This window comes from Nocardioides zeae (assembly GCF_010686755.1).
Lineage (GTDB): Bacteria > Actinomycetota > Actinomycetes > Propionibacteriales > Nocardioidaceae > Nocardioides > Nocardioides zeae.
On sequence record NZ_JAAGXA010000006.1, the window covers coordinates 170,392 to 225,524 of the forward strand.

Consider the following 55,133-nt stretch of genomic DNA (forward strand, 5'->3'; position numbering starts at 1 on the left):
TGCAGTTCGCGGGCAACGCCACCTACGGGGCGTCGACCGGCGAGGGCGCCGTGACGATGAAGATGCGGGAGGCGGTCGTCTACCTGGAGGTGAAGGGCAGCTCGGTGCGCGACGAGCACCCCTACCGGATGTGGATGGCCGTCACCGACGAGGTGGGCAACGCCGTGACGGGCAAGCTCGAGGTGCAGGTCGACGACGGGTCCGGCACGCGGATCCTGACCAACGTCTCCCTCGACGCGAAGGGCAAGGCCCGGATCGACGTGTATCCGCGGAAGGGCTCGAAGTACCGCGCGATCTTCCGCACCGAGGGGTGGATCTACCAGGGCACCAGCCCGAGCCGCTACGTGAGCGTGCTGCCCTACACGAACCCGGTGGCGCTGCCCGCGGGTGCGCCGAAGCCGTCGGTGCACACCCGCGCGCTGACGCCCGCGCGGGCGACGGTGGCGGGTGCGTTCCCGCAGGTGCTCACCATCCCCGACCACATCTGGAACCACATGGTGGGCCGCAGCTGGCGCAGCGGCTGCCCGGTCGGCCGGGCCGACCTCCGCCTCGTGCGGGTCAACTACATCGGGTTCGACGGCTTCCGGTACCGCGGCGAGATGGTGGTGAACAAGTCGGTCGCGACGCGCACGGCGAACGCGTTCGCGGCCATGCACAACTCCGGGATCCCGATCCGCCTGATGGTCCGCGTCGACTGGTTCGGCTACAGCTCGACGGTGCGCGGCGCCGACGACTACCGCTCGATGGCCGCCGACAACACCTCGGCGTTCAACTGCCGCGACGTGGTCGGCAAGCCCGGCACCAGGTCGCCGCACTCCTACGGCCGCTCGATCGACATCAACCCGTGGGAGAACCCCTACCACTCGGCGCGGGGCGTCGTGCCCAACACCTGGTGGGTCAGCCGCTCGCACCCGCAGGTCGCGTGGCGCAGCTCCGGCCACACCGTGGTGAAGCTGCTGGCGCGCTACGGCATCCGCTGGACTTACGGGCTCAGCGACAAGCACCACTTCGACGCGTGAGCGACTGCGTCTTCTGCGGCATCGTCGCCGGCACCACCGAGGCCGACGTCGTGCACGCCGACGACGCGCTCGTCGCCTTCCTCGACCAGCGGCCGGTCTTCAAGGGCCACGTGCTGCTGGTGCCGCGCACGCACGTCGTGACGCTCGACGAGCTGCCCGCCGGGCTGCGCGACCCGTTCCTCGCGACCGCGCAGCGTCTCTGCCGCGCGGTGGTCGCGGGGCTGGGCGCGCAGGGCTCGTTCGTCGCGGTCAACAACACGGTCAGCCAGTCGGTGCCCCACCTCCACCTCCACGTGGTCCCGCGCACGAGGGGCGACGGCCTGCGGGGCTTCTTCTGGCCCCGCACGAAGTACGCCGCGGGCGAGCGCGCGGCGTACGCCGAACGTCTCCGCGCGGCCCTCGCGAGCGACCGTCCGAGCGATCGGTAGGGTGTGCCGCATGGGTCGATTCGACGGACGAGTAGCAGTCATCACGGGCGCGGCACGAGGCATCGGCTTCGGCACCGCCCAGCGGTTCGCGAGCGAGGGCGCCTCCGTGGCGATCCTCGACCTCGACGAGGGCTCGGCGGCCGACGCCGCGGGCCGCCTCGAGCTCGCCGACGGCGCGAAGGCGATCGGCATCGGTGCCGACGTCAGCGACAAGGCGTCGGTGGATGCCGCCGTCGAGCGCGTCGTCTCCGAGCTGGGCGGGATCCACGTCCTGGTCAACAACGCCGGCGTCACGCGCGACAACCTGCTCCACAAGATGACCGAGGCCGACTGGGACATCGTCATGGGCGTGCACCTCAAGGGCGCGTTCCTCATGACGCAGGCGGCGCAGCGGCACTTCACCGAGCAGAAGTACGGCAAGGTCGTCTGCCTCTCCAGCGTCTCGGCGCTCGGCAACCGCGGCCAGGCCAACTACTCCGCGGCCAAGATGGGCATCCAGGGCTTCGTGCGCACGCTCGGCATCGAGCTGGGCCGTTTCGGCATCAACGTCAACGCCGTCGCCCCCGGCTTCATCGCCACCGAGATGACGGACGCGACCGCCGCCCGCGTCAAGATGAGCGTCGAGGACTTCCGGGCCGCCGCGGCGGAGCACAACCCCGTCAAGCGGGTCGGCTACCCCGAGGACATCGCCGCCGCGGTCGCCTTCCTCGCGAGCGACGAGGCGTCCTACATCACCGGCCAGACGCTGTACGTCGACGGCGGCTCCACCCTCGTCTGACGCCCGTCCGGCCGGTTCGGACCGTCCGACGCGTCCTCGTCCCGCGCGCCTCCACCGCCCCGCCGCCGCGCATCGGCAGACTCCGCCGATGAGCGGACGTTGAGGAGCGGGTTGGTGCGTGGGACGAGGGTGCGGGTGCGGGCGGGTCTCGCCAGCGCCGTGGTGACGGGACTGCTGCTGAGCGGGTGCGCGTCGGACTTCGACTCCGCGGCCCCGGAGACCGAGGAGCCGGCGGCCGGCGCGACGACGTCCGCCGCGCCGACGACGTGGCCCTACCTGGGCACCCCGCTGGCGGGCGGCGACGCCGCTCGACCGGTGCTGGTCGTCAAGATCGACAACACGCCCCGCGCGGCGCCCCAGGAGGGCCTCGGCCAGGCGGACCTGGTCGTGGAGGAGCTCGTCGAGGGTGGCTCCACCCGCCTGGCGGCCTTCTTCCAGTCGGCGTACCCCGACGAGGTCGGCCCGGTCCGCTCGATGCGCGCCACCGACATCGGCATCGTGCCCGCGGACGGCAGCACCACCATCGTCACGAGCGGCGCCGCGCAGCGCACGATCGCGCGCATCGACGAGGCGGGGATCCCCTTCGTCGAGGAGGGGGCGCCGGGCTTCTCCCGCGCCACGGACCGCTCCGTGCCGTACAACCTCCTCGCCGACCTGACCGAGATCGAGCCGACGGTCACCGCCGGCGGCGAGCGGCCGGCCGACTACCTGGCGTGGGGCGAGAGCGACGCGTACGCCGCGGGCACGCCCGCGACCGAGGTCGACGTCCGCTTCTCGCCCGACCACACGACGTCGTGGGAGCTGGACGGCAACCAGTACGTCGTCGACGACGCGTTCAGCGCGGACGGCGACGGGTTCAGCGCCGACACGGTGCTGGCGCTCGAGGTCGACGTCGTCGACGCGGGCTACCTCGACCCGGCCGGCAACCCGGTGCCCGAGTCCGTGTTCGAGGGCAGCGGCACCGCCACGGTGTTCCACGGCGGCCGGGCGGTCGAGGCCACCTGGAGCAAGGCGTCGGCCTCCGCCCCGGTGCGGCTGACGACGGCCGACGGTGCCGCCCTGACCGTCCCGCCGGGCCGCACCTGGATCGAGCTGGTGCCGAGCGGCACCGGGAGCGTCGACATCGGCTGAGCTCAGCCTCGCGTGTCGCTCTCGTCGTCGGCGGCGTTCTCGTCCGCGATCGCGTCGGGCTCCGCGAGCTCGTCCGCGGTGGGGAGGGCGACGCCCGCCTCGCGGAGGAGCTGCATCCCGCTGATGAGGTAGCCGAACGCGATCTCGACGCGACGGCTGGCGTCCGTGGGCTCGTCGCTCTCCGCGACGACCTCGCCGGCCGCGGCGAGCGCCCCGAAGAGGATGCGGCTGAAGGTTGCCACGAGGCCGGCGTCGACGGGCCGGTCGCGGTCGACCAGGAGCTGGCCCACGAGGTCGTGCACGACCGCGAGGCTGGAGCGCTCCTCCTGCTCGCGCACCCCCTCGTAGCCGAGCACCGCCGGCGCCTCCTGCACGACGACGCGCCGGTAGCCGGGTTGCTGGACGACGTCGACGAAGGCGCGCAACCCGGCGACGGCCTTGTCCCAGGGGTCGCGGTGCGCCTTCATCGCCGCCTGGATGACGCGGACGGCCTCGCCCTCCACGCGCTCGAAGACGGCCTCGAACAGCGCTCGCTTGCCGTTGAAGTGGTGGTAGAGCGCGCCCTTGGTGACCTCGGCGCCGGCGACGATGGCGTCGAGCGAGGTGCCCGTGTAGCCGTCCTCGGTGAAGAGGCGTTCGGCGACGTCGACGAGCGCGCGCTTGGTGGCGGCCGAGAACTGGGCGCGCCGGCCCGCTCCGGGCACGGAGGGCAGTCCGCCCCGCAGCAGCTTGGAGGCGGCGGACGCTTTCGAGGACGGCTTGGACATCGCCGCCCAGCATAGGGACGTCACGGCGCCGGGTGGTGCGCGCCACGTGGGCGAGGTCACGGGTATCGGGGCTTCGGTCCGGGCAACCGGTTCCGCATACTCTGAGTACGTACCGTGAGTACGTACCGCAGGTACGGACCACGGACGCGATCGACCCATCGAAGGAGAGCACCCATGACCTGGACGACGTACCACCGTCGCGGCGAGGTTCTGAGCGCCGTCATCACGGCCGCGAACGAGCGCGGGGACGGGCTGCTCCCCACCGACGTCGAGGGCGTCGGCGCGGTCTTCCGCGACGAGCTCGACCTGCTCGGCGCCCTGCAGCTGCGCTGGCACACCCGCCTCTCCGGTCGCATCGACGGCCACCTCGGTCGCCAGCCGCTCGACCTCGAGGCAGCGGTGGTGGACGCCTGGGTGGCGACCGCCGAGCAGATGCCGGGCGTCCGCGCCGTCCTCGACCGCGCGCTCGCCGAGGGCGTGGACCCCGAGGCCGACCGGCTGCTGGGCAACGCCGTCGCCAAGGAGCGCATGATGCTGGCCGCGATGGCCGGCCGGTCGAGCTACGACGACGAGGCCGCCGTCGCCGTGGGGGCGAGCATCGAGCACCGCGCCCGCCTCGCCTGGGCGAGCTCCGCGGGTGCGGCGCCCGCCCGTGCCGGCGCGCCGGCGACGGCGCCCGCACGCACGACCACCCTCATCGACCGCCTGCGCTCGGCGCTCGCCTCCTGAGCCGCTCGGGCTTTCGCGGGGGCACGGGGCATCATGGACCCATGGCCCCGCTCCACTCCGGCATGCTCCTGGTCGCCGCCCCGGAGCTGCAGGACCCGAACTTCGAGCAGTCCGTCGTGCTGCTCCTCGACGCCGACGACGAGGGCGCCCTGGGGGTGATCCTCAACCGGCCCTCCCCGGTGCTCGTCGCCGACGTGCTCGAGGGGTGGCGGGACCTGGCGGTCGAGCCGGACGTGCTCTTCCAGGGCGGCCCCGTCTCCGTGGACGGCGCGCTCGCGCTCGCCCGACCGGCCGATCCCGGCACGCCCCCCGTCGGCTTCCGCGAGGTCGTCGACGGGCTCGGCGTGCTCGACCTGGACACGCCGGTGGAGCTGGTGGCCGACGGTCTCGCCGGGCTGCGGATCTTCGTCGGCTACGCAGGCTGGGGGCCCGGCCAGCTCGAGGACGAGGTGGCCGAGGGCAGCTGGTACGTCGTGCCCGGCCGCATCGGCGACGTCTTCGCGCTCGACCCCGCCGAGCTGCGGCGGGACGTGCTGCGACGCCAGCCGGGGTCGCTCGCCTGGGCCTCCACGCGCCCCGTGGACCCCTCCCGGAACTGACCCGGCCGGGCGGTCCGCGGCCGCTGCCCGGTGCCCGCCGACGAATCGCGGGTGTCGGCGGGGCGCCGTAGACTCGTCGACCGTGAGCACGCGCATCGGATTCTCTCCCGACACGAGTGGTGGCACGAGCGTCATCGAGGACCGGCGGACGGTCCCGACCGACGAGGGCGACCACGAGCGCTTCAGCCACTACGTGCCGAAGGACAAGCTCACCGAGGCGATGGTCATGGGCACGCCCGTGATCGCGCTCTGCGGCAAGGTCTGGGTGCCGAGCCGTGCCCCGGAGAAGTACCCCGTGTGCCCGGACTGCAAGGAGATCTGGGAGTCCATGGGGGACGACGCCGGCTCGGGCGACAAGGCGTGACGCGGCCCCCCCTCCAGACCGGGGCCGAGCAGCCCACCACCGTCGACCTCTCGCCCGCGTGGCCCGACCGCGCGGCGTGGGGCACGGCCACGTCGCTGCGCGCCTGGCAGCAGTCCGCCATGCGGCAGTACCTCGAGGAGGCCCCCAAGGACTTCCTCGTCGTCGCGACGCCCGGTGCCGGCAAGACGACGTTCGCGCTCTCGGTCGCCAAGGAGCTGCTGGAGCGCCGCGTCATCGACCGCCTCACGATCGTGGCGCCCACGGAGCACCTCAAGGTGCAGTGGGCCGCGGCCGCGGCGAAGGTCGGGATCCCCGTGGACCCCGCGTACGCCGCGGGCCAGGGCCGCACGTCGAAGGAGTACATCGGCATCGCCGTGACGTACGCCGGGGTGTCGGTCAACCCCCTGGCGATGCGCATCCGCACCGAGCGGTTCCGCACGATGGTCATCCTCGACGAGATCCACCACGCCGGTGACGCCAAGTCGTGGGGCGAGGGCGTGCTCGAGGCCTTCGGTCCCGCCTCGCGGCGCCTGGCCCTCACCGGCACGCCGTTCCGCTCGGACATCAACCCCATCCCGTTCGTCCGCTACGTCGACGGCCCCGACGGCGTGCCCCGGTCGGCGGCGGACTTCGCGTACGGCTACGAGCACGCCCTGGCCGACCACGTCGTGCGGCCGGTGCTGTTCCTGGCCTACTCGGGCGAGATGCAGTGGCGCACGAAGGCCGGCGACGAGCTGACCGCTCGGCTCGGGGAGCCCCTGACGAAGGACATGACCGCGCACGCGCTGCGCACGGCGCTGGATCCCAAGGGGTCGTGGATGCCGTCGGTGCTCGAGGCCGCCGACAAGCGGCTCTCCGAGGTGCGGCGGCACGTGCCCGACGCGGGCGCGCTGGTGATCGCGACCGACCAGGAGTCGGCGCGCGCCTACGCGAAGCTGATCAAGGACATCACCGGCGAGTCGGCGACCCTCGTGCTCAGCGACGAGAAGGCGGCCTCGAAACGCATCTCGGAGTTCTCCGACAGCGACAGCCGCTGGATGGTGGCGGTCCGCATGGTGTCCGAGGGGGTCGACGTGCCCCGCCTGGCCGTCGGCGTGTGGGCGACGACGACCTCCACCCCCCTGTTCTTCGCGCAGGCGGTGGGTCGTTTCGTGCGCGCCCGCAAGCGCGGCGAGACCGCGTCGATCTTCCTGCCCTCGGTGCCGCGGCTGCTGGAGTTCGCCTCCGAGCTCGAGGTCCAGCGCGACCACGTGCTGGGGCGCGCCGTGAAGGACGAGGACGACATCTTCGCGGCCGAGGAGGACCTGCTGGCGCAGGCGAACGCCGCCGAGGCGGCCTCGGACGAGCAGCTCGGCAACTTCGAGTCGCTCGGCTCGGCGGCGGTCTTCGACCGCGTGCTGTACGACGGCGGCGAGTTCGGCCACGAGGGCGAGGTGAGCGTCGGGTCGGAGGAGGAGATGGACTTCCTCGGCATCCCGGGCCTCCTCGACGCCGACCAGGTGCGGGACCTGCTGCAGACGCGCCAGAGCGAGCGTGCGCAGAAGAAGCGCGACGCCGCGGCCTCCCGGCCCGCGTCGGAGGCCGCTGCCCCGCGGGTCGAGACCACCGCGCACGAGCAGCTGGCGGTGCTCCGCCGCGAGCTCAACGGGCTCGTGGCGGCGTGGAACCACCGCACCGGCCAGCCGCACGGCGTGACCCACGCGGCGCTCCGGAAGGAGTGCGGCGGGCCGCCCGCGGCGGTGGCCACCGCCGAGCAGCTGCGCGCACGCATCGACAAGATCCGCGACTGGGCGGTCCAGCGCCGTACGTGAGCGGGGTCGTCAGGCGGGTCAGGCGCCTCAGGCGCTGTGGGCCGGCCGGGCGCCCGGGCCGATCCCGAGCACCGTCTCCCGGGGATCGGGCAGGGTGTGCCCCTCGGAGCAGACGGGCACGACGTCGACCCGGCCGCCGCAGTCGCGGTGCCGGAACTCGATCGGCGGTCCGGCCTCGTCGGCCAGGTGGCGGTCCCCCCAGCGGGTGAGGGCGATGAGCGCCGGCTGCAGGTCGAGGCCCTTGGGGGTCAGGCGGTACTCGTGCCGGACCCGCGAGCCCGGGTCCTGGTAGGGCTCCCGCACGAGGATGCCGGCGTCGACGAGGTTGCCGAGCCGGTCGGTGAGCACCTGGCGCGGGATGCCCGTGTGCTGACGGATGTCCTCGAACCGGCGGACGCCGATGAAGACCTCGCGCAGCACGACGAGGGTCCAGCGCTCGCCGAGCACCTGCATGGCGCGCACGAGCGAGCAGTTGTCGGTGGTGTAGTCGAGGACGGCGGGCCGGGGCACGGTGCCCACCCTACGACCTAGGTCTCGTTGACAGATGCAGGTCGGGGTGGTTGCCTGCGTCCATGACGCAGACCCAGCCCCACGCTGCCCCCATGGACGGTCTCGCCCAGCTGCGGGCGATGGCCGAGGGCCACCTGCCACCCGCCCCCGTGGCGGCCACCCTCGGCATGCGCGGCTTCGCGGTCTCGGAGACGGGCCGGGTCACGGTCGAGCTCGTGCCCGACCCGGCGCGCCACGACAACCCGCTGGGCACGGTGCACGGCGGCGTGCTCTCGACGCTGCTGGACACCGTCTGCGGCTGCGCGGTGCACGCGACGCTCGCCGCGGGGGAGACCTACACCTCGCTCGACCTGACGGTGAAGTTCCTGCGTCCCGCCACCGTGGCCTCCGGCGTGCTGCGGGCCGAGGGCACCGTGATCCAGCGCGGGCGACGCACCGCTCTCGCCGAGGGACGCCTCACCGACGCGGCTGGGCGCCTCGTCGCCTACGCGACGTCGAGCTGCATGATCTTCGCCTGACGACGGAACCGGAGCGGCTCCGCGGCCGTCCTAGGGTGGTACGACGTTGCCTGACGTCCCCGACCCAGGAGCTGATCTCGGATGTTCCTCCACCGCACCCTCCCGCTCTCCGCCCTCGCCGTCGGCCTGGTGCTCGCGCTCGGCGCCTGCGGCTCGGCAGACGACCCGGCCGAGCCGGGCGCCGCCGACTCGACCCCGCCGGACGCCACCGGGGGCACGCCCCAGAGCCCCTCGCTCTCCGACCCGTCCACGCTCAGCCCCTCGGACGGGTCGGGCTCGGACGACGGAGCCGACGAGGTGCTAGCAGGTGCCATCGCCGACCTCGCCGAGCGGGAGAGCGTCCCGTCCGGCGAGGTGGTGGTGGTGAGCGACGCCGCGGTCCAGTGGCGCAGCGGTGCCCTGGGGTGCCCGGAGCCCGGCATGACCTACACCCAGGCCATCACTCCCGGTCGGCAGATCCTGCTGGAGGTGGCCGGCGAGACGTTCGCCTACCACGCGGCGACGGACGGACCCGCGTCGTACTGCGTGAACCCCGAGGAGCCGGCCTCCGAGTGAGGTCGCTCAGGCCCGCAGCCGGGCGGCGAGCGGGCAGTCGAACGGGTCGCGCGCCCGCAGCCCGACGTTGTTGAGGTAGTCGATGACGATCAGGTACGACCGGACCAGGCCCACCTCGACGTACGGGATCCCGACGCGCGCGCAGTGGGCGCGCACGATCGGTCGGGCCCTGCGCAGGTTGCAGCGGGGCATGCTCGGGAAGAGGTGGTGCTCGATCTGGTAGTTGAGCCCGCCCATGAGCACGTCGACGACCGGGTTGCCATGGACGTTGCGTGACACCAGCACCTGGCGCCGCAGGAAGTCGAGCCGCATCCCCGGCGGCACGAGGGGCATGCCCTTGTGCGCGGGGGCGAAGGCCGCGCCCAGGCTGACCCCGAAGACCGCCATCTGCACGGCCAGGAAGGCGGCGGCCAGCCCGGGGGGCAGGAAGACGACCAGGACTGCGACGTACGCACCGAGCCGCGTGGCGACGAGCACGAGCTCGAGTCGGCGCCAGGGATGCGTCGCACCGCGATCGAGGCAGGACCGGATGCTCGCGACGTGCAGGTTGATGCCCTCGAGGGTGAGCAGGGGGAAGAACAGCCATCCCTGGTGGTCGGCGAACCAACGGGCGAACCCCGACCGCTCGGCGACGATCGTGGGGGTGAACGCGATCGCGCCGGCCGCGATGTCCGGGTCGTAGTCCTCCTCGTTGGGGGCGCGGTGGTGCTTGTTGTGCTTGCCGCGCCACCACGCGAAGCTCAGGCCGGCGAACGCGCCGGCCAGGATGCGGGCGCTCCACGCGTTCCACGTCGGGGACGCGAAGACCTGCCGGTGGGCGGCGTCGTGACCGAGGAAGCCGAACTGGGAGACGATGAGTCCGAGCGCGCCGGCGAGGAGCAGCTGGAACCACGAGTCCCCGAGCAGCGCGAACCCCACCCAGACGGCGACGAAAGCCGTGGTCGTGACGCCGATCTGGAGGGCGTAGTACCCCCGCCGCCGCTCGAGGAGCCCCGCCTCACGCACCTCGCGAGCGAGGTCGCCGTAGGTGCTGACGAACGGGTGGGTCGGTCGTGCGTGGGACTGCGAGGCCATGCTCGCCACCGCCTCGGCTCGCAACGGGAGCCGTGGCCTCGTCGACACGGGGTCCGTGTCCGACGGCCCGGCGGCCGCAGTCGTCCCTCGACTATATCCCCGGGTCCGGGGCGTCAGTCGGCGTCGCCGACGGCGATCGCCGCCGCCTCGCCCTCGCTGTGGCTGGCGGGGGCGCCGTGCAGGGCGCGGTTCACGGTGCGGGCGCCCGCGAGCGCCACGACCACGCCGACCGCGACGGCGGCCGCGCCGAACCAGAACGGCGCGTGCACGTCGACGTGCTCCGCGAGCTTCAGCGCGACGAACGGGCCGACGGCGCCGCCGGTGAACCGCACGAAGGAGTACGCCGCGGAGGCGACCGGCCGCTCCACCGGCGCGGCGCCCATGACGGCCTCCGTGACGAGCGTGTTGTTGACGCCGAGGAAGGCGCCCGCGAGCACGATGCCGACGGCCACCACGGCCTCGGTCTCGGCCAGCAGCGCCATGACGGCGAGGTCGAGCGCGAACAGCGCGAGGCAGGCGATCATCGCGGGCACGGTGCCGAAGCGCCGCTGCAGGCGGGGCGCCACCACGACCGACGTGACGGCGAGCAGCACGCCCCAGCCGAAGAAGGTCCAGCCGACCTGCATGATGTCGAAGGACGGCAGGGCGAACGGCCCGGCGGCCATGAGGGTGAAGAAGCCCAGGTTGTAGAAGACGGCGACGAGCGCGAGCAGCAGCAGGGCCGGGTGGCGCAGGGCGCGGAACGGGTCGGCGAGCGAGGTGCGGCGCCCGGTCGGCGGGGTCGCCGGCAGGAAGACCGCGGTCGCGGCGACGGCGATCGCCATCAGCACGGAGACACCGAAGAACGGGCCGCGCCACGAGATGCCGCCGAGCAGGCCGCCGAGGAGCGGCCCCGAGGCGATGCCCAGGCCGAGCGCCGCCTCGAAGAGGATGATCGCGCTGGCCAGGGAGCCCGTCGACGCGCTGACGATGGTGGAGAGCGCGGTCGCGATGAAGAGCGCGTTGCCGAGGCCCCAGCCCGCGCGGAAGCCGATGACGGCTCCGACCGAGCCGGACGATCCCGCCAGCGCGGCGAACACGATGATGAGCACGAGCCCGGCGAGCAGGGTCCGCTTGGCGCCGATGCGGCTCGACACCACGCCCGTGACGAGCATCGCGACGCCCATGACAGCCATGTAGCTCGTGAACAGCAGCGACACCTGGCTCGGCGTCGCCTCGAGCTGCGCGGCGATCTCCTTGAGGATGGGGTCGACGAGACCGATCCCCATGAAGGCGATGACGCAGGCGAACGCCACGGCCCACACCGCGCGCGGCTGGCGCCAGGGGGAGGCGGGGGGCTCGGCGGTCACCGGGGAGGTGGTGGGGGCTGCCGGGGAGGTCCGGGCGGCGAGGTCGGTCATGCGGTTCCTTCCGTGAGGGCGCGGAGCAGGTCGACCGCTCGCGCGAGGTCGTCGGGGGAGTGCCGGCCCGCGGCCAGCAGGCGGTCGCGCACGAGCGCGGCGTTGCGCCGGCGCTGGTCGGCGAGGGCGGTGCGGCCGGCCGGGGTGAGGTCGAGCAGCGTCGAGCGCGCGTCGTCGGGGTGCGGCGTGCGCTGCACCCAGCCCTGGCCGACGAGCCCCCGGACGGCCGCGGTGGCGGTCGGCTGCGAGGTGCCGTCGAGCTCGGCGACGCGACCGACCGTGAGCGGGCCGTGGTCGTCCAGCATGGCGAGCACCCGCAGCGTCGGCGCGACCTGCGGCGAGCTGCGCCGGACCTCGCGGACCAGGCGCCCGGCGGCCGTCACCAGCTCGCCCGCGAGGCGCGTGAGGTGGGCGTCGGTGGCGGGAGTGGGGGTCGGCACTCGTCCGACGTTACATAGTTCGACTATGCAAGTACATACGGCGCGTGTGTGACGATGCCGTCATGCCGACGTACGTCGCGTTCCTGCGCGCGATCAACCTGGGTCCCCGCAACAAGTACCCGATGGCCGAGCTGCGGGCCGCGCTCGAGAGCGCGGGCTTCACGGACGTCGCGACCCACATCCAGACCGGGAACGTGCGGCTCCGCACCCCCGCCCGCTCCGTCGCCCGCCTCACGGAGCGCCTCGAGGCCGCGGTCGCCGCCGACCGGGGGTTCCCGCTCGACGTCGTGGTGCTCACCCCGGCCGAGCTGGCCGCCGCCGCCGCGGGCGGGGAGGCGCGGCTGGCCGCCGTCGCGGCCGACGTGGGGGAGGAGCAGGTGCACGGCCAGTACGTCACGTTCCTCCGGGACCTGCCCGCGCCGGAGGCGGTGGAGCGCCTCGACGCCGTCGTCGAGCCGGAGCGTGCGCGGGTCTCGGTCGTCGATCGCGCCGTCCACCTCACGCTCCTCGAGGGCTACCAGCAGGCCCGGCTCGACAACAACCGGATCGAGAAGGTGCTCGGAGTGCGGGGCACGAACCGCAACCTGACGGTCGTGCGTCGGCTCGCGGCGGACTGGACCTGAGCGGCCGCCGGGGCCTCCTCCGACGTCGCTCGTAAATCCCTTGAGGGGCGCGGAGCAGCGGCGTACCGTCCTGTCTACACGGGAAAGGAGGTGGTCCGAAGAATGAGTTCTTTCAGGACGCGTGAGGTGGCTGCCCGCTAGCAGCTCCGCCGACGGCGTCGAGCCGCTGGCAATCCAAGGGCAGTCACCCGGCCCGCAGGTGCTCCGGACATGTCCGCCGGAGACGGTGCGAGGAGTCTCGACTCCACGCACCACGCCTGCGGGCCGTTCCCATTTCCGGCGAGGTGAGCGACTACGGTCGGCCCATGTCTCCCCGGCGGCCCATCGCGGAGCTCGTGGGCCCTGACGAGCTGCCCCGGGTGCTCGACCTGCTGGAGCTGGTCACCTCCGAGTCGGACCTCGACGAGGCGTTGAACGCCATCGTCGAGACCTCGTGCGACCTCACCGGTGCCGCCCACGGGGTGCTGGCCGTGCTCGACGCCGAGGGCCGCGTGCGGGACCTGCACGTCCACGGCTTGGACGACCACGAGGTCGACGCCATCGGCGACCTGTCGCCGCACCACCCCGAGATGGACCGCTTCATCAGGGTGCCGATCCGGCGCGGCGGGCGGTCGCTGGGCACGCTCTACCTGGGGGGCCGGCCCGGACCCGGCGCGTTCAGCCCCACCGACGAGCACGTGCTGGAGTGGCTCGCCGAGCGGGCCGCCCAGGTGCTCGCGCTCGCGGAGGCCCGCGCCCGTGCAGAACGCCGCGAGGAGTGGCTGAAGGTCTTCCAGCGCTCCGTCGAGCTGCTGGAACCCCCGATCGACCGTGGCGTCGCCCTCACGCACGTCGCCGAGCTGGTCGGCTGGATGTTCCAGGCCCGGGCCGTCGTGCTCGCCCACCTCGTCGACGACCGCATCGAGCTCGTCGCCGAGGACCCCGCGGCAGACCTGCCCGGCAAGCTCGGCGACCTCGCCGCCATGCGGGAGCGCCTGGCCCCCGGCACCCCGGTGCACACCGCGGTGAAGGCGGCCTTCACCGACCGCCGGGCGCGGGTGTCGCAGACCGGCCGCTCGACGGTGGTCGTCGTGCCGTTCCCGCTCCGGCTCACCGAGCGGCTCGTCATCGGTGTCGTCCTCCGCCGCGACGCGCACCCGCCCGACCAGGCCGAGCTCGAGCTCCTCACCTCCTTCGCGAACCACGCGACGACCTCCATCGACCGTCTCGAGGGCCTCGCGGAGCGCCAGGAGCTCATGGTGCTCGCCGACCGCGAGCGCATCGCACGGGACCTCCACGACGTGGTGATCCAGCGACTCTTCGCGACCGGCCTCCAGCTGCAGGGCCTGCGACGGCACCTGCCGACGGCCGAGCAGGCCCGGTTCGACGCGGTCGTGCGCGACCTCGACCAGACGATCCGCGACATCCGCACCACGATCTTCGAGCTGTCCCGGCTGCGGGGGCGCTCCCTGCGGGCGGAGGTGCGCCAGCTCGTGGCGGAGTACGCCGAGCCGCTCGGCTTCCGCGCGACCGTGGAGCTGCAGGGGCCGCTCGACACCACCGTGCCCGACCGGATCAGCGACTACCTGCTCGCGACGCTGCGCGAGGCGCTGTCCAACGTCGTGCGCCACGCTGCGGCGACCGCCGTGGAGGTCGGGCTCTCCGTCGGTGCGGACGGCGTGGCGCTGCGGGTCGCCGACGACGGGCGCGGCCTCGGCGCGCCGGGCGTCGAGAGCGGCCTGCTCAACGTGCGGCGACGGGCGCGGGACCTCGGCGGTGACGTGCGGATCACGGGCGCGCCGGGGGAGGGCACCACCCTCGAGTGGGTCGTGCCGCTGCCGGACTGAGAGAGCCGGGCCGCCGCGTCGTGCGGGGCCCGGCTCCCGGGGATGGTGCGGGGTTGCTCCCGGGCTCAGCCCAGCGGGTCGACCTCGGCGTGGTCGCCCACGCTGGCGGCCAGGCGTCCCAGGTGGTGACGAGCGTCGCCCAGGAGGTGGTCGAGCGTCGTGAGGTGGGCCGTGTAGCTGCCCACGCTGTACTCCGCCGTCATGCCGATGCCACCGTGGAGCTGGATGGCCTCCTGGCCGACCAGCCGCCCCGCCTTCGAGGCCTGGGCCCAGGCGCGGGCCGCGGCCGTGGACCGCTCCTCCGCGGACGTGCCGGGGTCGGCCTGCACCATCGCCGCCCACAGGGCGAGGCTGCGGGCGAGCTCGACCGCGACGTACAGGTCGGCGGCCCGGAACGTCAGCGCCTGGAAGCGCTTGAGCGGCACCCCGAACTGCTCGCGGCTGTTGAGGTAGCCCGCCGTCGTCTCGAGCGCCACCTGCATCGCGCCCACCGCCTGCTGCGCGGCGGCGACGCGGGCGCCGTCGTGCGCCGCGGCGATCGCCGTCGCCTGGTCCTGGCCGGCCTCGCCGAGCGGCGTCGCGACCGCTCCGTCGAACGTGATGCGTGCGGCGCGCGAGCCGTCCGGTGCGCGGTAGCCGCTGCGCGTGACGCCGTCGTCGTCCCCGGCCAGGGTGAACAGGCCGGTGCCCCCGTCGGGCAGGGCCGCGGAGACGACGAGCACGTCCGCCTCGGCCCCCTGCGGCACCGGCTCCTTGACGCCGGTCAGGCGCCAACCGCCGTCAGCCTCCTCGGCCCGCACGCCGGCAGCGGTCGACACCCAGCGGGCACCGGGCTCCGCGTGGGCGAGCGCCACGAGGGACTCGCCGGACGCGAGACCCCCCAGCAGCTCGGCGCGCTGCTCCGTCGTGCCGACCGCGGCCACGAGGCCGCCCGTGAGCACCACGGAGGTGAGGAACGGCTCGGGAGCGATGACGCGCCCGATCTCCTCGGCCACCACGGCGACCTCGACCGGCCCGGCGCCCATCCCGCCGTCGTCCTCCGTGAACGGCAGGCCGAGCAGGCCCATCTCTGCCATCTTCGACCACGTGTCGCGGTCGAAGCCGGGGGCGTCGGCGACGGTGCCCCGTCGTGTCTCGAAGTCCGCGTAGCGCTTGCGGAGCAGTCCTCGCGCGGCCTCGCGCAGCGCCTGCTGCTCCTCGTCGAGCTCGAAGTCCATCGTGCTGCCTCTCTCTACAGACCCAGGATGGTGCCGGCGATGATCTGGCGCTGCACCTCGTTGGAGCCGCCGTAGATCGACGCCTTCCGGAGGTTCAGGTAGGTCGGCGTGCTCCGCCGGGCCCACACCGGCAGGTCGCTGTCGGCGTCGCCGGTGCCGAACGCCAGGGCACCGGGCCCGGCGACGTCGACCACCAGCTCGGACACGGCCTGCTGCAGCTCGGTGCCCCGCAGCTTGAGCACGGAGCTCGCCGGGTGGGGCTTGCCGTCGGCGGAGTTGGCGACCACGCGGAGCGCGGTCAGCTCGAGCGCCATCAGCTCGTTCTCGAGCTCGGCGATGCGCACCGCGACGTGGGGGTCGTCGAGGAGCGTGCCGTCGCCCGAGCGCGTCGCGGCCGCCCACTCCTTGGCCTGGGCCAGGACGCGCTTCGTCGCGCCGACCGGGGCGACGCCCACCCGCTCGTTGCCGAGCAGGAACTTGGCCTGCGTCCAGCCCGAGTCGACGTCGCCCACGAGGTTCTCGCCGGGGACGCGCACGTCGGTGAACCACACCTCGTTGACCTCGTGGCCCCCGTCGATGAGCTCGATCGGGCGCACCTCCACGCCGGGCGAGCGCATGTCGATGAGCAGCATCGAGATGCCGGCCTGCTTCTTCACGTCGGGGTTGGTGCGCACGAGCGTGAAGATCCAGTCGCCCCACTGGCCCAGCGTCGTCCAGGTCTTCTGGCCGTTGACGATCCAGTCGTCGCCGTCGCGGACGGCCGCGGTGCGCAGCGAGGCGAGGTCGGAGCCGGCGCCGGGCTCCGAGAAGCCCTGGCTCCAGAAGATGTCGACGTTGGCCGTGGGCGGCAGGAAGCGCTCCTTCTGCTCCTGGCTGCCGAAGGTCGCGATGACCGGGCCGATCATCGAGGCGTTGAAGGCGAGCGGCGGCGGCACGCACGCGCGCTGCATCTCTTCGTGCCACAGGTGGCGCCGCAGCGGGCTCCAGTCCTTGCCGCCCCACTCCACGGGCCAGTGGGGGACCGCGAGGCCCGCGGCGTTGAGCGTGCGGTGCGTCTCGACGATCTGCTCCTTCGTGAGCTCACCGCGATCGCGCACCGTGGCCCGGACGCCCTCGTCCACCTCGGTGGTGAAGAACGTCCGGAGCTCGGCGCGGAACGCCTCGTCCTCCTCCGACAGCTGCAGCCGCATGGGACCTCCTCGTCGACCGGGCGCGTCTCGCCCCTGTGCCGCGGGTCACGTTACCCCCGGGTACCGACAGCGCCGTGTGACGACCCCCGCCCGGTGCCGTACAGTCCTCCGCCGAAGGGGAGTAGCCCGGCCGACGCGAGTCGGCAGGGGCGGTCGACATACTGGCGACCACGACGACGTGGGAGCCCGGCCGTCCCGCCCGAGCGACCGTGACGGAGACGTCCGGACCGCCCGCGGTGGACGAGACCTTCGACCAGTGATGCTGCTGGTCGAGGCCTCGCCCTGCCCGGCGGACGCTCTCGTCCAGCTCGACGAGAGGAACATCCCCATGACCATCGCCGAGGTCTTCGTCCTCGCCTTCGCCCTCGCCATGGACGCCGTCGCGGTCTCCGTCGCCCAGGGCATGCGCATGCGCCACCCCCGGTGGCGCGACGCGCTCCTCCTCGCCGGCGCGTTCGGCGTCTTCCAGGGCGTCATGCCCCTGGGCGGCTGGGTGCTGTCGTTCTGGTTCGCCGGCGTCGTCAGCGCCGTCGCCCCCTGGATCGCGTTCGCCCTCCTCGCCGTGCTGGGCGGGATGATGCTCCGCGAGGCGTTCTCCGACGACGAGGACGACGACGTGGCCGGGGCTGCCGGTGCGGCCGACCCGGCCGTCGGCGGAGGTACGCCGGGCGCGCGCGTCGCGACGTACCTGCCCCTCACGCTCGCCGTCGTGCTCCCGCTCGCCGTCGCCACCTCGATCGACGCCGCCGCCGTCGGCGTGACCTTCGGCGTGCTCAGCCTCGGCGTCGGGGAGGTGCTCGTGGCCGTCACGATCATCGGCGTCGTCACCTTCGCGCTCTCGCTCGCCGCCGTCTTCGTCGGCGCGCGCGTCGGCGAGCGGCTCGGGCAGTGGGCCGAGGTCGTGGGCGGCGTCATCCTGGTGCTGATCGGCCTGCGGATCCTGCTCGACCACCTCGGCCTGCGGATCCTGCTCGACCACCTCGGCGTGCTGGGCTGACGCTGGGCTGACGCTGGGCTGACGCGGGGCTGATGTCGGGCTGACCGGTCTGGACCGGCCGGTCCGTCCTCCGCGTTCCCAGGACGGTCGGCGCCTCCCTCCTCTTCACTGGGTCGGTCGATCAACCGAAGGTGGGGGACCTCGTGGAGCAGTACGACATGACGCGGCGGAACGGCCCGGCGCCCGCACGTGGGTTCTGGACCCGGCGCCGGACCGGCGTCGCCGCCGCCGTCGGAGCGTTCCTGCTCGGGGCGGTCGTCGGCACCGCGGGCGCCGGCACGGACGACGCTGCGCTGGCCGCCGCGGAGGCCGAGGGCCGGTCCGCCGCGGAGGCGTCCGCCGAGGACCGCCTCGCCGCGGCAGCCGATCAGGTCGCGACCCTGGAGTCGGAGGTCGAGGACGCGGTGGCGGACGCGGCGGCAGCGTCCGCGGAGCTGGCCACCGCCGAGCAGGAGGCGCAGGCCGCGGCGGAGGCCACCGTGGAGACCGCGGTCGCCGAGGCGCTCGCGGCGCAGCAGGCGGAGTCGGAGCTCGCGCAGGCCACGGCGGTCGAGGAGGCCGTGGCCGCCGCCCTGGCCTCGGCGGGGTCGCGCTCGGGTTCGTCCGGCGCGGGCTCGTCCGGCTCGGGTTCGTCCGGCACCGATCCCCACTTCGGGACGTGCGGGGAGGCGAACGCGAACGGCTACGGCGACTACGTGTCGGGCGTCGACCCCGAGTACGACTGGTACACGGACCGCGACAGCGACGGGATCGTCTGCGAGCGCTGACGCGAGCGTCGCGGCGAGCGGGGAGCGGGCGGGGCCGGACCCCGCGCGGAACGGGGACGTTGGTGCGTCTCGGATCGACCCTGCGGCGTCGCAGCCGCACAGTTCCGGGCGCGGGGCATCTCTCGCGGGGCCTCGCGTAGGGCAGGCCATTCGGGTGGTGGGGCGCCTCCGGGTCCGGGGCCTGTCGCGGCTGGTCGCGGAACGGGGACGTTGGTGCGTCCCGGATCGACCCTGCGGCGTCGCAGCCGCACAGTTCCGGGCGCGGGGCATCTCTCGCGGGGCCTCGCGTAGGGCAGGCCATTCGGGTGGTGGGGCGCCTCCGGGTCCGGGGCCTGTCGCGGCCGGTCGCGGAACGGGGACGTTGGTGCGTCCCGGATCGACCCTGCGGCGTCGCAGCCGCACACTTCCGGGCGCGGGCATCCCTCCCCCGAGACTCCGCGCGTAGCGGACCGGCGCGGTCCGGGTCCTCCCTGTGGACAGGGCCGTGCGGATTCGCGATGACGCCGCCATCATGGTTCGCGTGAGTGGACATCTCGGGAATGTCCGTCCGCAGCAGGCGACGCGTGCGACCGCGCCGGGCTGGCGCGATCCGCGGCTGTGGGTGGGACTGCTGATCGTCGCCGTCTCGGTCGTGGTCGGCGCGCGCGTGCTCGCGTCGGCCGACGACACCGTGGCGGTGTGGGCCGCGCGGGAGGACCTGCCGGCCGGTTCCGCGGTGGCGGCGGACGACCTCGTCGCCGTCGAGGTGAGGTTCCGCGACGGTGACCGGCTGGAGGAGTACGTCGCGGCTTCCGACCCACCCGACCCCGACGTCCGGCTGGACCGGGACGTGGGCGCCGGCGAGCTCCTGCCGTCGGCAGCGGTGGTGCCGGCGGACGAGTCCGACGTGCTGCACCTCCCCGTCACGGTCGAGCCCGGCCTCGTGCCGCCCGGGGTCGGTGTCGGCAGCATCGTCGACCTCTGGGTCGCCGGCAGCGACCTGCCCGCCGTGTCCGACGGGTCGGTCTCTGGGGAGCCGGGCGATCCCGGTGCCGGTGCCGGGACCGATGCCAGCTCCGCCTCCTCCGCCGCGCAGGACGGGGCCGTCCTCCTCCTCGAGGCCGTCCGTGTGGTCGAGGCTCCCGACGCGTCGACGCAGGTGGGTTCGGTGGCCGATCGGCAGCTGGTGCTCGCGGTGCCGGAGGAGCAGCGCGACGCGGTGCGCACCGCGGTCGCCGCGATGGCGGCCGGCACGGTCACGGTCGCGCAGCGGGGGTGACGGCGTGATCTGCGTGCTCGTCGTGGGGTCGGGAGCCGCGTGGGAACCGACCGCGCTCACCGCCTTGGCCTCCCGCACCGACGTGACCGTCCTCAAGCGGTGCGTCGACGTCAACGACCTCCTGGCCGCGGCGACCCTCGGGCAGGCCGACGTGGCGGTCGTCGGCCTCGACGCCCCGGGTCTCGACGCGGCCGCGGTGGAGCACCTGCGCCGCCACCGCGTGCGGGTGGTCGGCGTCGTCGACACGACCGCGAGCCCCGAGGCGGCGCGCGCCCACGCGCACCGCATCGGCGTGCGGGCGCTGGTGCCGGCCGGCTCCGGGGACGCGCTGCTGACGAGCGTGCTCGCACCGCCGTCGACCGACGCGCCCACCAGGCCCGGCGCCAGGCCTTCCACCGGGCCGGGCAGCCGGCCGAGCGACGCCACCGTCCCCCGCGGCCCCCGGCTGCCGTCGTCCGGGGGTCGCGCCGACGCGCCCGGTCACGATGCCCCCACGTGGCCAGGGCCGGCACCCGGCACACCTGGCACGTCCGGCGCACCGGGCACGCCCGGCGACCCCGGCGCCGCGGAGCAGTCCGTCGTCGGCGGTCGGGTCGTCGCCGTGTGGGGTCCGGCGGGCGCGCCGGGCCGCACGACGGTGGCCGTCGGGCTGGCGGCCGCGCTCGCGCGTCGCGGGCGATCGACGCTGCTCGTCGACGCCGACCCGTGGGGCGGCACGGTGGCGCAGGCGCTCGGCGTCCTCGACGACGTGTCCGGGTTGCTCGCCGCGGCGCGCGCCCATGCAGCCGGCGACCTCGAGACCGGGTGGCCGGGGCTCGTGCGCCAGGTGGAGCGGCACCTGCACCTCCTCACCGGCCTGCCGCGCCCCGACCGCTGGGCCGAGGTCGCGCCCGAGGTGCTCGAGGTGCTGCTGCCCGCGGCCGCCGTGGCCGGTGACGTCGTCGTCGACACCGGGTTCGGCATCGAGGGCGACGAGGCCGCCGACCTCGCGGGGCGGCCCGTGCGCGACGCGACGACCCAGGTGGCGTTGCAGACGGCCGACGTGGTGGCCGTGGTCGGCACCGCCGACCCCGTCGGTCTCACCCGCCTCGCGCGGGGACTGACCGACCTGCGGGAGCTCGAGGTCGCGGCGCCCGTGCACGTCGTCGTCAACCGCATGCGTCCCACGCTCGGGTGGTCGGAGGCCCAGGTGCGGGCCATGCTCACGGACGTGGCGCGCCCGGCGGCCGTGCACGTGCTGCCCGACGACGTGGCGGCGTGCGACCGGGCCCTCGTCACCGGTCGTCACCTGCTCGACGTCGGGGACGGCCCGTTGGCCCGTGGGGTGCGGGGGCTGGCGGACGCGCTGCTGCCCGGTCCGGGTGTCGCCGCGCGGACGACCACGCGTCGGCTACGCCGAGCCGGGCGGCAGCGCCGGGGTCAGGAGGCGAACAGCAGGTAGAGGCCACCGGCGGTGAAGGCGACCATCACGACGAGCATCGGGAGCTGTCCCGTCACCGTGTGCTGCTTCGGCAGGAGCGCCAGCGACCGGTCGTGCGCGGCCACCGCTCCGATGATGTGGCCGAGCACTACGGCACCGACCTGGATGAAGGCGAGGAGCCCGATGTTGTCGGTGAGGAAGTAGGACGGCTGCAGGTCGGCGGTGCCGAGCCAGTTGGCGCCCGTGCCGAGGGGGTCGCTCATGTAGATGACGACCTGCTGGCCGAACTCGAGCAGGTAGGTCACGTAGTGGGCCACGATGTAGCCCACGATGATCGGCACGATCGAGGGCGCCATCCGCGCCGGCAGGTCGCGCCGGGGCACCTCGCCCACGGCCGGCGTCGCCATCGCCGCGCCCGCCAGGAGCACCCCGACGATCCCGATCAGGGCGACGAGGGACACGTTGAGGATGAGGTCGGAGTCGATCGTCGTGTTGTTCATGAACTTCGCGAACGGGATGGACTCGCGGAACGAGTCGTAGGCCGTCGAGCCGAACAGCACGGCGACGACGGCGGCGAGCCCGGGGTCGGGCCGCAGGGTCGCGAGGTTGGCCAGCGGGCTGCGCACGACCAGCGTGCCGTCCTCGTCGCGGCCCCAGATCGAGACGTGGGCGACGAGGGTGGAGTAGGCCTCGAACGGGTCGCAGCGCTCGAAGAAGGTGTCGCCGAAGAGGGCGCCACCGACGAGCATCACCGCCAGGTACGCCGCGAGCCAGAGCCGCACGCTGCTCGTCGTGGTGCCGGACGCGCTCACGAGCTCGAGCCACACGAAGGCGAACAGCCCGAGGGCGGCCGGCCAGTAGCCCAGCCAGGGCGGCAGCTCCCGGGCTCCGACCGCGGGGTCGCTGCCGGCGATCCGCGCGAGCCCGGCGTGGATGGCCCGCGCCGGGTTCACCGCCCGGTAGAAGCGCCCGAAGAACACCGACGCGGGCACGATGCCGACCCACAGGAACACGTAGAACATGCCGAGGCCCGGGTTGGTGACGACGTCCCGGCCCGCGACGAGGGCGAAGAGCAGGTAGGCGAAGAACAGCACGCCCAGCAGGCGGAGGGCCAGGCGCGTCGCCGGGTGGTCCACGACCGTGCCGAGCCGCGCCACCGCACCGGCCCGCCAGGGCGCCATGCGGGTGGTGCCGGGCCGCTCCCCGTCGTACCGGGGCCGCCGCCAGGCCACCGCGAGCACGATGAACGAGGCGGTCAGGGCCAGGGCGGAGCCGATGACCACCGCCTCGAAGGGGATGGGGAGGTCGGCGGTGGCGCCGATGCCGCTGTGGGCGAGCACGGCGTCGCCGGGCCGCCCGCCGGCCGGACCCCCGAGCGGGTCGGTCGTCACGAGCGGACGTCGAGGCGGACGAGCAGGCGGTCCGGGTCGTGCAGCTCGATCTCGTAGCTGCCGACCTGGTCGATGGTCGTCGTGTGGTCGCTCGTGCCGGGCTGCGCCTCGATCGTGAACTCGGGGTTGGTGTGCCCGTGGATCTCGATCGGCACGTCGGTGGTGACGCGGAAGACGATCTGCTGGCCGACCGACGCCTCGACCCGCTCGGCGTCGGGGCTCACGGAGTCGCCGTCGACGGTGACTTCGATGACGAGGGCGTCGCTCGCGATGCTGCTCGACGGGGCCGTGCCCGGGGTGCTCGCCGACGAGGACGTCGCGCCCGGCTCGGGGCTGGGGCTGCTGGTGTCGCTGTCGTCGGCGCGGCCGCCGCAGGCGGCGACGGACAGCACGAGGAGGGCGGTGACCGCGGTGGTGGCGCACCGGCGCACGGCGGGTCTCATCAGTCGTCTCTTCCTTCGTCGAACCGGTGGCTCCGGACGGCCCGAGACGCCCGTCACCCCACTCTGTCAGAATCGCCTCCGAGGTTACGTACCGTCGTAACGCACCGGCAGGGAGGGTGGGTCTGTGACCGAGCGTCTGAGGTCCCGGGACATGACCATCCTGGCCACCGACTCCACCACGACGCCGCTCCACAACACGACGCTCGAGATCTTCGACCCGGGTGACTCGGGCTTCGACCACCCGCGCCTCGTCGAGCTGATCGCCGACCGGATCGCCTTCGTGCCGCGCTACCGCCAGCGCATCCTCACCGTGCCCGGCTCGGTGGCCAACCCGGTCTGGGTCGACGACCAACGCTTCGACCTCGGCTACCACGTGCGTCGCTCGGCGATCCCGCGGCCGGGTGGCATGGCCGAGCTGCTGGAGCTCGTCGCCCGCATCGTGTCGCGCCCGCTCGACCGCTCGCGGCCGCTGTGGGAGGTGTACTTCGTGGAGGGGCTCGCGGACGGGCGCGTCGCCGTGCTGTCGAAGTCCCACCAGATGCTGGTCGACGGGGTCGAGACCGTCGACATCGGCCAGGTCCTGCTCGACGCCCAGCCGGAGCCGAAGGTGATGGAGGCGGACGAGTGGCACGCGCGCCGTCGCCCCACCAACCCGGCGCTCGTCGCCGACGCCCTGCGGGAGTCGCTGACCTCGGGCGGCACGGTGCTCGCGACGGCCCGCACGGCGGGGGACGCCGTCGCGCGCCGCACGCTCGGCCTGCGGCGGCGGCTCACCGGGGTCGCGGGCCCGCTCGCCCGCCTCGGCGGCCCGCTGGCCGCCCCGCCGCCGGTCGCCGAGTCGCCCATCACGCCCGCCACGCTGAGCCAGCAGCGCCGGGTCGTCGGCGTCCGCACGAGCCTCGCCGACCACCGACGCGTGCGCGAGGTGCACGGCGGCACGGTCAACGACGTCGTGCTGGCCACGGTCGCGGGCGCGCTCCGCACGTGGCTGATGGCGCGCGACCAGCGGATCGGGCCCTCGCGCCGGGTGCGGGCGCTCGTGCCGATGTCGGTGATCGACGACGAGCTCGAGGCCACCTCGCTCGGCACCCAGATCCAGGGCCACCTCGTCGACCTGCCGATCGGTGAGCCCAGCCCCGTGGTGCGGCTCCACCAGGTGTCGTACTCGTTCAAGGCCCACAGCGAGACCGGCCGCGCGGTGGCGGCGAACCGGCTGGCCGGCATCGCCGGGTTCGCGCCGACGACCTTCCACGCCCTGGGGTCGCGGGTGGCTCTCGCCGAGCTGCGCAGCAAGCGGTTCCAGGTGACGGTGACGAACGTGCCGGGGCCGCAGTTCCCGCTGTACGCGGCGGGCGCGCGGATGCTCGAGACCTACCCGGTGCCGCCGCTGCTCCCGCGGCACGCGCTCGCGATCGGGGTGACGTCCTACGACGGTCACGTCCACTACGGCGTGACGGGCGACCGCGACGCGATCACCGACCTCGAGCTGTTCGGGCAGTGCCTCACCGACGCGCTCGACGAGCTGCTCGACACGACCGACGAGTCCCGTCGCCGCGCGCCGCGGGGGCGCACGGGGAGCCGTCGGGCCGACCGAGGGACGGAGGCCGGTCGATGACCGTGCGTGTGTACGTGCCGGTGACCTCGGGCCAGCTCGCCCGGGTCGTCGCCGAGGGGCGCCTCGACGGGCCGTTCCGGGCCCACGCGGTCACGGCCGCGCTGCAGGAGGCGTGGCCGGAGGCCGAGGACGAGGAGTGGGAGTACGCCGCGCAGGCGGCCGCCGGTGTCGCCTCGCTCGCCGCGCGCGGCGAGGGCGACGTGCCGCGCCGCCTGGTGCTCGCCGCCGACGTGCCCGACGTTCGCCCCGCGGGCGACGAGACCGAGCCGACGCTCGTCGAGGTCGACGCCGACCTGCCCTGGAAGCGCATCGCGTCGGCCCACGTGGACGTCGAGGACCTGAGCCCGGCGGTCGTCGCGGCGTACCTCTCCGACGAGGAGCTGCCCGACGTCGTCGACGGCGTCGAGCTCGACCACGACCTGGCGTGGTTTGCGACGCAGGAGATCCGCACGCTCGTGTAGGTCCGGTTGAGCCCTGACCGGGGTCCTGCGACGATCGACGGCATGGACGCGATCACGACGCCGCCCGCCCCCGTGAACGAGCCGAACCTCCACTACGCCCCCGGCGCCCCCGAACGCCTCGCGCTGCTCGAGGAGATCGAGCGCCAGGAGTCCGAGCGCCGCGACCTGCGGGCGTACGTCGGGGGGTGGCGCACCGGCGGCGGCCCCGAGGTCGACGTGGTCCAGCCCCACGACCACGCCCACGTGCTCGGCACGTTCCGCTCCGCCGCGCGCGCGGACGCGGAGGCCGCCGTAGCCGCCGCCCGCGAGGCCGCCCCCGGCTGGCGGGCGCTGTCGTTCGACGACCGGGCCGCGGTGATCCTCCGCGCCGCGGAGCTCCTCGCCGGCCCCTGGCGCCAGCGCCTCAACGCCGCCACCGTGCTCGGCCAGTCGAAGACGGCGTTCCAGGCCGAGATCGACGCCGCGTGCGAGCTCATCGACTTCTGGCGCTTCAACGTGCACTACGGCCGGCAGATCCTCACGGAGCAGCCGATCGCCAACGCGCCGGGGATCTGGAACCGCACCGACCACCGGCCGCTCGAGGGGTTCGTCTACGCGATCACGCCCTTCAACTTCACGGCGATCGCGGGCAACCTGCCGACCGCCCCGGCCCTCATGGGCAACACCGTCATCTGGAAGCCGTCGCCGACGCAGCAGCTCGCCGCCTCGCTCACGATGGAGCTCCTCGAGGAGGCCGGGCTGCCGCCGGGCGTCATCTCGATGCTGCCGGGCGACGGGATCGAGGTGTCCGACGTCGTGCTGCCGCACCCGGACCTCGCGGGCATCCACTTCACGGGATCCACGCCGACGTTCCAGCACCTGTGGCGCACGGTGGGGGAGAACATCGCCGGCTACCGGTCCTACCCCCGCCTCGTCGGCGAGACCGGCGGCAAGGACTTCGTGCTGGCGCTGCCGTCGGCCGACCCCGACGCGGTCCGCACCGCGCTCGTCCGCGGCGCGTTCGAGTATGCGGGCCAGAAGTGCTCCGCCGCGTCCCGGGCGTACGTCGCGCGCTCCATCTGGGAGCGGATCCGCGAGCAGCTCGTCGCCGACGTGGACGGCCTCGCCGTGGGCGACCCGACCGACCTGTCGAACTTCCTCGGTGCCGTCATCGACGACCGGTCCTTCGCCAAGCAGAAGGCGGCGATCGACCGGGCGCACGCGACTCCCGGCCTCGAGGTGGTCGCCGGCGGCACGTACGACGACAGCACCGGGTGGTTCGTGCGCCCGACCCTCGTCGTGGCGGACGACCCGACCGACGAGATGTTCCGCACCGAGTACTTCGGGCCGGTCCTCGTCCTGCACGTCTTCGACGACGCCGACGCCGAGCGGGTGACGGAGCAGCTCGAGGGGTTCGCGCCGTACGCGCTGACGGGCGCGGTGTTCGCCCGTGACCCCCGCGAGGTGGCCCGCGCGAGCGCCACCCTGCGGTTCGCGGCCGGCAACTTCTACGTCAACGACAAGCCCACCGGGGCGGTCGTCGGGCAGCAGCCGTTCGGCGGCGGTCGCGCGTCGGGCACCAACGACAAGGCGGGGGCCGCGTCCAACCTGCTGCGCTGGACGAGCCCCCGCTCCATCAAGGAGACGTTCGTGCCGCCGACGGACCACCGCTACCCCCACCAGGGGTGAGCGGGGCCGCGCCGGCCGGCACGCGGGTCAGCGGGCGAGCCAGGCGCGGCCGGCGCGGTTCTCGGCCTTGAGGGCCTTGACGAGCATCTCGCCGATGAGGCCCTCGATCTTGCCGCCGACGAGCGGGATCGAGACCTTGATCTCGAGGTCGACGGTCTCGACCGTGCCGCCGTCCACGCTCTTCAGCGTGGCGGTGCCCTTCATGTCCCCGGGCTTGCCGGGGATGGTGACGTGCACGTCGGCCTGGTCGCCGGTCCACGTCTCGCGCTGGTCGATGACGATCTCGTCGCCGACGAACTTCTTCGCGAACGAGGGGATCCCGTTCGCCGGCTGCACCGTCTCGAGGTGCACCGTCGTGCCCTGGATGTCGACGGTGGAGCGGAGGGCCCGCTGCTCGGTCGCGACGGTGCGTCGGAACTCCTCGTCGAGGAGCATCGCGCGGACGTCCTCGATCGGGGCGTCGTAGGTGAGGTCGTGGGAGATGCGCTTCGCCATGGGCGTCATCATGGCGCACCGTCCCCAGCCCCGTCCCCAGCCCTGTCCCCGGCGGCGTCCCCAGCCCGGGGCGCATCCCTTGTCCGGGCTCGTCGGGCCCCCCTAGGGTCGCAGGGTGGCGACGACCCTGGACGGCAGGAACCTCGACCGGAGCAAGACCGACCTGGTGACGGAGGCTGCCGACCACGCCCGGTCGCGGTGCGCCGCGCTCGGCGTGGATCCGGGGGACGTGGGGGCCCTCATGACGGCGTACTTCCGCCACGTCGCGCCCGAGGACATCCTCGACCGCTCCCCGGCGGACCTCTACGGGGCGTTCGCCTCCCACCGCCGCCTCGCCCAGACCCGCGCCGCAGGCGCGGCGGTCGTGCGCGTGAGCACCCCCGCGGCGGCCGAGAACGGGTGGACCGCGGGCGGCCACACCGTGGTCGAGGTCGTCACCGACGACATGCCGTTCCTCGTCGACAGCGTGACGATGGAGCTCGACCGCCAGGGCCGTGACGTCCACGTCGTGCTCCACCCCCAGCTGCTCGTTCGGCGGGACGCCTCGGGCGAGCTCCTCGACGTGCGGGCCGTCGAGGAGGGCACCGCGCCGGCGCCGGGGCAGGACGAGGTGGCGACGGACGCCGAGGCCCTGCGCGAGTCGTGGATCCACGTCGAGATCGGCCGCCTCGCGACGGACGACGGCGCCGACGACCCCGAGGAGATCCGTGCCGCGGTGCTCGGCGTGCTCGCCGACGTGCGCGCCGCGGTCGCCGACTGGCCCGCGATGCGCGGCGCCGTGGAGCAGGTGGTGGCGGACCTGCGCGAGCGGCCGGAGGAGACGGCCCCCGGTGTCGACGCCGCCGAGGTGCGCCGTGGCGCCGACCTGCTGGCCTGGCTCGCCGACGACCACTTCACGCTCCTCGGCTACCGGGAGTACGTGCTCGACGCCGACACCCTCGAGGTGGTGCCGGGCACGGGACTCGGCATCCTGCGCGAGCAGTCGCCGGACGACCCGCCGCCGCACCGCGTCGCAGGCGCCTCCGGCCGGCTCACCGACGAGGTGCGGGCACGCCTGCGCGAGCCCCACCTGCTGGTCCTGGCCAAGGCCAACTCGCGGGCCACCGTGCACCGTCCGGCCTACCTCGACTACGTGGGGGTGAAGACCTTCGCGCCCGACGGCTCGGTCACGGGCGAGCGCCGCATCCTCGGGTTGTTCTCCTCCGCGGCGTACACGGAGTCCCTCACCCGCATCCCGCTGCTGCGCGACAAGGCGCAGGCGGTGCTCGACGGCCTCGGCTTCGCGCCGTCGAGCCACGCGGGCAAGGCGCTCCTCGACACCCTCGAGAACTTCCCGCGCGACGAGCTGTTCCAGACGCCGGTCGCGGAGCTGACGCCGATCGCGCAGGCGGTGATGTACGCGCGGGAGCGGCGCCGTGCCCTGCGCCTGTTCGTGCGGCGCGACACCTACGGGCGCTACCTGTCGGTGCTCGTCTACCTGCCCCACGACCGGTACTCCACGACGGTCCGGGAGCGCTTCACGGCGGTGCTGCGGCATCGGCTCGACGCGGGCGGCATCGAGTACGCGGTGCGGCTCTCCGACGCCGCCATGGTGCGCGTGCACTTCGTGGTCCGGCCCCGGGAGGGCATCGCGGTGGCGCCCAGCGACGCCGCGCTGGTCGCCGACCTCGAGCACCGCTTCGACGAGGCCGCCCGCTCGTGGCGTGACGACCTGCGGGCCGCGCTGATCGCGAGCCACGGCGAGGTCGACGGCGCGAAGCTGGCCCGCCGCTACTCCCAGGCGTTCCCGGAGGCCTACAAGGAGGACTTCGACGCCCGCACGGCCGCCTCCGACATCGGTCGTCTCGAGCAGGTACGCCGCGAGGCCGCCACCCACGGCGGCGTCGACGTCGCGCTGCACCAGCCCGTGGACGCGCCCCCGGGTGAGGCACTGCTGAAGATCTTCCGCGTCGGGCCGCCGATCTCGCTGTCCACGGTGCTGCCGATGATCTCCTCGATGGGCGTCGAGGTGCTCGACGAGCGGCCCTACGAGCTGGAGGGCCTCGAGGAGCCGTCGTGGGTCTACGAGTTCGCGCTCCGCCACGACGGCCCGGTGCCGTCGGAGGCGGTGGAGCTGTTCGGCAGCGCCCTGCGTGCGGTGTGGGACGGTCACGCCGAGGTGGACCGCTTCAACGCCCTCGTGCTCGGCGGCGGCCTCACCTGGCGGCAGGTGAGCGTGCTGCGCGCCTACGGCCGCTACATGCGTCAGGGCGCCTCCCCGTTCTCGACCGGCTCGATGGCGGACGCCCTGGCGGCCAACCTCGACATCACGCGCCTGCTCGTGGCGCTCTTCGAGGCGCGGTTCGACCCGGACGCGGACGACGCGTCCCGCGAGGAGACGCAGGGCCGTCTGGTCGAGCGCATCACCTCGGCGCTCGAGGAGGTCGTCTCCCTCGACCACGACCGGATCCTGCGGGCCTACCTCACCCACGTGCGGGCCACGCTGCGCACCAACTTCTTCCAGCAGCCCGACGCGGGGGGCGTGCGGTCCCACCTCGCCCTCAAGCTGCGACCCTCGGCGATCCCCGACCTGCCCGCGCCGCGGCCGGCGTTCGAGATCTTCGTGTACTCGCCCCGGGTCGAGGGCGTGCACCTGCGCTTCGGCTCGGTGGCGCGCGGCGGCCTGCGGTGGTCCGACCGGCGCGACGACTTCCGCACCGAGGTGCTGGGGCTCGTCAAGGCCCAGATGGTCAAGAACACGGTCATCGTCCCGGTGGGCGCGAAGGGCGGGTTCTACGCCAAGCGCCTGCCCGACCCCAGCGACCGCGAGGCGTGGATGGCCGAGGGGGTGGCGGCGTACCGCACCTTCATCTCCGGCCTGCTCGACGTCACCGACAACCTCGTCGAGTCGTCCGAGGGGCGCACGGTGGTGCCGCCGCAGCGGGTGGTGCGCCACGACGGCGACGACACCTACCTCGTCGTGGCCGCGGACAAGGGCACGGCGACGTTCTCCGACATCGCCAACGGCCTCTCGGCCGACTACGACTTCTGGCTCGGCGACGCGTTCGCCTCGGGCGGTTCGGTGGGCTACGACCACAAGGCCATGGGCATCACCGCCCGCGGCGCCTGGGTCTCGGTCCAGCGCCACTTCCGCGAGCTCGGCCTCGACACGCAGCGCGAGGACTTCACCGTGGTCGGCATCGGTGACATGTCGGGCGACGTGTTCGGCAACGGCATGCTGTGCTCGCCCCACATCCGCCTGGTGGCCGCCTTCGACCACCGCGACGTCTTCCTCGACCCGGATCCGGACCCGACCGCGTCGTACGAGGAGCGGGAGCGCCTCTTCCGCCTGCCGCGCTCGTCGTGGCGCGACTACGACCGCACGAAGATCTCGGCGGGTGGCGGGGTGCATCCCCGCACCGCGAAGTCGATCCCCGTCACCGAGCAGGTACGCCGCGTGCTCGGCCTCGCCGACGACGTCACCTCCCTGCCGCCCAACGACCTGCTCCGCGCCATCCTCAGGGCGCCCGCAGACCTGCTGTGGAACGGCGGCATCGGCACCTACGTGAAGGCCGCCCACGAGTCGCACGCGGACGCGGGCGACAAGGCCAACGACGGGATCCGCGTGAACGGCGGGGACCTGCGGGTGCGCGTCGTCGGGGAGGGCGGCAACCTCGGCCTGACGCAGGGCGGTCGGATCGAGCTCGCCCGCAACGGTGGGCGGCTCAACACGGACTTCATCGACAACTCGGCCGGTGTGGACACGTCCGACCGCGAGGTCAACATCAAGATCCTCCTCGACCGGGTGGTCGCCGCGGGTGACCTGACGGGCAAGCAGCGCAACGAGCTGCTGGCGTCGATGACCGACGAGGTCGCGGCGCTCGTGCTCCGGGACAACGACCAGCAGAACCGGGCGCTCGCCAACGCGGACGCCAACGCACCGGCCCTGCTGCACGTGCACGAGCGTTGGATGCGGCGCCTCGAGGGCGACGGCGTGTTCGACCGTGCGCTCGAGGGACTGCCGGACCGCGCGGAGGTGCGTCGCCGCCTCGAGGCGGGGGAGGGGCTGAGCCTGCCGGAGCTGGCGGTGCTCATGAGCTGGACGAAGATCGTGCTGGCCGACGAGCTGCTGGAGTCCGACCTGCCTGACGACCCCTACCTGCGGGGGTTGCTCTACAGCTACTTCCCCACGCCGATGCGCCACCGGTTCCGCGCCCAGATGGACGCCCACCCGCTGCGCCGCGAGATCGTCGTGACGGCCGTGGTCAACCACCTCGTCAACACCGCGGGCATGACCTTCTGGCCCCGGCTGGCCGACGAGACGGGGGCGAGCCCGGCCGAGCTCGCGCGGGCGCACTTCATCGCGGAGGAGATCTTCGGCGCCGTCGCGCTCCGCCGTGAGATCGAGGCGCTCGACAACCGGCTGGACGCCGCCGTGCAGACCCGCATGCGCATCGAGCTGCGCACCCTCGTCGAGCGCGCGGCCCGTTGGCTCGTGCTGCGCCGCTCCGACCGCGGGGCGGAGGGCGTCGTCGACTTCTTCGGCGAGCGCATCCAGCAGGTGCTCGCGGGCGACCCCGGGCTGGCCGGGCTGCTCAGCGGGCGGGACCTCGCGGCGTACGAGCAGCGCCGCGACGCGCTCCTGGAGGGCGAGGTGCCGCGCGACCTGGCGGAGCGGATCGCGGCGCTCCCGCCGTCGTACGCGCTCCTCTCGGTCGTCGAGACCGCCGCCTCGGAGGACCTGCCGGCCGAGACGGTGGCCCGGGTGCACTTCGCGCTCGGCGAGCGGCTCGGGCTCTCGAGCCTGCTGGCGCGCATCCTGGCGCTCCCGCGCTCCGACCGCTGGGAGACGACGGCGCGGGCCGCGCTGCGCGACGACCTCCACGCCGTGCACGCGCTGCTGACCGGCCAGGCGCTCGCCGTGTCGTCCGACGACGACCCGGCACCGGTGCGGGTGGCGACCTGGGAGGAGACCCAGCCGCAGGTCGTGGCCCGTGCGGCGAGCACCCTGGAGGAGGTCTGCGCGGAGGAGCCCGACCTCGCCCGGCTCTCGGTCGGCATGCGCGTCGTGCGCGGCCTCGTCGCGTCGCCGAGCGGCGGGGCGGACGTGGCCTGAGGCCGGTCGGCCTGGTCCGTGGCCCGAACTGGGACGTTGGTGCGCCCCGGGCTGGTCGGGACCGGCCCCATCCGCACATTTCGGGCAGCAGAAGTGCGGCCAGGGCGCGGCCCGAACCGGGCCGGGCCCGGGCCGGCCTGGCGAGGCGTGGAACTGGGACGTCGGTGCGTCCCCGACTCGCTACGACATGCCCCATCCGCACATTTCTTGCGGCGGCGGCGGCGGGAGCGGCGCGGGCGACGGAGCCGGACAGCGGACCGGCTCGAGCTCAGCGCCCCTCGAACCTCGGCGCGCGCTTCTCCACGAAGGCCGTCATGCCCTCGGCGGTGTCGGCGGTGCGGAACAGGGTGAGCTGGCCGAGGTTCTCGCGCTCCATGGCCGACTCGAGCTCGACGAGGGTCGCGGCGTTGACCGCCTTCTTGGTGGCCGCGTACGCCAGGGGCGCCCCCGCGGCGAGCGTCGCCGTCAGGTGCGCGACGGCCGCCGCGAAGGCGTCGGCGGGCGCGAGGTGGCTGACGAGGCCCGCGGCGTGGGCGTCGGCGGCCGGGAGCCGCTCGCCGAGGAGCACCATCCGCATCGCCCGAGCGCGGCCGACGGCGGCCGCGATGGTCGCGCTGGCCCCGCCGTCCGGCATCAGCCCGATCCGGGCGAAGGTGAACGCGAAGGACGCGTCGCTCGAGGTCACCTGCAGGTCGCAGGCCAGCGCGAGGGACGCGCCGACGCCCGCGGCGACGCCGTTGACCGCCGCGACCACGGGCTTGTCGAGGCGGGTGACGGCGCGGACGAGACGGTTGGCGCGGTGCACCGCCTCGTCGTCGAACGCGTCCAGGGGCGAGGCCCCGGCGAGCGCGGCACCCGAGCTGAAGGCCTTCCCGCGGCCGGTGAGCACCACCACGCGCACGTCGTCGCGGCCGACCGCTCGCTCGAGGGTCGCGGCGGTCGACTCGACCATCGCGGCGTCGAGCGCGTTGTAGGACTCCGGCCGGTCGAAGGTGACCGTGAGGACGCCCCGGGCGTCGAGGTCGACCTCGACGCCCGGGGCGCGGACGATCCACTCAGCGGACAAGGGACACCCCGGCGTCCTGCATCGCGGCGAGGGCAGCGTCGGTGCTCTCCGGTGCGACCCCGGCCGTCAGCCCGGTCAGCACCCGCACGGAGAAGTGCTCGCGCACCGCGTCGAGCACGGTGGCCCGGACGCAGTGGTCGGTCGCGATCCCGCAGACGTCGACCTCGTTGATGCCCCGGGCCCGCAGCCAGTCCACGAGGGTCGTGCCGTCGTCGGCGGCTCCCTCGAAGCCGGAGTACGCCGCGTCGTACTGGCCCTTGAGGAACACCGCCTCCACCGCGGAGGTGTCGAGCTCGGGGTGGAACTCCTCGCCGCGGGTGCCGACCTCGCAGTGCACGGGCCAGGAGTCGACGAAGTCGGGGTCGTCCGACCAGTGCGCGCCGGGGTCGATGTGGTGGTCCTTGGTGGCGACCACGGCGGCGTAGCCGTGGTCGCCGGCCAGCAGCGCGGAGACGCCGGCGGCGACGGCCGCGCCGCCGCTGACGGCCAGCGAGCCGCCTTCGCAGAAGTCGTTCTGCACGTCGACGACGATGAGTGCTCGGGTCATGGTGTCCAGCCTTCCAGACGGTGGGGTGGGATGTTCAGGACTGGTAGACGGTCGGGAGCAGCGGCTCGCCGCGCGTCATCGAGCGGGCCGCCAGCGGCAGCTCGGCGAACGCGGCGGCGTGGCGCTCGCGCGCGGCCTCGAGCGTCTCGCGGCCGACGATCTCGCCGCCGACGACGAGGTCGCGGTGCAGGGGACGGTCCGTCGTGCCGTCGCCGGGCTCGGGGTCGGCGTCGACCGCGATCACCTCGGCGACCGCGACGCCGTCGGAGAGCCGGCGCACCGCACGCTTGCTGCCGCCGACCGAGAGCTTGTTGGTGCTCTTCTTGGCGACCGGGACCATGCGGCCCTCGTCGTCCTCGCGGGCGACGAGCTTGTAGACGAAGGCGCTCGTGGGGTGGCCCGAGCCGGTGACGAGGCGGGTGCCCACGCCGTACCCGTCCACCGGTGCCGAGGCCAGCGACGCGATGGCGAACTCGTCGAGGTCGCTCGTGACGATGATGCGGGTGTCGCGGGCCCCGAGGGAGTCGAGCTGCTCGCGCACCTCGACCGCCAGGGCCCCGAGGTCGCCCGAGTCGAGACGCACGGCGCCCAGCTCCGGACCGGCGACCTCGACGGCGAGGCGCACGGCCTCCGCCACGTCGTAGGTGTCGACGAGCAGGGACGTGCCGGCGCCGAGGCTCGAGACCTGGGCGCGAAACGCGTCGGCCTCGGTGTCGTGGAGGAGCGTGAAGGCGTGCGCCGAGGTGCCCGTGCTCGGCACGCCGTAGCGCTGCCGGGCCGCCAGGTTGCTCGTGGCGCCGAACCCGGCGACGTACGCCGCGCGTGCGGCCGCCACCGCGGCCTCCTCGTGGGTGCGCCGCGAGCCCATGTCGATGCACGGGCGCCCGCCGGCCACGGCGATCATGCGCGACGCGGCGCTGGCGATGGCGGAGTCGTGGTTGTAGATCGAGAGCAGCACGGTCTCGAGGAGGACGGCCTCGGCGAACGTCGACTCGACCACGAGGAGGGGGGAGCCGGGGAAGTAGGCCTCGCCCTCGCCGTACCCCCGGACGTCGCCGGAGAACCGGTAGTCGGCCAGCCACGCGAGCGTCGTGTCGTCGACGACGCGCTCGTCGGCGAGGAAGTCGAGCGTGGCGGTGTCGAAGCGGAACGCCTCGATCGCCTCCAGCGCGCGGCCCACGCCGGCGACGACGCCGTAGCGGCGACCCTCCGGCAGCTTGCGCCCGAACAGCTCGAAGACGGAGCGGCGGTGCGCCGTGCCGGAGGCGAGCGCGGCCTGGAGCATCGTGAGCTCGTAGTGGTCCGTCAGCAGCGCGGTGGCCGGCGCCTCAGTAATAGTCATGATGACAATATAAGGGGTGGGGTGTCACCCCGCAAGGGTGTCCCCGCCGCTGTGTCACGATGGGCGCGTGTCTGCTGCCAGCCCCGTCGAGGTCGAGCCGACGCTCACCCCGGACGACTCGCCGATGCTCGCGAGCCCGTGGGTCACGATCGTCTGGGACGACCCGGTCAACCTGATGAGCTACGTCACCTTCGTGTTCCGCACCTACTTCGGCTACACCACCGAGCACGCCGAGGAGCTGATGCTCCAGGTGCACAACGACGGCAAGTCGGTGGTGTCCACCGGGAGCCGGGAGGCCATGGAGCGCGACGTGCAGGCGATGCACGAGTACGGGCTGTGGGCCACCATGGAGCGCGCCGAGTGAGCGGGTTCACCCGGCACCGTCGCAGCGGACGCGTCATCGCCGCGTTCACCGGCTTCGAGGCCGACCTGCTGCGCTCCCTGGCCGGACAGCTGGTCGAGCTGCTGCGCAACGAGGCCGCCGCGCCCCGCGACCCGGTCGACCCGCTGGAGGCGATGTTCGACTTCGACGGTCCGACGACCGCGCCGGAGGACCCCGTGCTCGCGCGGCTCTTCCCCACGGCGTACCAGCACGACGAGGAGGCGGCGGCCGAGTTCCGGCGCTTCACCGAGGGGCACCTCCGTGACGGCAAGTCGGCCGCGGCCTGCCGCATCATCGAGGACCTCGAGGAGGCGGGCCTCCCCGACGAGCTCGGTGAGGACGGCCTCATGATCGACGTCGAGCTCACCGAGGACGTCGCCGTGACCTGGATGCGCTCGTTCACCGACATCCGCCTCGCCCTTGCGACGCGGCTCGGCATCGAGGACGGCGACGAGGCCCGGTGGATGGCCCTGCCCGACGACGACCCGCGGGCCCAGGCGCACGACATCTACGAGTGGGTCGGCTACCTGCAGGAGACGCTCGTCGGCGCGCTGACGCGCTGAGGGCGGCTCGACCCCTCAGGCCGAGGGTGCTTCGATGGGTGGCATGCGCCTGTTGCGATCCGCTCGTGCCACCGCCCTGGGCCTCGGGGTCGGGCTCGTGCTCGCGTCGACCGCCGCGTGCAGCGGCTCCGACCCCGACGACGCGGCCGACCCGACCTCCTCCGCGCCCCCGGAGTCCACCACGACCTCGGACCCGGCCGAGCCCTCCGGCACGACGGAGCCCACCGAGAGCAGCGGCACCCCCGAGGCCGAGCCGCCCGACACCGCCTCGACCGGCGAGGCCCTCCCGCCCGTGGACGGGCAGCCATGCTCCGCGGACGTCACGCTGAGCGGCGCCGTCGAGTCCAGCTGGGAGGGTGAGGGCGTCGTCGCCGAGGGCGGGGCCTACGGGCCGACCGTCACCTACCAGTCGACCCACGAGGACCACGGCGTCACGCTCGTCGCGGCCGGTGAGGGGTTCGACGCGGCGGCGTACCTGACCTCCGGGGGAGCGTTCTTCGGCTCGGTCCCCGGCGGCGACGGCGTCGAGATCGACCCGGCGGGCGGCGGAGCCCAGGTGGACGTCGAGCTCGTCGCTCCCGAGCTCGAGGGCGACCCGGTGCGCCTCGTCGCGACCTTCACCTGCTGATGCCGGTCCCCGACTTCATCGCGGCGCTCCGCGAGCGCATCGGCACGGCCGAGCTGTGGCTGCCGGGCGTCACCGCCGTGGTGGTGCGTCCCGGGAACGGTCCCGGCGCAGCGGCCCGCGAGGTGCTGCTCGTGCGCCGCTCCGACAACGGCGCGTGGACCCCGGTCACCGGCATCTGCGACCCGGGCGAGGAGCCCGCCGTCACCGCGCGGCGCGAGGCCCTCGAGGAGACCGGTGTCGAGATCGTCGTCGACCGGCTCGCGCTCGTGCGCACGACGGGCCTCGTGGTCTATCCCAACGGCGACCGCAACCGCTACCTCGACCACACCTTCGCGTGCCGGTGGGTCGCGGGGGAGGCGTACGTCGCGGACGACGAGTCCTCCGAGGTCGGCTGGTTCGCGCTCGACGCGCTGCCGCCGATGAGCGACGAGATGCGCGAGCGGATCGACGCCGGCGCCAGCGACGAGACCGCGACGCGGTTCGTGCGCTGAGGGGGGCTGACACTTTCCCCGGTCGACCGGGGAATGTGTCGCCCCTCAGTAGCCCGCGAACGCGTCGGTCCGCACCTTCGCGGCGCGTCGGCGCAGGCCGCCGCGCAGGGCGGCGACCATGGCCGGCGGCCCGGAGACGTACGCCGCGCGCTCGCCCAGGTCGGCCACGGCGTCCGCGACGAGGTCGGCGGTGACGTACGGCGCGTCGACGTGCCGCCAGCCGGCCGGTAGGTCCCGCGGCGCACCGGGCGCGACGAGCACGACGGGCACGCCCGTGGCGGCGAGCTCGTCGCGGTAGGCGACGTCGTCGGGGTCGGGCACGCCGTACACGAGCACCACGTCGCGGTCGGTGGCCCCGGGGGAGCGCAGCTGGGAGAGGAACGGGGTGACGCCGATGCCCCCGGCCACGAGCAGGAGCGGCCGGTCGCCGCGCGGGAGCACGAAGTCGCCGCCGACGGCGGTGGCGGTGAGGCGCGAGCCGACCTCGGTGGCGAGCAGCGCCGACTTGAAGGACGAGCACGGCTCGGGGACGCGCAGCGCGACGGCGACCTCGTCGGCGCCGGCGGGGCTGACGATGCTGAAGGCGCGCCGTACGCCGCGACGGTCGACACCGCGGTGCGGAGCGGCGAGCTCGAGGTACTGGCCCGGCGCGAACCGCACGGGGCGCCGCGGCGCGAACGACAGCTCCCACACGTCGCCCGCCACCCGTCGGCGGCCGGTGAGGTGGAGCCGCACGCCGCCGCGCTGCCCCAGCCAGAACGCGACCGCGCCCGACAGCACGAGCGCCAGCTCGGACTTGAGCGTGTAGAACCAGTAGGTCGGGGGGTCGAGGACGAAGATCGACTGGAAGCTCGGCCACGCGTAGACGACCGCCGCCAGCACGGCCACGCCCAGCTGCTGGGCCCGCCGCGGCGGGAGCGTCAGCGGCTCGCTCAGCATGAAGCCCGCGAGGAAGATCGCCGGCGAGGACACGAACGCGAAGGTCAGCGCGTCCGACAGCGTGCTGCCGAGGTTGACCTGCCCGAGCACGACGAGCCCGGAGCCCAGCAGCGCGAAGACGAGGCCGAGCGCGACCTTGCGGGTGCGCCAGAGCACCACGAGCGCGGCGAGGGCGACCGGCACGACCATGGCCTCGTTGGCGATCCACCAGCCGTTGGCGATGCCGGCGCCCTGCTGCCAGAAGTGGTGCACGGTGAAGACGATGACGACGCCGGCGGCCGCCGGGTTCACGACGTGGCGGCCCCGCACGGCGATCACGTACTTCGACGCGCTCGCCGCCACCGCCGTCGCCGCCACCCACACCAGGCCCTCGAGATCGGCCGCGGGCAGCAGCAGGAAGAAGAGCAGCAGGCCGGTGATGACCGACGACTCGGTGTGGGGCCTCACGCCCAGGGGGAGTGCGATCGCCGCGTTCGACAGCACCGCTGCGGCGACGGCGACGACGAGCGTGAGGGCTGCGGCGCCCACCGTCGTGAAGCCGACGAGCAGGCGGTCGGTGCCGATGAGCAGGAGCGCGTACGCCGCGAGCAGCCCCAGCAGGAGCGTCACGACGCGATACATGGGGAGGCGTCCGAGCGCGGCGTCGAGCCGTCCGGTCACGGCACCGGGGCCGGTGGTCAGGGTGGTCGGGGTGCTCATGCGAAGACCTCTCCGGGGAAGTCGGGGGAGACGTGGAGGCGGTGGCCGGTGCCACCGGGTCCGCGGTCGAGGCGGACGTACGCCGCGCCCTCCGCCGCGGCGAGCGCGGCCGCCGCGTCGGGGTCGAGCAGGAACAGGGCGGTCGCGAGACCGTCGGCGACGAGGGCGGAGCCGGCCACGACCCACGTGGCGAGCACGTCGTCGACGGGCCGTCCGGTGCGTGCGTCGAGCACGTGGTGGAGGCCGTCGCCCCAGGTGCGGCGGTTGGTCGCCGACGCGCAGAGCGCGCGGCGCTGCGCCGCACCGTCCAGCGCGGCGACGCCGACGGCGAAGCCGGGCCGCTCCGGGTGCTCCAGGGCGACCCGGTACGGCGCGGCACCCGGCCCCGGCACGTGGACGAGGTCCCCGCTGGCGTCGACCGTGACCCCGCCGGAGCGGTGCTCGGCGAAGCCGCGGACCACGTCGGCGACGAGGTCGACGAGGTAGCCCTTGCCGGCCGCCCCGACGTCGAGCACGAACGGCTCCGCGGTCACCAGGTACGGCGCGTCCCAGCCCACCGCGCCCCAGTCCACCGCCGGGCGGTGGCCGGGACGGGCGGCGAGGGTGTAGCCCGCGTCGTACCCCAGGTGCTCGAGGCCGTCGCCGACCGCCGGGGACATCGCCCCGGCGGTGGCGGCGTGCAGCCGGTCGTAGAGACCGAGGAGCGGGCCGGCGTCGTCCGGCATCCGGTGCCGCCCCGCGGCGGTGCGCACCGCGTCGACGACCGACCCGGGCCGGAAGCGTGACCAGTCCCGGTCGAAGGCGTCGATGCGGAGCGCGACGGCGTGCCGCACGGCGTCCGTCAGCGGAGCCTCGGTCGTCAGGCGCCAGCGGGTGCCGATCGCCTCGAAGACCCAGTCGCCGCCCATGGCCTGGATCAGGCCCGGGCCTGGCTGATGATGTCGTCGATCGCGTCGTTGAAGCCGCCGCTGGTCAGCGACGAACCGGCGACGGTCGAGACGTCGAGCTCGTCGATCCGCTTGCCGACGACCTCGTCGGCGATGCCGCCGGCGAACTGCGACTGGTAGCGCTCCGACGTGCTGTCGGAGGCCTCGGGGGTGACCTCGACGTCGGTGACGGTGCCGTCGGCGTCCAGGGTCACCTCGACCCCGACCGACTGCTGGCCGCCGGGGCTGGTGTAGCCGCCCTCGGCGTCGTAGGTGCCGGCGGTGAAGGAGCCGGACTCGCTTCCGGACCCGTCGGACGCGTCCGAGGACCCGGTGGACTCCTGTGAGCTCGAGCTTGAGCCCGCGTCGGAGGAACCGTCGGAGGAGGACTCGTCGCTGCTCTGCCCGACGCCGCAGGCGGCGGTGAGGGAGAGGGTCGCGACGGCGGCGGCGGTGACCAGCCAGCGGCGGGCGGGGGAGTGCGAGGACATGCGGGGGCTCCTGGTCCGAGACGTCATTGCTTGCGGGCTGCAAGCGATGGTTGACGGTGCAACCATTCCGATGCAACACGATCGGCGCGGCGCACGCCAGGGGAGGGGGCATCCTCACACGAATCTCACAGGTTGCCACCGGGTCGGGGGAGCGGTCGCCCGCGCCGTACCCTGGCCGGGTGCTGAGGATCGAGCGCGCCACGCGCGACGCCATCGTCGCCCACGCCAAGCGGGACCACCCGGACGAGGCGTGCGGCATCGTCGCCGGCCCCGCGGGCAGCGACCGGGCCGAGCGCCTGGTCGAGATGGTCAACGCGGCGGGCAGCCCGACGTTCTACGAGTTCGACTCGCTGGACCTGCTGGCGCTGTACCGCGAGATGGACGACCGTGACGAGGAGCCAGTGGTGGTCTACCACTCGCACACGGCGACGGAGGCGTACCCCAGCCGCACCGACATCGGGCTCGCCAGCGAGCCGAACGCGCACTACGTGCTCGTCAGCACGCGCGAGCACGGGAATAACGAGGGCCCGGTGGAGTTCAGGTCCTATCGCATCGTCGACGGCGTCGTCACCGAGGAACCGGTCGAGGTCGTCGAGCACCTGCCGACGAACACAGCTGCTGACGCAGCAGCTGCCGACGAAACAGTGGAGAGTGAGTCCTGATGGCCATCGAGGTCCGGATCCCGACGATCCTGCGCACGTACACGGGCGGCGAGAAGGCGGTCTCCGCCGAGGGCGCCACCCTGGCGAGCCTCATCGACGACCTCGAGGCGAACCACCCGGGCATCCGGGACCGCCTCGTCGAGAGCGGCGAGGGCGACGGCGTCGACCTGCGTCGCTTCGTCAACGTCTACATCAACGACGAGGACGTCCGCTTCATCGGCGGCCTCGAGGCCGAGCTCTCCGACGGCGACCAGGTCGTCGTGCTCCCGGCCGTCGCCGGCGGCTGCTGAGCCGTCCGTGGTCCGGCCACGGGTCGGTAGGGTGCCGGTCATGACGGAGCAGGCCGTGCAGGCCACCGAGGACGGGGCGACGACCGGGCCGGTCGTGCCCACCCAGCCCACCGAGCCCACCGAGCCCGTGGCGGCGCCCGCGCCGCGACGCACGATCATCCTCGTCGACGGCGAGAACATCGACGCGACGCTGGGCAACTCGCTCCTCAACCGACGGCCGACGCCGGAGGAGCGTCCGCGCTGGGAGCGCGTCACGGCGTACGCCGAGAAGCTCTGGGACCAGCCGGTCACCGGGCTGTTCTTCCTCAACGCCAGCCACGGCACGCTCCCGAGCGCGTTCGTGCAGGCGCTGCTGGCGCTCGGCTACCGGCCGGTGCCCCTGTCGGGGCGCAGCGACCAGAAGGTCGTCGACCTCGGTATCCAGCGCACCCTGCAGGCCCTCGTCGGCCACGACGCCGACGTGCTGCTCGTCAGCCACGACGGTGACTTCGTCGAGGACCTGCGTCCGCTCGTCTCCGACGCCGGCCGGCGCGTGGCGCTCCTGGCGCTGCGGGAGTACGCCAGCTCGGGCTTCACCGCGCTCGGCGTGCCCATCCACGACCTCGAGGAGGACGTGCGGGCGTTCAACGTGCCGCTGCCGCGCGTGCGGATCATCTCCCTCGAGGACTTCGACCCCGAGGTCTTCCTGCGCTGAGGTCCCGCTCCGGCCGTGCCCGTGGGCACGGTCGGGGCGCCGCCCACGACGGTGGGAGGATGGCGGTCATGCGCTTCGACGACCTGGTCGCCTCCGTCGGCAACACTCCCCTCGTGGGGCTGCCCCGGCTCTCGCCGAGCCCCGACGTCCGCCTCTGGGCGAAGCTCGAGGACCGCAACCCGACGGGCTCGATCAAGGACCGCCCGGCGATGAAGATGATCGAGCAGGCCGAGAAGGAGGGCCTGCTGCGGCCCGGCTGCACGATCCTCGAGCCCACGTCGGGCAACACCGGCATCTCGCTCGCGATGGCGGCGAAGCTCAAGGGCTACCGCGCCGTCTTCGTCATGCCGGAGAACACCTCGGAGGAGCGCCGCCAGCTGCTGCGCATGTGGGGCGCGGAGATCTACTCGAGCCCCGCGGCGGGCGGCTCGAACGAGGCGGTCCGCGTCGCCAAGGGCATGGCGGACGAGCACCCCGACTGGGTGATGCTCTACCAGTACGGCAACGCCGCCAACGCCCTCGCCCACGAGGAGGGCACGGGCCCGGAGATCCTGGCCGACCTCCCCGAGATCACCCACTTCGTCGCCGGTCTCGGCACGACGGGCACCCTCATGGGCGTCTCCCGGTTCTTCCGGGGCGCCAAGCCCGACGTGCGGATCGTCGCCGCGGAGCCGCGCTACGGCGAGCTCGTCTACGGGCTCCGCAACCTCGACGAGGGATTCGTCCCGGAGCTGTACGACGCGGACCTCATCGACGCCCGGTTCTCGGTGGGCCCGCGCGACGCCGTACGCCGCGTGCGGGAGCTCCTCGAGCTCGAGGGCATCTTCGCGGGCATCTCGACGGGCGCCATCCTGCACGCCGCACTGGGCCAGGCGGCGAAGGCCGTCAAGGCCGGCGAGAGGGCTGACATCGCGTTCGTGGTGTGCGACGGTGGATGGAAGTACCTGTCGACCGGCGCCTACGAGGGCACGGTCGACGAGGCCGAGGAGCGCTTGGAGGGTCAGCTGTGGGCGTAGGGCGAGCGGGCGGTCGGGCACGGTTCGCGGCCGGTCTCGTAGCGCTGGCTGCGGCACTGGCGCTCGCGTCGCCGGCCCCCTCGGGCGCCGCTGCCTCCGCCTCGCCCGCGTCGTCCGCCGTCGCGCCCCCGATGGTCGCGACCGGCCCCGACTACATGAAGGGCTCGGCCAGCTACGGCGGCACGCTCACCGCGATGGTCGCCGCCCGCCAGCCCCAGTTCACGGGCGGCACGCTGCAGTGGTACCGCGGCGGCACCGCCATCCCCGGCGCGACCGGGCGCACCTACAAGCCGACGGCGGCCGACGTCGGGCAGAAGATCCGCTTCGTCGCGATGCTCACCCGCAGCGGGTTCGAGACCCAGCGCGCGGTGTCGCAACCGACGCCGCCGATCGCGCACGCGAGCCCGCTGAAGCGCACGGTCCGCTACGACGTGCGGGTGGACGCCACCGGCACGATCCCGGCGGCCGAGGTCGAGACCTTCGTGACCCAGGCGCAGCAGACCTACGACGACGCCCGCGGGTGGCGGGCCGGCGGCACCGCCTTCACCCGCACCTCGCGGTCCCAGTCGCAGTTCACCCTCGTGCTGGCGACCTCCGACCGGATGACCTCCTACTCGAGCGTCTGCAGCGCGCAGTGGAGCTGCCGGGTGGGACGCAACGTCATCATCAACTGGACGCGCTGGAAGACCGCGTCGCCGGCGTGGAACGCGGCCGGCGGCTCGCTGCGCGACTACCGCCACATGGTCGTCAACCACGAGACGGGCCACTGGCTGGGGCGCGGCCACGTCGGCTGCTCGCGGCAGGGCGCGCTGGCCCCGGTGATGATGCAGCAGTCGAAGGGGCTCGGCGGCTGCCGCTTCAACCCGTGGCCGCTGCCGAGCGAGCGCTGAGACCGACGCCCGCCGGATGCCTGCGTGACGTCCGTGACGCGTCGTCGCGTTGCGTGCGTGTTACCCCGTAGATTGGCTCGTTGTGGTGGACGACGTGGCTGACGCACCGGTCGGCATCTTCGACTCGGGGTTCGGCGGCCTGACGGTGGCGCGGTCGGTGATCGACCAGCTTCCCCACGAGTCGGTCCTCTACCTCGGCGACACGGCACGGCAGCCGTACGGCCCGAAGCCGATCGGCGAGGTGCGGGAGTACGCGCTGGAGTGCCTCGACCACCTCGTCGCACGGGGCGTCAAGGCCCTCGTCATCGCCTGCAACTCCGCGAGCGCCGCCATGCTGCGCGATGCCCGGGAGCGCTACGACGTGCCGGTCGTCGAGGTCATCTACCCGGCCACCCGTCGCGCGGTCGCCGCCACCCGGTCGGGGCGCATCGGCGTCATCTGCACGCGGGCCACGGCGGCCTCGATGGCGTACGACGACGCGTTCGCCGCTGCTCCCCACGTCGAGCTCGTCACGCAGGCGTGCCCGCGGTTCGTCGAGTTCGTCGAGAACGGGGTGACGTCCGGGCCGGAGCTCCTCGAGGCGGCCCACGCCTACCTCGACCCGCTGATCGCGGCCGACGTCGACACCCTCGTCCTGGGGTGCACCCACTACCCGCTGCTGACCGGTGTGATCTCGTCGATCATGGGGGACGGTGTCACGCTGGTGAGCAGTGCGGAGGAGAGCGCGAAGGCGGTGTACCGGATGCTGGCGACCACCGGACTGATGCGGGCGGGCGGCGACGCGTCGTACGAGTTCGTGACGACGGGCGAGCCCGGGGAGTTCGAGCGCATCGGCCGCCGCTTCCTCGGCCCCGAGCTCGCGATCGCCAGCCAGTTCGCGGGAGGTCTCGCGTGACCGCCGACGACCCCGCGGGCCTCCGCCTCACCGTCGTGGGCTGCGCCGGGTCGTACCCCGGCCCCACGTCGCCCGCGAGCTGCTACCTCCTCGAGGCCGACGGCGACGACGGCGCGGGCGGCACCCGCCGCTGGCGGATCCTGCTCGACCTCGGCAACGGTGCGCTGGGCGCGCTGCACAACCACGCGGACCCGCTCGCGATCGACGCCGTCTTCGTCAGCCACCTGCACGCCGACCACTGCCTCGACCTGTGCGGCTACTACGTGCTGCGCAAGTACCACCCCACCGGCGCCCAGCCGCGCATCCCTGTCTGGGCCCCGTCCGGGGCGGCGGCGCGGCTCGCGCGTGCCTACGACCTCCCGCTCGACCCGGGGATGACCGAGGAGTTCGACTTCACGGAGTACGCCGCGGACCGCGCCGCCGTGCAGGTCGGGCCGTTCACGGTGCAGCCGTTCGAGGTCTACCACCCGGTGACGGCCTACGCGTTGCGGGTGACCGCCGCCGGCCGCACGTTGACGTACTCGGGCGACACCGCGCCCTGCGACGGGCTCGACGAGGCGGCCGCGGGCGCCGACCTGCTGCTGGCCGAGGCAGCGTTCCGGAGCCAGGACGACAACCCGCCGGGCGTGCACCTCACGGGCGCGGACGCCGGCGACCTGGCGACCCGGGCCGGCGTGGGCCAGCTCGTGCTCACCCACGTCCCCGCCTGGTTCGACCCGCTCGTCGCCCACGGCGAGGCGGTCGAGAAGTACGACGGCCCCACCTGGCTCGCCACCACCGGCGCGGTGTTCGAGGTCTGAGGAAGAAAACGCGGACCGGCCCTCCCGAGGGTCGAAGAAAACGCGGACCGGCCCTGCTGAGGGCCAAGGAAAACGCGGACGCGTACGGTCCAGGGCTCGGCGTGTCGCGCCTCGCATCCCGCACTCTTCTCGCCCCGCCTCCCGGCTCGGCGCACTTTCCTCCGCGCCCGCGCATTCTTCTCGCTCCGAGGTTCGCGGGCCTCGGTCCCTCGGGCGGGCGGCCAGCCCGGCAAGCGTCCACAAGCGTTCGATCCGGCGGGTCTGTCCACCGCCCCCGCGACGGGCGGGACGCGCGGCCGCCACGGGGTACGTCGCGGTCATGTCCTCGCCGTACGTTCCGCGCACCGCCTTCCCACCCCCGGGCACCACGCTCGCTGCCGCCGTCCATCCGCGGACCCGGCCCCTGGTGGCCCGCCGCCCGGTCGTCGACGAGCGCCGGGCGGAGCTCGTCCGCGCGCTCGAGGCCCTGCCGCCCAGCGGGTGCCTGACGGGGCTCTCGGGCGCGGAGGCGCGGGGATGGTGGTCGCTCCCGGCCCCCGACGGACTACCGGTCTTCGCGGCCGTGCCCGAGACCGCGCCACACCCGGAGCGGCGCGGGCTGGTGGTGACGCGCCACGCCGTACCACCCGCCCTCGAGGCGCGCCAGGACCTTCGCGCGGGAACACCGGGCGAGGTGCTCCTCGGCTGCTGGGACCTCTGCCTGCTGGACCTCGTCGTGCTGCTCGACGGAGCGCTGGCCGTGGGGGAGGACCTCGCGGAGCTCGTCGCGACCGCTCGTCTGCGTCGCCGCGGAGCGCCCCTGCTCAGGCAGGCGCTGCTGCTCGCCGACGCCCGGGCCGAGTCGCTCTGGGAGGCGGTGAACCGGATGTTCCACGTGGGGGTCGGGGTCGACGTCGTGCCGCAGCACCCGATCGCGCTGCCCGACGGCACGACGGCCTACGCCGACCTGTGGTTGCGGGGGACGCGGCGGCTGCACGAGTACGACGGCGCCCACCACCTCGACCGCGACCAGCAGCGCCGGGACCTGCGCCGCGGGCGGCTGCTGGTCGGGGGCGGGTGGGAGCGCAACGGGTACACCAGCCACGACCTCCTCGTCCGCACCCGCGACCTGCTGCGCGACATCGACATCGCCCTCGGCCGGGAGCACGACCCGGCCCGCCTCGCCTTCTGGGAGGCACAGCTGCAGCACTCGCTGCTCACGCCGGCCGGGCGCGCCCGGCACGCCGAGCGCTGGTCGCGCGCCGCGCAGGGACGCGCCGGGCGACGAACCCAGCGGGCGCGAGGTCACGACGAGCCGATCGCCCCGCCGTACGCCGCGTGAGCGCCCCCGCCGGCAACGCTGCGCCGGCCGCGGAGGAGGAAAGTGCGCGGGATCGCGCCTCGTGAGAAAGAAAACGCGGACCGGCCGGGCCGGAACCTCGGCGTGTCGGGTGCCCGGGTCCGCGTTTTCTTTCCCCGGCCCGCAGCCGCGTCCGCGTTTTCCTTCCCCCGAGGTCGGCCTGGACCTCGAGGCGCGCGACCTCAGACCAGCCCGGCGTCGTGCACGCAGATGGCGATCTGCACGCGGTTGGTGGCGCCCAGCTTGTCGAACAGCCGCGACACGTGGGCCTTGACGGTCGGTACCGACAGGTAGAGCTCGGCCGCGATGTCGGCGTTGGACAGCCCGCGACCGACGGCGACGGCCACCTCGCGCTCGCGCTCCGTCAGGGTCGCGAGCTTGGCCTCGGCCTCGGCCGTGCGGGGGTCGCTGCCCTGGCGGACCTGCCGGATGAGGGTCTGCGTGACCGAGGGGGAGAGCATCGGCTCACCGTCGGCGACCTTGCGGATGGCCGCGACGATCTCCGGGGGCGGGGTGTCCTTGAGGAGGAAGCCGTCGGCTCCGGCGGCGAGCGCGCCCACGACGTAGTCGTCCGCGTCGAAGGTCGTGAGCACGATGACCCGCGGCGGCTGGGGGCGGGCGTGGAGCGCCGCCGTCGCCTCGAGGCCGTCCATGACGGGCATGCGGATGTCCATGAGCACGACGTGGGGCCGCAGGGAGGCGGCGAGGGTGGTGCCCTCGCGGCCGTCGCGCGCCTCCCCGACGACCTCGAGGTCGGGCTGCCCGCCGAGCATGAGCCCGAGCGCGGAGCGCACCAGGGGGTCGTCGTCGACCACGAGCACCCGGATCGGGGTCGTCACGGGCTCGGGGCTCGAGGCGGTCACGGGGCCCACGGTAGCCATGCGTGGACGACGAACGCATCTCCGTCGCGGCCGTGGGTGAGGTGCCCGCCGGCGAGGTCGACGCGCTCCGTCAGGCCCACGAGGCCGAGACCGGAGCCGGGCACGCCGGGGGCGCTGAAGCCGTAGGGGTTGCGCAGCCGCACCTCGACGCCGTCCCCGGGCGTCCCGCGGAGGCAGATGGACAGCAGCGCGCCGGGCGCGTGCTTCTGCGCGTTGGTGATGCCCTCCTGCACGACGCGGTAGAGCGCCCGGCCGACCGGGGTGGGCGGCGCCTCCTCGAGCTCGTCCTCGAAGGCGATCCGTGCGCCCGCCTCGACCGCCTCCGCCACGAGCGCCGCGATGTCCTCGTAGGTCGGCTGCGGGCGGTGGGTGACCTCGCCGGTGGCGGGGTCGCGCAGCACGCCGAGGACACCGCGGAGGTCGTCGAGCGCCTCGTTGGCCCGCACCTGCACCTCGGCGATGCCCTCGCGCAGCGCGTCGGCGTCGAGGTCGGTGCGGTAGGACAGCGCCCCCGCGTGCATGGAGACCTGGCTGATCCGGTGGGCCAGCACGTCGTGCATCTCGCGGGCGATCCGCGAGCGCTCGTCGACCCGGGCCTTGGCGAGCCGCAGGTCCTGCTCCGCCTCCGCCCGCTCGGCGCGCTGGCGCAGCGTCCAGAGGAGCTCGCGCCGCGATCCGATGTACATGCCCCACGCCGCGATGGCCCCGGCCGCCGCCACGTTGGCGGTGAAGTTGATCCACATCGGGTTGGAGCCGGTCGACGGCGCGACCCGGAAGTAGACCTCGGCCCCGGCGACGCTGAGGACGCTGCCGACGGCGATCTCCCAATAGACGCGTCGCGTGGCCAGCGAGACCAGCGCGAGCACGGACGGGCCGGCGGCGAACGACGAGACGCAGGCCAGCGCGATGGTGACGACGACGACGAGCATCGGCCGCCGCCGCCGGAAGTGGACCGCCACGAACCCGACGAGCCCCAGGAGCAGGTCGCCGGCGATCCACCAGGCGTGGCCGCGCTGCACCAGCAGCGGGTACGACTCGACCGCGACCAGACCGCTGAAGACCAGCATGAGCAGCACGCGCCAGGTGCGGCCCCACGCGCTGACGCGCGGCTGGTACTCGGCGGGGTCCGTCACCCGGTCAGCGTAGGGCGACCCGGGTCGCGCGGCAGCGGACCGGGGGCGCGGGCGCCACCTACTTTCGTCGTACGCGGTCAGGCCCAGCGGACGATGTGCCACCGGGCGGCGGCAGGCAGCATCGTCTGCATGATCACTGTCCAAGGACTCACGAAGAGGTACGGCGGGTTCACCGCCGTCGACGACGTCAGCTTCGTGGCGCGGGCCGGCCAGGTGACGGGCTTCCTCGGCCCGAACGGCGCCGGCAAGACGACGACGATGCGGATCCTCGCCGGCCTGACCCACCAGGACGCCGGTGTCGCCACCGTCGGGGGTCACCGCCTGCAGGACATCCCCAACCCCGGCCGGCACGTCGGCATCCTGCTCGACGCGTCCGCGCAGCACGCGGGCCGCACGGGCCGCGAGGTGCTGACGCTGGCCGCGAAGACCATGGGCCTGCCCGGCTCGCGCGTCGACGAGATGCTCGAGCTGGTCAGCCTCAGCGACGACGAGGCGAAGCGCCGGGTGCGCAACTACTCGCTGGGCATGCGGCAGCGCCTCGGCATCGCGCACGCCCTCATGGGCGACCCCCAGGTGCTGATCCTCGACGAGCCGGCCAACGGTCTCGACCCGGCCGGCATCCGGTGGATGCGCGGCCTGCTCCGCGGGTACGCCGAGCGTGGCGGCGCCGTCCTGCTCTCCAGCCACCTGCTGCACGAGGTCGAGCAGATCGCCGACGAGATGCTGGTCATCGGCCGCGGCAAGATCGTGGCCGCCGGCACGAAGTCGGAGCTGCTCGCGTCGGCCGGCACCTTCGTCAAGGCCGTCGACACCGCGGCGCTGGCGTCCGCCGCCCAGGCCAAGGGCCTCGCGGTGACGCCGTCCGGCGAGGGCTTCATCGTCGACGCCGAGCCGCAGGCCATCGGCGAGCTCGCGCTCGCCGCGCAGGCCGTGCTCCTCGAGCTGCGGGCGGCCGACGCCTCCGGCCTCGAGGACCTGTTCCTCCAGCTGACCGCCGACACCCAGCGCGAGGCGGCCGCCGCCTTCCCGCCCGGATCGCCCTACCACCAAGGAGCCTCGGCATGAGCGCCACCGCCCCCGCCCCCCACCTCGGCACGGGCACCTTCGACATCTCCGGCACCGCCCCGATCCCGCTGACGCGCCTCGTCGGCGTCGAGGTGCGCAAGCTCGTCGACACCCGGTCGGGCCGCTGGCTGCTCATCGTGCAGGCTGCGCTCATCGCGATCGGCTCGCTGGTGCTCGCGGTCGTCATCGCACGCAACGACGGCACGGCGGCGCTGTTCGACTTCACGTCGATCGCCGGAGGCGTGACCCAGCTCCTCCTGCCGGTGATGGCCATCATGGCGGTCACCACCGAGTGGTCGCAGCGCACCAACATGGCCACGTTCACGCTGGAGCCGCGCCGCGGCCGGGTCGTGCTGGCGAAGGCACTGGCCGCTGTCCTCGTCGGCCTGGCTGCGCTGGTCGTGGCGGTCGGGATCGGCGCCCTCATGACGGGCGTGTCCGGCCTGCTCGGCGCCGAGACCACCTGGGACCCGCGCCCGGAGCTGCTGCTGGGCTTCGCCCTGCTGCAGGTGATGAGCCTGCTCATCGGCTTCGCGTTCGGCACCCTGCTGCTCAACACCCCGGCCGCGATCGTGCTCTACATCGCGTTCTACACGATCATCCCGGGCATCATCGCCGCGGCTGCGTCGCTGATGTCGTGGTTCGACGACATCCGGCCCTGGATCGACTTCAACATGGCGATCATGCCGCTGTCCGACTTCGGCCAGCCCGACAGCGAGCTGGGCTTCGGTGCCATCGAGTGGCCGGAGTTCACCACCTCGGTCGCCCTCTGGTTCGGGCTCCCGCTCGTGCTCGGCGTCCTCCGCATGCTGCGCGCCGAGATCAAGTGAGCCCGGCCGCTCCGGCGGCCCCCTGACCCCGGTCGGGGCTCGGCGACATCTGAGGGGAGTGTTCACCGAGCCCTGACCGGCCTGTCACCCCCGTGGCGGCGCAGTGTTCCCGCTGCGCCGCCACGCTGCGTCTCGTGACCGCGCAGCGCACCACCGCACGCAGGTACCTCCGCTTCGCCGCCCTCGGCGACTCGACCACCGTCGGCGTCGGTGACCCGATGCCCGGGACGCCGCTCGGGCTGGGGGCGGGCGCGACCGGCCAGGACGGCACGTGGCGCGGTTGGGCGACGTTGCTCGCGCGGGCGCTCGACGCGTCGTACGACGTCTCCTTCTGCAACCTCGCCGTCTCCGGGGCGACGGCGCGCGACGTGGTGGAGCACCAGCTCACCGACGCCGTCGACCACCACCCCGACCTGGTCTCGCTGGTCGTCGGCCTCAACGACACGATGCGCTCCACGTGGAGCCCCGCGCAGCTGCGCGCGGACCTCCTCCACGCCGCCGACCGGCTGACCGCGGGCGGGGCGCTCCTCATGACGGCGCGGTTCCACGACCACGGCGCGGTGCTGGGCCTGCCGGCGTTCCTGCGGCGGCCGATGCAGCGCCGCATCGAGGTGGTCAACGCGGTGTACGACGAGGTGCACGCGGCGTACGGCGGGGTGCGGGTCGACCTCGCCACCTGCGCGGCCGTGCGGGACCGGGCCTCGTGGTCGGTCGACCGGATGCACCCCTCCGAGCGCGGTCACCGTGCCCTGGCGCGGTGCTTCGCCGAGGAGCTGACGGCGGCCGGGCTCAGCGTGGAGCCGCCGCGCGCCGAGCCCGACACGGACCGCGTCGTCACCTGGCGGGAGGACCTCGGGTGGGTCGTCACCGAGGCCGTGCCGTGGATGGGGCGCCGGGTGCGCGACCTCGGGCCCTGGGCGGCCCGTGCCGCGTGGGACCGGGTGCCCGTGCCGGCCGGCGTCCGGGGGCGGACGCCGGGCCGCTCAGCCGCGGGCGGTGAGGACGATCGGGTCGCCGTGGGTGATGGCGATCGTGTGCTCGCTGTGCGCCCCGCGCGAGCCGTCGGCTGACAGGATCGTCCAGCCGTCGTCGGCCATCGCGATCTCGTCGGTGGTGGCGAGCAGCCACGGCTCGATGGCGATGACGAGGCCTGGCTTCAGCTTGAACCCGCGGCCGGCGCGGCCGTCGTTGGGCACGTGGGGCTCGCCGTGCATGGTGCGACCGACACCGTGACCGCCGAACTGGGTGTTCACGGAGTAACCGTTCGCCCGGGCGATGGTGCCGATGGCCTCGCCGATGTCGCCGAGGCGGTTGCCGGAGCGCGCGACCTCGATGGCCGCGGCGAGGGCCTCCTCCGTGGTGCGGATGAGGCGGAGGTCCTCCTCCCGCGGCGTACCGACGACGACGCTGACCGCGGAGTCGCAGACCCAGCCGTCGACGCTCACGGCGAAGTCGAGGCTGAGGAGGTCGCCGTCGGCCAGCGTGTAGTCGTGGGGGAGGCCGTGGAGCACCGCGTCGTTGACGGACGTGCAGAGCACCTTGCCGAAGGGGCCCCGGCCGAACGAGGGGGCGTAGTCGATGTAGCAGGACTCCGCACCGCGCTCCTTGATCATCTCGTGCGCGAGCGCGTCGAGCTCGAGGAGGTTCATGCCCACGTCGGCGGTCTCCGCCAGCCGGGTGAGCACGCTGGCGACGAACTCGCCGGCCGGGCGCATCTCGTCGATCTGGCGGGGTGAGAGCAGCTCGATCATCGGTCGCCTCCTCGGGCGGACCCGCCGGAGCGGGCGGTGCTGGTGCGGCTGGTGGGGAGCCCGGCCGCGCGGGCCTGCGCGAGCAGGCCGACGACGGCGAGCAGGAGCCCGGCGAGGCCGAGCGTGCCGAGCGCGACGTGGCTGTAGACCCCGTCGGCCTCCGCGGTCGAGGCGGCGACGGTGGTGAAGCCGCCGATCATCGCGGCGAGCAGGGCGGCGTGCATCCGGAGCGTGCGCGTCGGTGCAGCGCCCCAGAACGAGTACGTGATGCCCGCGGTGAGGGCGGCGCCGCCGATGGCCAGCACGACCCCGACGGAGCGGTTGTCGTCGAGCGAGCCCGCGGCGTCGGCCGCGAGCACGGCGGCCACGAGCCCGGCGCCGACGAGCGCCGCGACGACCTGGCCCCGGGAGGGCGCGGGCTCGACGGGTCCGCGGCGCGACGAGGCGGACGTGCTGCTGGGCATGGGGGCCAGGGTATCGGTCGGCCGCTCGTCCACAGGCCGCGGCCGTCGGCACCGGGCGACCGCCGCGGATGGCCTAACCTCACGGGCATGACCGCCACCCCCGCCACGCCCCCGGCCGAGCCACGTCCCGACGGGCGCGCCGACGACGAGCTGCGCCCCGTGAGGATCACGCGCGGCTGGCTCGACCACGCTGCCGGCTCGGTCCTCGTCGAGTTCGGCAGCACCAAGGTGCTGTGCGTCGCCTCGGCCTCCGAGGGCGTGCCGCGCTGGCGCAAGGGCTCGGGCCTGGGCTGGGTGACGGCGGAGTACGCGATGCTCCCCGGCTCCACCCACACCCGCAGCGACCGCGAGTCGGTCAAGGGCCGCATCGGTGGGCGCACCCACGAGATCTCCCGCCTCATCGGGCGCTCGCTGCGCTCGGTGGTGGACTACCAGGCGCTCGGCGAGAACACGATCCAGCTCGACTGCGACGTGCTGCAGGCCGACGGTGGCACGCGCACGGCGTCGATCACCGGGGCCTACGTGGCGCTCGCCGACGCGATCACCCACCTCCGCTCCACCGGTGCGCTCAAGGGCGAGCCGCTGACCGGCTCGGTCGCCGCCGTCTCGGTCGGCATCGTGGGGGGCCGCCCGCGGCTCGACCTGCCGTACGTCGAGGACGTCGCCGCCGAGACCGACATGAACGTCGTCATGACGGGCGACGGGCGCTTCGTCGAGGTGCAGGGCACCGCGGAGGGCGTGCCGTTCGACCGGGCCGAGCTGGACGCGCTGCTCGACCTGGCCGCCGGCGGCTGCGCCGACCTGACCCGCCTGCAGCAGGAGGCCCTCGCGCAGGAGGTCACCCGTGGCTGAGGTGTTCCTGGCGTCGCGCAACCGCAAGAAGGTCGAGGAGATGGAGCGCATCCTGGCCGCGCACCTGCCTGGCGTGCGGGTGCTCGGGCTCGACGACGTGGCGGCCTACGACGAGCCGGTGGAGGACGAGCCCACCTTCGAGGGCAACGCGCTGCTCAAGGCCCGCGCGGGCCTCGCGGCCACCGGGCTGCCGAGCGTCGCCGACGACTCGGGCATCTGCGTCGACGCGCTCAACGGCATGCCCGGCGTGCTCTCGGCCCGCTGGGCGGGCCCGCCGAAGAGCGACGCCCGCAACAACGAGCTGCTGCTCGCGCAGCTCGCCGACGTTCCCGACGAGCGCCGCACCGCACACTTCCGCTGCGCCGTCGCCTTCGTCCACCCGGGCGGCGAGGTCGTCGTCGAGGGGCGCATGCCCGGGCGCGTGATCCGCGAGGTCCGGGGCGAGGGCGGGTTCGGCTACGACGTGCTGTTCGTCGCCGACGACCGCCCCGGCCTCACCACGGCCGAGCTGTCCCGCGAGGAGAAGGACGCCATCTCCCACCGCGGCAAGGCGATGCGCGAGCTGGGCCCCGTCGTCGCGGCGACGCTCGCGTGAGCGCCGGCACGCGGTTCCGCCGCCGCCTCGCGCGCCTCGTGCTGCGGGCGGTCCGGTGGCGCACGGTGGGCGAGGTGCCGCGGCGCGGCATCCTCGTCGGGGCTCCGCACACCTCGAACTGGGACTGGGTGCTCACGCTCCTGCTGGCGTGGGACTCCGGCGTCCGCATCCGGCTGCTCGTCAAGCACTCGCTGTTCCGCGGCCCGCTCGGGCCGCTGCTGCGGGCGACGGGGGCCGTCGAGCTCGACCGGGCGAACCCCGGCGCCACCATCCGCGAGCTGCTGGCCGAGGCGGAGACCGACGAGTCCTTCCT

At 74.0% G+C, this 55,133-nt stretch carries 58 protein-coding genes (2 of these 58 only partly in view); 38 read left to right on the forward strand and 20 right to left on the reverse strand.

Features of this window, described 5'->3' with window-relative positions; all coding sequences use genetic code 11:
• The 4 genes from G3T38_RS22630 to G3T38_RS10455 all read left to right on the forward strand — a co-directional run.
• On the forward strand, positions 1-1,019 hold the 3' portion of the coding sequence (locus G3T38_RS22630) for a M15 family metallopeptidase (protein ID WP_163772239.1). The gene continues 163 nt to the left of window position 1, outside the view; the window shows 1,019 of its 1,182 coding nt (coding positions 164-1,182); its start codon lies off the left edge, out of view; it ends in the stop codon at positions 1,017-1,019.
• Positions 1,016-1,447 carry an HIT domain-containing protein gene (locus tag G3T38_RS10445; protein WP_163772240.1) on the forward strand — a complete coding sequence of 144 codons (432 nt, stop codon included), beginning with the start codon at positions 1,016-1,018 and terminating at the stop codon, positions 1,445-1,447. Before G3T38_RS22630 ends, G3T38_RS10445 begins: the two co-directional genes overlap by 4 nt.
• A 10-nt stretch (positions 1,448-1,457) precedes the next feature.
• Positions 1,458-2,225: an SDR family NAD(P)-dependent oxidoreductase gene (locus G3T38_RS10450; protein ID WP_163772241.1), complete on the forward strand. Its 768-nt coding sequence runs from the start codon at positions 1,458-1,460 to the stop codon at positions 2,223-2,225.
• A gap of 114 nt (positions 2,226-2,339) precedes the next feature.
• Complete coding sequence (locus G3T38_RS10455) at positions 2,340-3,356, forward strand: DUF3048 domain-containing protein (RefSeq protein ID WP_163772242.1); 1,017 nt, start codon at positions 2,340-2,342, stop codon at positions 3,354-3,356.
• A gap of 2 nt (positions 3,357-3,358) precedes the next feature.
• On the opposite strand, the gene G3T38_RS10460 is transcribed toward G3T38_RS10455, so the two are convergent.
• Positions 3,359-4,123 carry a TetR/AcrR family transcriptional regulator gene (locus G3T38_RS10460; protein WP_163772243.1) on the reverse strand — a complete coding sequence of 255 codons (765 nt, stop codon included), beginning with the start codon at positions 4,121-4,123 and terminating at the stop codon, positions 3,359-3,361.
• Positions 4,124-4,297: 174 nt separating this feature from the next.
• On the opposite strand from G3T38_RS10460, the gene G3T38_RS10465 reads away from it, so the two are divergent.
• From G3T38_RS10465 to G3T38_RS10480, 4 genes are all read left to right on the forward strand, one after another.
• Positions 4,298-4,852, forward strand: a complete 555-nt coding sequence (locus G3T38_RS10465; protein ID WP_163772244.1) for a hypothetical protein — start codon at positions 4,298-4,300, stop codon at positions 4,850-4,852.
• A 41-nt stretch (positions 4,853-4,893) separates the two neighbouring features.
• A complete protein-coding gene (locus G3T38_RS10470; RefSeq protein ID WP_163772245.1) occupies positions 4,894-5,451 on the forward strand; it encodes a YqgE/AlgH family protein in 558 nt (185 codons plus the stop codon).
• Between the two features lie 82 nt (positions 5,452-5,533).
• The gene (locus G3T38_RS10475) at positions 5,534-5,815 is read left to right on the forward strand and encodes a DUF3039 domain-containing protein (RefSeq protein WP_373459433.1); all 282 of its coding nucleotides are present in this window, start codon (positions 5,534-5,536) and stop codon (positions 5,813-5,815) included.
• The gene (locus G3T38_RS10480) at positions 5,812-7,626 is read left to right on the forward strand and encodes a DEAD/DEAH box helicase (RefSeq protein ID WP_460785050.1); all 1,815 of its coding nucleotides are present in this window, start codon (positions 5,812-5,814) and stop codon (positions 7,624-7,626) included. Before G3T38_RS10475 ends, G3T38_RS10480 begins: the two co-directional genes overlap by 4 nt.
• A gap of 27 nt (positions 7,627-7,653) precedes the next feature.
• On the opposite strand, the gene G3T38_RS10485 is transcribed toward G3T38_RS10480, so the two are convergent.
• Entirely contained in the window at positions 7,654-8,136 is a 483-nt protein-coding gene (locus G3T38_RS10485) for a winged helix-turn-helix transcriptional regulator (protein ID WP_338037587.1), read from the reverse strand.
• Positions 8,137-8,198: 62 nt separating this feature from the next.
• On the opposite strand from G3T38_RS10485, the gene G3T38_RS10490 reads away from it, so the two are divergent.
• Positions 8,199-8,654 (forward strand): PaaI family thioesterase, encoded by a 456-nt coding sequence (locus G3T38_RS10490; protein ID WP_163772246.1) that lies wholly within the window; start codon positions 8,199-8,201, stop codon positions 8,652-8,654.
• An 81-nt stretch (positions 8,655-8,735) separates the two neighbouring features.
• On the forward strand, positions 8,736-9,209 hold the full coding sequence (locus G3T38_RS10495) for a hypothetical protein (protein ID WP_163772247.1): 474 nt from the start codon (positions 8,736-8,738) through the stop codon (positions 9,207-9,209).
• A gap of 6 nt (positions 9,210-9,215) precedes the next feature.
• Here the strand turns inward: G3T38_RS10495 and G3T38_RS10500 are convergent, their stop codons facing one another.
• From G3T38_RS10500 to G3T38_RS10510, 3 genes are all read right to left on the reverse strand, one after another.
• Complete coding sequence (locus tag G3T38_RS10500; RefSeq protein WP_163772248.1) at positions 9,216-10,283, reverse strand: fatty acid desaturase family protein; 1,068 nt, start codon at positions 10,281-10,283, stop codon at positions 9,216-9,218.
• A gap of 113 nt (positions 10,284-10,396) precedes the next feature.
• Complete coding sequence (locus G3T38_RS10505; protein WP_163772249.1) at positions 10,397-11,683, reverse strand: MFS transporter; 1,287 nt, start codon at positions 11,681-11,683, stop codon at positions 10,397-10,399.
• Positions 11,680-12,123 (reverse strand): MarR family transcriptional regulator, encoded by a 444-nt coding sequence (locus tag G3T38_RS10510; protein ID WP_163772250.1) that lies wholly within the window; start codon positions 12,121-12,123, stop codon positions 11,680-11,682. The genes G3T38_RS10505 and G3T38_RS10510 overlap by 4 nt, the downstream gene beginning before the upstream one ends.
• 44 nt (positions 12,124-12,167) lie before the next feature.
• On the opposite strand from G3T38_RS10510, the gene G3T38_RS10515 reads away from it, so the two are divergent.
• Together G3T38_RS10515 and G3T38_RS10520 are read left to right on the forward strand one after the other, a co-directional pair.
• Complete coding sequence (locus tag G3T38_RS10515) at positions 12,168-12,746, forward strand: DUF1697 domain-containing protein (RefSeq protein WP_338037589.1); 579 nt, start codon at positions 12,168-12,170, stop codon at positions 12,744-12,746.
• A 305-nt stretch (positions 12,747-13,051) separates the two neighbouring features.
• Entirely contained in the window at positions 13,052-14,572 is a 1,521-nt protein-coding gene (locus G3T38_RS10520) for a GAF domain-containing sensor histidine kinase (protein WP_163772251.1), read from the forward strand.
• 65 nt (positions 14,573-14,637) lie between these two features.
• Here the strand turns inward: G3T38_RS10520 and G3T38_RS10525 are convergent, their stop codons facing one another.
• Complete coding sequence (locus G3T38_RS10525) at positions 14,638-15,789, reverse strand: acyl-CoA dehydrogenase family protein (protein ID WP_163772252.1); 1,152 nt, start codon at positions 15,787-15,789, stop codon at positions 14,638-14,640.
• A gap of 14 nt (positions 15,790-15,803) precedes the next feature.
• Positions 15,804-16,979, reverse strand: a complete 1,176-nt coding sequence (locus G3T38_RS10530; protein ID WP_163772253.1) for an acyl-CoA dehydrogenase family protein — start codon at positions 16,977-16,979, stop codon at positions 15,804-15,806.
• 328 nt (positions 16,980-17,307) lie between these two features.
• On the opposite strand from G3T38_RS10530, the gene G3T38_RS10535 reads away from it, so the two are divergent.
• From G3T38_RS10535 to G3T38_RS10550, 4 genes are all read left to right on the forward strand, one after another.
• A complete protein-coding gene (locus G3T38_RS10535) occupies positions 17,308-17,976 on the forward strand; it encodes a manganese efflux pump MntP (RefSeq protein WP_163772254.1) in 669 nt (222 codons plus the stop codon).
• 131 nt (positions 17,977-18,107) lie between these two features.
• Positions 18,108-18,743: an excalibur calcium-binding domain-containing protein gene (locus G3T38_RS21195; protein WP_206675849.1), complete on the forward strand. Its 636-nt coding sequence runs from the start codon at positions 18,108-18,110 to the stop codon at positions 18,741-18,743.
• A gap of 520 nt (positions 18,744-19,263) precedes the next feature.
• Positions 19,264-20,001 (forward strand): hypothetical protein, encoded by a 738-nt coding sequence (locus G3T38_RS22635; protein WP_163772255.1) that lies wholly within the window; start codon positions 19,264-19,266, stop codon positions 19,999-20,001.
• Between the two features lie 4 nt (positions 20,002-20,005).
• Positions 20,006-21,442, forward strand: coding sequence for a nucleotide-binding protein (locus G3T38_RS10550; RefSeq protein WP_163772256.1), 1,437 nt, complete (start codon positions 20,006-20,008; stop codon positions 21,440-21,442).
• Here the strand turns inward: G3T38_RS10550 and G3T38_RS10555 are convergent.
• The gene (locus G3T38_RS10555) at positions 21,421-22,812 is read right to left on the reverse strand and encodes a hypothetical protein (protein WP_194247571.1); all 1,392 of its coding nucleotides are present in this window, start codon (positions 22,810-22,812) and stop codon (positions 21,421-21,423) included. The two genes, G3T38_RS10550 and G3T38_RS10555, sit on opposite strands and share 22 nt — an antisense overlap.
• Positions 22,809-23,255, reverse strand: a complete 447-nt coding sequence (locus tag G3T38_RS10560; RefSeq protein ID WP_163772257.1) for a hypothetical protein — start codon at positions 23,253-23,255, stop codon at positions 22,809-22,811. The genes G3T38_RS10555 and G3T38_RS10560 overlap by 4 nt, the downstream gene beginning before the upstream one ends.
• 124 nt (positions 23,256-23,379) lie before the next feature.
• On the opposite strand from G3T38_RS10560, the gene G3T38_RS10565 reads away from it, so the two are divergent.
• From G3T38_RS10565 to pruA, 3 genes are read left to right on the forward strand one after another with little or no spacing between them, the layout of a single operon-like run.
• Entirely contained in the window at positions 23,380-24,870 is a 1,491-nt protein-coding gene (locus G3T38_RS10565; RefSeq protein WP_163772258.1) for a wax ester/triacylglycerol synthase family O-acyltransferase, read from the forward strand.
• Complete coding sequence (locus G3T38_RS10570) at positions 24,867-25,331, forward strand: DUF6912 family protein (protein WP_174267846.1); 465 nt, start codon at positions 24,867-24,869, stop codon at positions 25,329-25,331. Before G3T38_RS10565 ends, G3T38_RS10570 begins: the two co-directional genes overlap by 4 nt.
• A 42-nt stretch (positions 25,332-25,373) precedes the next feature.
• Positions 25,374-26,999 carry an L-glutamate gamma-semialdehyde dehydrogenase gene (gene pruA, locus G3T38_RS10575; RefSeq protein ID WP_163772259.1) on the forward strand — a complete coding sequence of 542 codons (1,626 nt, stop codon included), beginning with the start codon at positions 25,374-25,376 and terminating at the stop codon, positions 26,997-26,999.
• Between the two features lie 27 nt (positions 27,000-27,026).
• Here the strand turns inward: pruA and G3T38_RS10580 are convergent, their stop codons facing one another.
• Complete coding sequence (locus G3T38_RS10580) at positions 27,027-27,494, reverse strand: DUF2505 domain-containing protein (RefSeq protein WP_163772260.1); 468 nt, start codon at positions 27,492-27,494, stop codon at positions 27,027-27,029.
• Positions 27,495-27,609: 115 nt separating this feature from the next.
• Here G3T38_RS10580 and G3T38_RS10585 point away from each other — a divergent pair, with 115 nt between their 5' ends.
• Positions 27,610-32,589 carry an NAD-glutamate dehydrogenase domain-containing protein gene (locus tag G3T38_RS10585; protein WP_163772261.1) on the forward strand — a complete coding sequence of 1,660 codons (4,980 nt, stop codon included), beginning with the start codon at positions 27,610-27,612 and terminating at the stop codon, positions 32,587-32,589.
• A 268-nt stretch (positions 32,590-32,857) separates the two neighbouring features.
• On the opposite strand, the gene G3T38_RS10590 is transcribed toward G3T38_RS10585, so the two are convergent.
• The 3 genes from G3T38_RS10590 to G3T38_RS10600 are packed head-to-tail and all read right to left on the reverse strand — an operon-like array spanning position 32,858 to position 35,544.
• Entirely contained in the window at positions 32,858-33,655 is a 798-nt protein-coding gene (locus G3T38_RS10590) for an enoyl-CoA hydratase-related protein (RefSeq protein WP_174267847.1), read from the reverse strand.
• Positions 33,645-34,202 carry an isochorismatase family protein gene (locus G3T38_RS10595; protein WP_163772262.1) on the reverse strand — a complete coding sequence of 186 codons (558 nt, stop codon included), beginning with the start codon at positions 34,200-34,202 and terminating at the stop codon, positions 33,645-33,647. The genes G3T38_RS10590 and G3T38_RS10595 overlap by 11 nt, the downstream gene beginning before the upstream one ends.
• Positions 34,203-34,236: 34 nt before the next feature.
• Positions 34,237-35,544, reverse strand: coding sequence for a nicotinate phosphoribosyltransferase (locus G3T38_RS10600; RefSeq protein WP_163772263.1), 1,308 nt, complete (start codon positions 35,542-35,544; stop codon positions 34,237-34,239).
• Positions 35,545-35,668: 124 nt separating this feature from the next.
• Between G3T38_RS10600 and clpS the strand changes: the two genes are divergently transcribed.
• Genes clpS through G3T38_RS10620 form a run of 4 tightly spaced genes read left to right on the forward strand, consistent with a single transcriptional unit; the run spans position 35,669 to position 37,608 of the window.
• On the forward strand, positions 35,669-35,908 hold the full coding sequence (clpS, locus tag G3T38_RS10605; protein WP_163772354.1) for an ATP-dependent Clp protease adapter ClpS: 240 nt from the start codon (positions 35,669-35,671) through the stop codon (positions 35,906-35,908).
• On the forward strand, positions 35,905-36,489 hold the full coding sequence (locus tag G3T38_RS10610; RefSeq protein ID WP_163772264.1) for a DUF2017 family protein: 585 nt from the start codon (positions 35,905-35,907) through the stop codon (positions 36,487-36,489). Before clpS ends, G3T38_RS10610 begins: the two co-directional genes overlap by 4 nt.
• A gap of 43 nt (positions 36,490-36,532) precedes the next feature.
• Positions 36,533-37,117, forward strand: a complete 585-nt coding sequence (locus tag G3T38_RS10615; protein WP_163772265.1) for a hypothetical protein — start codon at positions 36,533-36,535, stop codon at positions 37,115-37,117.
• Entirely contained in the window at positions 37,117-37,608 is a 492-nt protein-coding gene (locus G3T38_RS10620) for an NUDIX hydrolase (protein WP_163772266.1), read from the forward strand. Before G3T38_RS10615 ends, G3T38_RS10620 begins: the two co-directional genes overlap by 1 nt.
• Positions 37,609-37,653: 45 nt before the next feature.
• Here the strand turns inward: G3T38_RS10620 and G3T38_RS10625 are convergent, their stop codons facing one another.
• From G3T38_RS10625 to G3T38_RS10635, 3 genes are read right to left on the reverse strand one after another with little or no spacing between them, the layout of a single operon-like run.
• Positions 37,654-39,246, reverse strand: a complete 1,593-nt coding sequence (locus G3T38_RS10625) for a ferredoxin--NADP reductase (RefSeq protein ID WP_163772267.1) — start codon at positions 39,244-39,246, stop codon at positions 37,654-37,656.
• Complete coding sequence (locus tag G3T38_RS10630) at positions 39,243-40,154, reverse strand: FAD:protein FMN transferase (RefSeq protein ID WP_163772268.1); 912 nt, start codon at positions 40,152-40,154, stop codon at positions 39,243-39,245. The genes G3T38_RS10625 and G3T38_RS10630 overlap by 4 nt, the downstream gene beginning before the upstream one ends.
• Before the next feature lie 8 nt (positions 40,155-40,162).
• Positions 40,163-40,663 (reverse strand): FMN-binding protein, encoded by a 501-nt coding sequence (locus G3T38_RS10635; RefSeq protein ID WP_163772269.1) that lies wholly within the window; start codon positions 40,661-40,663, stop codon positions 40,163-40,165.
• Positions 40,664-40,842: 179 nt separating this feature from the next.
• Here G3T38_RS10635 and G3T38_RS10640 point away from each other — a divergent pair, with 179 nt between their 5' ends.
• The 8 genes from G3T38_RS10640 (at position 40,843) to G3T38_RS10675 (ending at position 47,231) form a co-directional block, all read left to right on the forward strand.
• Positions 40,843-41,325 carry a Mov34/MPN/PAD-1 family protein gene (locus G3T38_RS10640; protein ID WP_163772270.1) on the forward strand — a complete coding sequence of 161 codons (483 nt, stop codon included), beginning with the start codon at positions 40,843-40,845 and terminating at the stop codon, positions 41,323-41,325.
• Positions 41,325-41,615: a MoaD/ThiS family protein gene (locus G3T38_RS10645; RefSeq protein ID WP_163772271.1), complete on the forward strand. Its 291-nt coding sequence runs from the start codon at positions 41,325-41,327 to the stop codon at positions 41,613-41,615. Before G3T38_RS10640 ends, G3T38_RS10645 begins: the two co-directional genes overlap by 1 nt.
• 40 nt (positions 41,616-41,655) lie before the next feature.
• Entirely contained in the window at positions 41,656-42,309 is a 654-nt protein-coding gene (locus G3T38_RS10650) for an NYN domain-containing protein (RefSeq protein ID WP_163772272.1), read from the forward strand.
• Between the two features lie 68 nt (positions 42,310-42,377).
• The gene (locus G3T38_RS10655; RefSeq protein WP_163772273.1) at positions 42,378-43,325 is read left to right on the forward strand and encodes a PLP-dependent cysteine synthase family protein; all 948 of its coding nucleotides are present in this window, start codon (positions 42,378-42,380) and stop codon (positions 43,323-43,325) included.
• Positions 43,316-44,215 carry a DUF3152 domain-containing protein gene (locus G3T38_RS22640; protein WP_163772274.1) on the forward strand — a complete coding sequence of 300 codons (900 nt, stop codon included), beginning with the start codon at positions 43,316-43,318 and terminating at the stop codon, positions 44,213-44,215. Before G3T38_RS10655 ends, G3T38_RS22640 begins: the two co-directional genes overlap by 10 nt.
• A gap of 94 nt (positions 44,216-44,309) precedes the next feature.
• Positions 44,310-45,110, forward strand: a complete 801-nt coding sequence (murI, locus tag G3T38_RS10665) for a glutamate racemase (protein WP_163772275.1) — start codon at positions 44,310-44,312, stop codon at positions 45,108-45,110.
• Entirely contained in the window at positions 45,107-45,910 is an 804-nt protein-coding gene (locus G3T38_RS10670; RefSeq protein WP_163772276.1) for an MBL fold metallo-hydrolase, read from the forward strand. Before murI ends, G3T38_RS10670 begins: the two co-directional genes overlap by 4 nt.
• Before the next feature lie 319 nt (positions 45,911-46,229).
• Positions 46,230-47,231: a hypothetical protein gene (locus G3T38_RS10675; RefSeq protein ID WP_163772277.1), complete on the forward strand. Its 1,002-nt coding sequence runs from the start codon at positions 46,230-46,232 to the stop codon at positions 47,229-47,231.
• Positions 47,232-47,431: 200 nt separating this feature from the next.
• On the opposite strand, the gene G3T38_RS10680 is transcribed toward G3T38_RS10675, so the two are convergent.
• Positions 47,432-48,022: a response regulator gene (locus G3T38_RS10680; RefSeq protein WP_420846797.1), complete on the reverse strand. Its 591-nt coding sequence runs from the start codon at positions 48,020-48,022 to the stop codon at positions 47,432-47,434.
• A gap of 86 nt (positions 48,023-48,108) precedes the next feature.
• Positions 48,109-49,263: a sensor histidine kinase gene (locus G3T38_RS10685; protein ID WP_338037591.1), complete on the reverse strand. Its 1,155-nt coding sequence runs from the start codon at positions 49,261-49,263 to the stop codon at positions 48,109-48,111.
• Between the two features lie 129 nt (positions 49,264-49,392).
• On the opposite strand from G3T38_RS10685, the gene G3T38_RS10690 reads away from it, so the two are divergent.
• The 3 genes from G3T38_RS10690 (at position 49,393) to G3T38_RS10700 (ending at position 52,228) form a co-directional block, all read left to right on the forward strand.
• Positions 49,393-50,328, forward strand: coding sequence for an ABC transporter ATP-binding protein (locus G3T38_RS10690; protein WP_163772279.1), 936 nt, complete (start codon positions 49,393-49,395; stop codon positions 50,326-50,328).
• Positions 50,325-51,158: an ABC transporter permease family protein gene (locus G3T38_RS10695; protein ID WP_163772280.1), complete on the forward strand. Its 834-nt coding sequence runs from the start codon at positions 50,325-50,327 to the stop codon at positions 51,156-51,158. Before G3T38_RS10690 ends, G3T38_RS10695 begins: the two co-directional genes overlap by 4 nt.
• 134 nt (positions 51,159-51,292) lie before the next feature.
• Positions 51,293-52,228: an SGNH/GDSL hydrolase family protein gene (locus tag G3T38_RS10700; protein ID WP_338037592.1), complete on the forward strand. Its 936-nt coding sequence runs from the start codon at positions 51,293-51,295 to the stop codon at positions 52,226-52,228.
• Here G3T38_RS10700 and map read toward each other — a convergent pair.
• Together map and G3T38_RS10710 are read right to left on the reverse strand one after the other, a co-directional pair.
• The gene (map, locus tag G3T38_RS10705; protein WP_163772281.1) at positions 52,142-52,909 is read right to left on the reverse strand and encodes a type I methionyl aminopeptidase; all 768 of its coding nucleotides are present in this window, start codon (positions 52,907-52,909) and stop codon (positions 52,142-52,144) included. The two genes, G3T38_RS10700 and map, sit on opposite strands and share 87 nt — an antisense overlap.
• On the reverse strand, positions 52,906-53,373 hold the full coding sequence (locus G3T38_RS10710; protein ID WP_163772282.1) for a hypothetical protein: 468 nt from the start codon (positions 53,371-53,373) through the stop codon (positions 52,906-52,908). The genes map and G3T38_RS10710 overlap by 4 nt, the downstream gene beginning before the upstream one ends.
• A gap of 87 nt (positions 53,374-53,460) precedes the next feature.
• Between G3T38_RS10710 and rph the strand changes: the two genes are divergently transcribed.
• The 3 genes in view from rph to G3T38_RS10725 are tightly spaced (each overlapping or abutting the next) and all read left to right on the forward strand, a layout consistent with a single transcriptional unit that may run on beyond the window.
• On the forward strand, positions 53,461-54,225 hold the full coding sequence (gene rph / locus G3T38_RS10715; protein ID WP_163772283.1) for a ribonuclease PH: 765 nt from the start codon (positions 53,461-53,463) through the stop codon (positions 54,223-54,225).
• Positions 54,218-54,820, forward strand: a complete 603-nt coding sequence (gene rdgB / locus G3T38_RS10720; RefSeq protein ID WP_163772284.1) for an RdgB/HAM1 family non-canonical purine NTP pyrophosphatase — start codon at positions 54,218-54,220, stop codon at positions 54,818-54,820. The genes rph and rdgB overlap by 8 nt, the downstream gene beginning before the upstream one ends.
• On the forward strand, positions 54,817-55,133 hold the 5' portion of the coding sequence (locus G3T38_RS10725; protein ID WP_163772285.1) for a 1-acyl-sn-glycerol-3-phosphate acyltransferase. 259 nt of this gene lie beyond the right edge of the window; 317 of the gene's 576 nt are visible here — the first part of the coding sequence; the start codon lies at positions 54,817-54,819; its stop codon lies off the right edge, out of view. Before rdgB ends, G3T38_RS10725 begins: the two co-directional genes overlap by 4 nt.

Coding starts and splice junctions, on each gene's coding strand:
- G3T38_RS10450 (WP_163772241.1), top strand. CDS start 1,458: ATGGGTCGATTCGACGGACGAGTAGCAGTCATCACGGGCGCGGCACGA.
- G3T38_RS10460 (WP_163772243.1), bottom strand. CDS start 4,123: ATGTCCAAGCCGTCCTCGAAAGCGTCCGCCGCCTCCAAGCTGCTGCGG.
- G3T38_RS10465 (WP_163772244.1), top strand. CDS start 4,298: ATGACCTGGACGACGTACCACCGTCGCGGCGAGGTTCTGAGCGCCGTC.
- G3T38_RS10470 (WP_163772245.1), top strand. CDS start 4,894: ATGGCCCCGCTCCACTCCGGCATGCTCCTGGTCGCCGCCCCGGAGCTG.
- G3T38_RS10490 (WP_163772246.1), top strand. CDS start 8,199: ATGACGCAGACCCAGCCCCACGCTGCCCCCATGGACGGTCTCGCCCAG.
- G3T38_RS10495 (WP_163772247.1), top strand. CDS start 8,736: ATGTTCCTCCACCGCACCCTCCCGCTCTCCGCCCTCGCCGTCGGCCTG.
- G3T38_RS10500 (WP_163772248.1), bottom strand. CDS start 10,283: ATGGCCTCGCAGTCCCACGCACGACCGACCCACCCGTTCGTCAGCACC.
- G3T38_RS10505 (WP_163772249.1), bottom strand. CDS start 11,683: ATGACCGACCTCGCCGCCCGGACCTCCCCGGCAGCCCCCACCACCTCC.
- G3T38_RS10520 (WP_163772251.1), top strand. CDS start 13,052: ATGTCTCCCCGGCGGCCCATCGCGGAGCTCGTGGGCCCTGACGAGCTG.
- G3T38_RS10525 (WP_163772252.1), bottom strand. CDS start 15,789: ATGGACTTCGAGCTCGACGAGGAGCAGCAGGCGCTGCGCGAGGCCGCG.
- G3T38_RS10530 (WP_163772253.1), bottom strand. CDS start 16,979: ATGCGGCTGCAGCTGTCGGAGGAGGACGAGGCGTTCCGCGCCGAGCTC.
- G3T38_RS10535 (WP_163772254.1), top strand. CDS start 17,308: ATGACCATCGCCGAGGTCTTCGTCCTCGCCTTCGCCCTCGCCATGGAC.
- G3T38_RS10560 (WP_163772257.1), bottom strand. CDS start 23,255: ATGAGACCCGCCGTGCGCCGGTGCGCCACCACCGCGGTCACCGCCCTC.
- G3T38_RS10570 (WP_174267846.1), top strand. CDS start 24,867: ATGACCGTGCGTGTGTACGTGCCGGTGACCTCGGGCCAGCTCGCCCGG.
- pruA (WP_163772259.1), top strand. CDS start 25,374: ATGGACGCGATCACGACGCCGCCCGCCCCCGTGAACGAGCCGAACCTC.
- G3T38_RS10580 (WP_163772260.1), bottom strand. CDS start 27,494: ATGGCGAAGCGCATCTCCCACGACCTCACCTACGACGCCCCGATCGAG.
- G3T38_RS10595 (WP_163772262.1), bottom strand. CDS start 34,202: ATGACCCGAGCACTCATCGTCGTCGACGTGCAGAACGACTTCTGCGAA.
- G3T38_RS10600 (WP_163772263.1), bottom strand. CDS start 35,544: ATGACTATTACTGAGGCGCCGGCCACCGCGCTGCTGACGGACCACTAC.
- clpS (WP_163772354.1), top strand. CDS start 35,669: ATGCTCGCGAGCCCGTGGGTCACGATCGTCTGGGACGACCCGGTCAAC.
- G3T38_RS10615 (WP_163772265.1), top strand. CDS start 36,533: ATGCGCCTGTTGCGATCCGCTCGTGCCACCGCCCTGGGCCTCGGGGTC.
- G3T38_RS10620 (WP_163772266.1), top strand. CDS start 37,117: ATGCCGGTCCCCGACTTCATCGCGGCGCTCCGCGAGCGCATCGGCACG.
- G3T38_RS10625 (WP_163772267.1), bottom strand. CDS start 39,246: ATGAGCACCCCGACCACCCTGACCACCGGCCCCGGTGCCGTGACCGGA.
- G3T38_RS10630 (WP_163772268.1), bottom strand. CDS start 40,154: ATGGGCGGCGACTGGGTCTTCGAGGCGATCGGCACCCGCTGGCGCCTG.
- G3T38_RS10635 (WP_163772269.1), bottom strand. CDS start 40,663: ATGTCCTCGCACTCCCCCGCCCGCCGCTGGCTGGTCACCGCCGCCGCC.
- G3T38_RS10645 (WP_163772271.1), top strand. CDS start 41,325: ATGGCCATCGAGGTCCGGATCCCGACGATCCTGCGCACGTACACGGGC.
- G3T38_RS10650 (WP_163772272.1), top strand. CDS start 41,656: ATGACGGAGCAGGCCGTGCAGGCCACCGAGGACGGGGCGACGACCGGG.
- G3T38_RS10655 (WP_163772273.1), top strand. CDS start 42,378: ATGCGCTTCGACGACCTGGTCGCCTCCGTCGGCAACACTCCCCTCGTG.
- G3T38_RS10675 (WP_163772277.1), top strand. CDS start 46,230: ATGTCCTCGCCGTACGTTCCGCGCACCGCCTTCCCACCCCCGGGCACC.
- G3T38_RS10680 (WP_420846797.1), bottom strand. CDS start 48,022: ATGCTCGGCGGGCAGCCCGACCTCGAGGTCGTCGGGGAGGCGCGCGAC.
- G3T38_RS10690 (WP_163772279.1), top strand. CDS start 49,393: ATGATCACTGTCCAAGGACTCACGAAGAGGTACGGCGGGTTCACCGCC.
- G3T38_RS10695 (WP_163772280.1), top strand. CDS start 50,325: ATGAGCGCCACCGCCCCCGCCCCCCACCTCGGCACGGGCACCTTCGAC.
- map (WP_163772281.1), bottom strand. CDS start 52,909: ATGATCGAGCTGCTCTCACCCCGCCAGATCGACGAGATGCGCCCGGCC.
- G3T38_RS10710 (WP_163772282.1), bottom strand. CDS start 53,373: ATGCCCAGCAGCACGTCCGCCTCGTCGCGCCGCGGACCCGTCGAGCCC.
- rph (WP_163772283.1), top strand. CDS start 53,461: ATGACCGCCACCCCCGCCACGCCCCCGGCCGAGCCACGTCCCGACGGG.